General features: G+C 66.2%; 57 protein-coding genes and 5 tRNA genes (2 of these 62 only partly in view). 34 read left to right on the plus strand and 28 right to left on the minus strand.

Annotation, left to right across the window (positions count from 1 at the left end; all coding sequences use genetic code 11):
* Positions 1–617: the 5' end (the start) of a transglycosylase SLT domain-containing protein gene (locus EJI00_RS13340; protein ID WP_409514019.1), read on the minus strand. Its footprint begins 1,387 nt before the window's first position; the window shows 617 of its 2,004 coding nt (coding positions 1–617); it begins with the start codon at positions 615–617; the stop codon falls past the left edge of the window.
* A gap of 36 nt (positions 618–653) precedes the next feature.
* Here EJI00_RS13340 and EJI00_RS13345 point away from each other — a divergent pair, with 36 nt between their 5' ends.
* On the plus strand, positions 654–1,271 hold the full coding sequence (locus tag EJI00_RS13345; RefSeq protein ID WP_126747994.1) for a 5-formyltetrahydrofolate cyclo-ligase: 618 nt from the start codon (positions 654–656) through the stop codon (positions 1,269–1,271).
* A gap of 6 nt (positions 1,272–1,277) precedes the next feature.
* On the opposite strand, the gene EJI00_RS13350 is transcribed toward EJI00_RS13345, so the two are convergent.
* Positions 1,278–2,261, minus strand: coding sequence for a LysR substrate-binding domain-containing protein (locus tag EJI00_RS13350; RefSeq protein WP_126747995.1), 984 nt, complete (start codon positions 2,259–2,261; stop codon positions 1,278–1,280).
* A gap of 166 nt (positions 2,262–2,427) precedes the next feature.
* Here EJI00_RS13350 and EJI00_RS13355 point away from each other — a divergent pair, with 166 nt between their 5' ends.
* Entirely contained in the window at positions 2,428–2,748 is a 321-nt protein-coding gene (locus EJI00_RS13355; RefSeq protein WP_126747996.1) for a DUF2917 domain-containing protein, read from the plus strand.
* A gap of 50 nt (positions 2,749–2,798) precedes the next feature.
* Here the strand turns inward: EJI00_RS13355 and EJI00_RS13360 are convergent, their stop codons facing one another.
* A complete protein-coding gene (locus EJI00_RS13360) occupies positions 2,799–3,203 on the minus strand; it encodes a BLUF domain-containing protein (protein WP_126747997.1) in 405 nt (134 codons plus the stop codon).
* A 120-nt stretch (positions 3,204–3,323) separates the two neighbouring features.
* On the opposite strand from EJI00_RS13360, the gene EJI00_RS13365 reads away from it, so the two are divergent.
* On the plus strand, positions 3,324–4,064 hold the full coding sequence (locus tag EJI00_RS13365) for a Crp/Fnr family transcriptional regulator (protein ID WP_260590718.1): 741 nt from the start codon (positions 3,324–3,326) through the stop codon (positions 4,062–4,064).
* 27 nt (positions 4,065–4,091) lie between these two features.
* Here the strand turns inward: EJI00_RS13365 and EJI00_RS13370 are convergent, their stop codons facing one another.
* Positions 4,092–4,979, minus strand: a complete 888-nt coding sequence (locus EJI00_RS13370; RefSeq protein WP_260590710.1) for a DUF6279 family lipoprotein — start codon at positions 4,977–4,979, stop codon at positions 4,092–4,094.
* On the opposite strand from EJI00_RS13370, the gene glmU reads away from it, so the two are divergent.
* Positions 4,978–6,408, plus strand: a complete 1,431-nt coding sequence (gene glmU, locus EJI00_RS13375) for a bifunctional UDP-N-acetylglucosamine diphosphorylase/glucosamine-1-phosphate N-acetyltransferase GlmU (protein WP_126747999.1) — start codon at positions 4,978–4,980, stop codon at positions 6,406–6,408. The genes EJI00_RS13370 and glmU overlap by 2 nt on opposite strands.
* Before the next feature lie 13 nt (positions 6,409–6,421).
* On the opposite strand, the gene EJI00_RS13380 is transcribed toward glmU, so the two are convergent.
* Positions 6,422–6,904 (minus strand): Lrp/AsnC family transcriptional regulator, encoded by a 483-nt coding sequence (locus EJI00_RS13380; RefSeq protein WP_126748000.1) that lies wholly within the window; start codon positions 6,902–6,904, stop codon positions 6,422–6,424.
* 138 nt (positions 6,905–7,042) lie between these two features.
* Between EJI00_RS13380 and glmS the strand changes: the two genes are divergently transcribed.
* From glmS to EJI00_RS13410, 6 genes are all read left to right on the plus strand, one after another.
* Positions 7,043–8,923, plus strand: coding sequence for a glutamine--fructose-6-phosphate transaminase (isomerizing) (glmS, locus tag EJI00_RS13385; protein WP_126748001.1), 1,881 nt, complete (start codon positions 7,043–7,045; stop codon positions 8,921–8,923).
* A 185-nt stretch (positions 8,924–9,108) separates the two neighbouring features.
* Entirely contained in the window at positions 9,109–9,408 is a 300-nt protein-coding gene (locus EJI00_RS13390) for a hypothetical protein (protein ID WP_126748002.1), read from the plus strand.
* A gap of 114 nt (positions 9,409–9,522) precedes the next feature.
* Positions 9,523–9,828 carry a hypothetical protein gene (locus EJI00_RS13395; RefSeq protein ID WP_126748003.1) on the plus strand — a complete coding sequence of 102 codons (306 nt, stop codon included), beginning with the start codon at positions 9,523–9,525 and terminating at the stop codon, positions 9,826–9,828.
* Positions 9,829–10,096: 268 nt separating this feature from the next.
* Positions 10,097–11,005 (plus strand): LysR family transcriptional regulator, encoded by a 909-nt coding sequence (locus tag EJI00_RS13400; RefSeq protein WP_126748004.1) that lies wholly within the window; start codon positions 10,097–10,099, stop codon positions 11,003–11,005.
* Positions 11,006–11,128: 123 nt separating this feature from the next.
* On the plus strand, positions 11,129–11,989 hold the full coding sequence (locus EJI00_RS13405) for an NmrA family NAD(P)-binding protein (protein ID WP_126748005.1): 861 nt from the start codon (positions 11,129–11,131) through the stop codon (positions 11,987–11,989).
* A 129-nt stretch (positions 11,990–12,118) separates the two neighbouring features.
* Positions 12,119–12,667, plus strand: coding sequence for an AAA family ATPase (locus EJI00_RS13410; protein ID WP_126748006.1), 549 nt, complete (start codon positions 12,119–12,121; stop codon positions 12,665–12,667).
* A 156-nt stretch (positions 12,668–12,823) separates the two neighbouring features.
* Here the strand turns inward: EJI00_RS13410 and EJI00_RS13415 are convergent, their stop codons facing one another.
* The 4 genes from EJI00_RS13415 to EJI00_RS13430 all read right to left on the minus strand — a co-directional run bounded on the left by EJI00_RS13415 (position 12,824) and on the right by EJI00_RS13430 (position 16,886).
* Positions 12,824–13,081, minus strand: a complete 258-nt coding sequence (locus tag EJI00_RS13415; RefSeq protein ID WP_126748007.1) for a hypothetical protein — start codon at positions 13,079–13,081, stop codon at positions 12,824–12,826.
* A gap of 190 nt (positions 13,082–13,271) precedes the next feature.
* Positions 13,272–14,537: an MFS transporter gene (locus tag EJI00_RS13420; protein ID WP_126748008.1), complete on the minus strand. Its 1,266-nt coding sequence runs from the start codon at positions 14,535–14,537 to the stop codon at positions 13,272–13,274.
* Positions 14,534–15,316: a Fe-Mn family superoxide dismutase gene (locus tag EJI00_RS13425; RefSeq protein ID WP_260590711.1), complete on the minus strand. Its 783-nt coding sequence runs from the start codon at positions 15,314–15,316 to the stop codon at positions 14,534–14,536. Before EJI00_RS13425 ends, EJI00_RS13420 begins: the two co-directional genes overlap by 4 nt.
* 124 nt (positions 15,317–15,440) lie before the next feature.
* Positions 15,441–16,886, minus strand: coding sequence for a PLP-dependent aminotransferase family protein (locus tag EJI00_RS13430; RefSeq protein ID WP_126748009.1), 1,446 nt, complete (start codon positions 16,884–16,886; stop codon positions 15,441–15,443).
* Positions 16,887–17,021: 135 nt separating this feature from the next.
* Between EJI00_RS13430 and EJI00_RS13435 the strand changes: the two genes are divergently transcribed.
* On the plus strand, positions 17,022–18,170 hold the full coding sequence (locus tag EJI00_RS13435) for a pyridoxal phosphate-dependent aminotransferase (RefSeq protein ID WP_126748010.1): 1,149 nt from the start codon (positions 17,022–17,024) through the stop codon (positions 18,168–18,170).
* On the opposite strand, the gene EJI00_RS13440 is transcribed toward EJI00_RS13435, so the two are convergent.
* Complete coding sequence (locus EJI00_RS13440) at positions 18,167–19,993, minus strand: histidine kinase (protein ID WP_260590712.1); 1,827 nt, start codon at positions 19,991–19,993, stop codon at positions 18,167–18,169. The genes EJI00_RS13435 and EJI00_RS13440 overlap by 4 nt on opposite strands.
* Positions 19,994–20,217: 224 nt before the next feature.
* On the opposite strand from EJI00_RS13440, the gene oxlT reads away from it, so the two are divergent.
* Entirely contained in the window at positions 20,218–21,564 is a 1,347-nt protein-coding gene (oxlT, locus tag EJI00_RS13445; RefSeq protein WP_126748011.1) for an oxalate/formate MFS antiporter, read from the plus strand.
* Between the two features lie 100 nt (positions 21,565–21,664).
* Here oxlT and EJI00_RS13450 read toward each other — a convergent pair whose 3' ends face one another.
* From EJI00_RS13450 to EJI00_RS13495, 10 genes are all read right to left on the minus strand, one after another.
* On the minus strand, positions 21,665–22,420 hold the full coding sequence (locus EJI00_RS13450) for a response regulator transcription factor (RefSeq protein WP_126748012.1): 756 nt from the start codon (positions 22,418–22,420) through the stop codon (positions 21,665–21,667).
* Positions 22,421–22,427: 7 nt separating this feature from the next.
* Positions 22,428–22,718 (minus strand): DUF1330 domain-containing protein, encoded by a 291-nt coding sequence (locus tag EJI00_RS13455; protein WP_126748013.1) that lies wholly within the window; start codon positions 22,716–22,718, stop codon positions 22,428–22,430.
* Between the two features lie 68 nt (positions 22,719–22,786).
* Positions 22,787–23,086, minus strand: a complete 300-nt coding sequence (locus EJI00_RS13460) for a tannase/feruloyl esterase family alpha/beta hydrolase (protein ID WP_260590713.1) — start codon at positions 23,084–23,086, stop codon at positions 22,787–22,789.
* A gap of 78 nt (positions 23,087–23,164) precedes the next feature.
* Complete coding sequence (locus EJI00_RS13465) at positions 23,165–23,728, minus strand: HNH endonuclease (RefSeq protein WP_126748014.1); 564 nt, start codon at positions 23,726–23,728, stop codon at positions 23,165–23,167.
* 61 nt (positions 23,729–23,789) lie between these two features.
* Positions 23,790–23,866: transfer RNA gene (locus EJI00_RS13470), tRNA-Asn, on the minus strand.
* Between the two features lie 49 nt (positions 23,867–23,915).
* The gene (locus tag EJI00_RS13475; RefSeq protein ID WP_126748015.1) at positions 23,916–24,116 is read right to left on the minus strand and encodes a short-chain dehydrogenase; all 201 of its coding nucleotides are present in this window, start codon (positions 24,114–24,116) and stop codon (positions 23,916–23,918) included.
* A 102-nt stretch (positions 24,117–24,218) separates the two neighbouring features.
* Positions 24,219–24,296, minus strand: a tRNA-Arg gene (locus EJI00_RS13480).
* A gap of 123 nt (positions 24,297–24,419) precedes the next feature.
* A tRNA-Pro gene (locus EJI00_RS13485) sits at positions 24,420–24,495 on the minus strand.
* A gap of 22 nt (positions 24,496–24,517) precedes the next feature.
* A tRNA-Leu gene (locus EJI00_RS13490) sits at positions 24,518–24,602 on the minus strand.
* A 147-nt stretch (positions 24,603–24,749) separates the two neighbouring features.
* A tRNA-Gly gene (locus tag EJI00_RS13495) sits at positions 24,750–24,826 on the minus strand.
* A gap of 580 nt (positions 24,827–25,406) precedes the next feature.
* On the opposite strand from EJI00_RS13495, the gene EJI00_RS13500 reads away from it, so the two are divergent.
* The gene (locus tag EJI00_RS13500; protein WP_126748016.1) at positions 25,407–25,793 is read left to right on the plus strand and encodes a hypothetical protein; all 387 of its coding nucleotides are present in this window, start codon (positions 25,407–25,409) and stop codon (positions 25,791–25,793) included.
* Between the two features lie 21 nt (positions 25,794–25,814).
* Here the strand turns inward: EJI00_RS13500 and paoC are convergent, their stop codons facing one another.
* The 4 genes from paoC to EJI00_RS13520 form a co-directional block, all read right to left on the minus strand.
* Positions 25,815–28,028, minus strand: coding sequence for an aldehyde oxidoreductase molybdenum-binding subunit PaoC (gene paoC, locus EJI00_RS13505; RefSeq protein ID WP_126748017.1), 2,214 nt, complete (start codon positions 28,026–28,028; stop codon positions 25,815–25,817).
* 5 nt (positions 28,029–28,033) lie between these two features.
* On the minus strand, positions 28,034–28,984 hold the full coding sequence (locus tag EJI00_RS13510) for an FAD binding domain-containing protein (protein ID WP_126748018.1): 951 nt from the start codon (positions 28,982–28,984) through the stop codon (positions 28,034–28,036).
* Entirely contained in the window at positions 28,981–29,631 is a 651-nt protein-coding gene (gene paoA / locus EJI00_RS13515) for an aldehyde dehydrogenase iron-sulfur subunit PaoA (RefSeq protein WP_126748019.1), read from the minus strand. Before paoA ends, EJI00_RS13510 begins: the two co-directional genes overlap by 4 nt.
* Before the next feature lie 252 nt (positions 29,632–29,883).
* Positions 29,884–30,600 (minus strand): AraC family transcriptional regulator, encoded by a 717-nt coding sequence (locus tag EJI00_RS13520; RefSeq protein ID WP_409514020.1) that lies wholly within the window; start codon positions 30,598–30,600, stop codon positions 29,884–29,886.
* Positions 30,601–30,800: 200 nt separating this feature from the next.
* Here EJI00_RS13520 and EJI00_RS13525 point away from each other — a divergent pair, with 200 nt between their 5' ends.
* A complete protein-coding gene (locus tag EJI00_RS13525) occupies positions 30,801–31,301 on the plus strand; it encodes an alpha/beta fold hydrolase (RefSeq protein WP_126748020.1) in 501 nt (166 codons plus the stop codon).
* A gap of 6 nt (positions 31,302–31,307) precedes the next feature.
* On the opposite strand, the gene EJI00_RS13530 is transcribed toward EJI00_RS13525, so the two are convergent.
* Together EJI00_RS13530 and EJI00_RS13535 are read right to left on the minus strand one after the other, a co-directional pair.
* A complete protein-coding gene (locus EJI00_RS13530) occupies positions 31,308–32,213 on the minus strand; it encodes a beta-1,6-N-acetylglucosaminyltransferase (RefSeq protein WP_126748021.1) in 906 nt (301 codons plus the stop codon).
* A gap of 73 nt (positions 32,214–32,286) precedes the next feature.
* Positions 32,287–33,186, minus strand: coding sequence for a LysR substrate-binding domain-containing protein (locus tag EJI00_RS13535; RefSeq protein WP_126748022.1), 900 nt, complete (start codon positions 33,184–33,186; stop codon positions 32,287–32,289).
* 126 nt (positions 33,187–33,312) lie between these two features.
* Here EJI00_RS13535 and EJI00_RS13540 point away from each other — a divergent pair, with 126 nt between their 5' ends.
* From EJI00_RS13540 to EJI00_RS13560, 5 genes are all read left to right on the plus strand, one after another.
* Positions 33,313–34,473: a CaiB/BaiF CoA transferase family protein gene (locus tag EJI00_RS13540; RefSeq protein WP_126748023.1), complete on the plus strand. Its 1,161-nt coding sequence runs from the start codon at positions 33,313–33,315 to the stop codon at positions 34,471–34,473.
* Between the two features lie 52 nt (positions 34,474–34,525).
* Positions 34,526–35,452, plus strand: coding sequence for a dioxygenase (locus EJI00_RS13545; RefSeq protein WP_126748024.1), 927 nt, complete (start codon positions 34,526–34,528; stop codon positions 35,450–35,452).
* A gap of 12 nt (positions 35,453–35,464) precedes the next feature.
* Positions 35,465–36,271, plus strand: coding sequence for a citryl-CoA lyase (locus tag EJI00_RS13550; protein ID WP_126748025.1), 807 nt, complete (start codon positions 35,465–35,467; stop codon positions 36,269–36,271).
* Complete coding sequence (locus tag EJI00_RS13555) at positions 36,268–37,233, plus strand: Bug family tripartite tricarboxylate transporter substrate binding protein (protein ID WP_126748026.1); 966 nt, start codon at positions 36,268–36,270, stop codon at positions 37,231–37,233. The genes EJI00_RS13550 and EJI00_RS13555 overlap by 4 nt, the downstream gene beginning before the upstream one ends.
* A gap of 101 nt (positions 37,234–37,334) precedes the next feature.
* The gene (locus tag EJI00_RS13560) at positions 37,335–38,315 is read left to right on the plus strand and encodes a Bug family tripartite tricarboxylate transporter substrate binding protein (RefSeq protein WP_126748027.1); all 981 of its coding nucleotides are present in this window, start codon (positions 37,335–37,337) and stop codon (positions 38,313–38,315) included.
* Between the two features lie 22 nt (positions 38,316–38,337).
* Here EJI00_RS13560 and EJI00_RS13565 read toward each other — a convergent pair whose 3' ends face one another.
* Positions 38,338–39,750, minus strand: a complete 1,413-nt coding sequence (locus EJI00_RS13565) for a PLP-dependent aminotransferase family protein (RefSeq protein WP_126748028.1) — start codon at positions 39,748–39,750, stop codon at positions 38,338–38,340.
* 161 nt (positions 39,751–39,911) lie between these two features.
* Here EJI00_RS13565 and gabT point away from each other — a divergent pair, with 161 nt between their 5' ends.
* The 7 genes from gabT (at position 39,912) to EJI00_RS13600 (ending at position 48,197) form a co-directional block, all read left to right on the plus strand.
* Positions 39,912–41,204, plus strand: coding sequence for a 4-aminobutyrate--2-oxoglutarate transaminase (gabT, locus tag EJI00_RS13570; protein ID WP_126748029.1), 1,293 nt, complete (start codon positions 39,912–39,914; stop codon positions 41,202–41,204).
* 27 nt (positions 41,205–41,231) lie between these two features.
* Positions 41,232–42,326, plus strand: a complete 1,095-nt coding sequence (locus EJI00_RS13575; RefSeq protein WP_126748030.1) for an ABC transporter ATP-binding protein — start codon at positions 41,232–41,234, stop codon at positions 42,324–42,326.
* 70 nt (positions 42,327–42,396) lie between these two features.
* Positions 42,397–43,425 (plus strand): ABC transporter substrate-binding protein, encoded by a 1,029-nt coding sequence (locus tag EJI00_RS13580; RefSeq protein ID WP_126748031.1) that lies wholly within the window; start codon positions 42,397–42,399, stop codon positions 43,423–43,425.
* A gap of 21 nt (positions 43,426–43,446) precedes the next feature.
* Positions 43,447–44,703 (plus strand): ABC transporter permease, encoded by a 1,257-nt coding sequence (locus tag EJI00_RS13585; protein WP_126748032.1) that lies wholly within the window; start codon positions 43,447–43,449, stop codon positions 44,701–44,703.
* A gap of 25 nt (positions 44,704–44,728) precedes the next feature.
* Positions 44,729–45,547, plus strand: a complete 819-nt coding sequence (locus tag EJI00_RS13590) for an ABC transporter permease (RefSeq protein WP_126748058.1) — start codon at positions 44,729–44,731, stop codon at positions 45,545–45,547.
* A gap of 11 nt (positions 45,548–45,558) precedes the next feature.
* Positions 45,559–46,536: an agmatinase gene (gene speB, locus EJI00_RS13595; protein WP_126748033.1), complete on the plus strand. Its 978-nt coding sequence runs from the start codon at positions 45,559–45,561 to the stop codon at positions 46,534–46,536.
* Between the two features lie 182 nt (positions 46,537–46,718).
* Positions 46,719–48,197, plus strand: a complete 1,479-nt coding sequence (locus EJI00_RS13600) for an NAD-dependent succinate-semialdehyde dehydrogenase (protein ID WP_126748034.1) — start codon at positions 46,719–46,721, stop codon at positions 48,195–48,197.
* Between the two features lie 65 nt (positions 48,198–48,262).
* Here EJI00_RS13600 and EJI00_RS13605 read toward each other — a convergent pair whose 3' ends face one another.
* Complete coding sequence (locus EJI00_RS13605) at positions 48,263–49,033, minus strand: M48 family metalloprotease (RefSeq protein ID WP_126748035.1); 771 nt, start codon at positions 49,031–49,033, stop codon at positions 48,263–48,265.
* 157 nt (positions 49,034–49,190) lie between these two features.
* Between EJI00_RS13605 and EJI00_RS13610 the strand changes: the two genes are divergently transcribed.
* The 8 genes from EJI00_RS13610 to EJI00_RS13645 all read left to right on the plus strand — a co-directional run.
* Positions 49,191–49,610 (plus strand): hypothetical protein, encoded by a 420-nt coding sequence (locus tag EJI00_RS13610; RefSeq protein ID WP_260590714.1) that lies wholly within the window; start codon positions 49,191–49,193, stop codon positions 49,608–49,610.
* Positions 49,611–49,752: 142 nt separating this feature from the next.
* Positions 49,753–50,097 (plus strand): hypothetical protein, encoded by a 345-nt coding sequence (locus tag EJI00_RS13615; protein WP_126748037.1) that lies wholly within the window; start codon positions 49,753–49,755, stop codon positions 50,095–50,097.
* A complete protein-coding gene (locus tag EJI00_RS13620) occupies positions 50,094–51,518 on the plus strand; it encodes a TolC family protein (protein ID WP_126748038.1) in 1,425 nt (474 codons plus the stop codon). Before EJI00_RS13615 ends, EJI00_RS13620 begins: the two co-directional genes overlap by 4 nt.
* Positions 51,519–51,548: 30 nt before the next feature.
* Positions 51,549–52,964: a multicopper oxidase domain-containing protein gene (locus EJI00_RS13625; protein ID WP_126748039.1), complete on the plus strand. Its 1,416-nt coding sequence runs from the start codon at positions 51,549–51,551 to the stop codon at positions 52,962–52,964.
* A gap of 18 nt (positions 52,965–52,982) precedes the next feature.
* The gene (locus EJI00_RS13630; RefSeq protein WP_126748040.1) at positions 52,983–53,483 is read left to right on the plus strand and encodes a plastocyanin/azurin family copper-binding protein; all 501 of its coding nucleotides are present in this window, start codon (positions 52,983–52,985) and stop codon (positions 53,481–53,483) included.
* Between the two features lie 20 nt (positions 53,484–53,503).
* Positions 53,504–53,797 carry a copper-binding protein gene (locus tag EJI00_RS13635; RefSeq protein ID WP_126748041.1) on the plus strand — a complete coding sequence of 98 codons (294 nt, stop codon included), beginning with the start codon at positions 53,504–53,506 and terminating at the stop codon, positions 53,795–53,797.
* A 65-nt stretch (positions 53,798–53,862) separates the two neighbouring features.
* Positions 53,863–54,102: a hypothetical protein gene (locus EJI00_RS13640; RefSeq protein ID WP_260590715.1), complete on the plus strand. Its 240-nt coding sequence runs from the start codon at positions 53,863–53,865 to the stop codon at positions 54,100–54,102.
* Positions 54,103–54,112: 10 nt separating this feature from the next.
* Positions 54,113–54,750, plus strand: partial view of a lytic murein transglycosylase gene (locus EJI00_RS13645; RefSeq protein ID WP_126748042.1) — the beginning only. The gene runs 688 nt beyond the window's last position; the window shows 638 of its 1,326 coding nt (coding positions 1–638); it begins with the start codon at positions 54,113–54,115; its stop codon lies beyond the right edge, outside the window.

The raw sequence follows: 54,750 nt of genomic DNA on the forward strand, positions 1-54,750 counted from the left end.
GCCTGCGGGCGGTTGGCCTCCATGGCCAGCCGGGCCTTCTTCCAGACGTCGTTGGTCGAGATCAATCGGGCAGCGGCCATGCGGTCGGCGGCGGTAAGGCAGCCGTCGTCGGCCTCCTTCTGAGCGAACCAGTTGCGGCGCACCTCGTCGGCCTGGGCCTGGGTGGCGGTGCCGGAGCGCAGCGTCTCGACCAGCACCGCATAGCAGCGCACCTGCGCGTCGTCGCCCATGCGGAAGCCGGCAATGGCAGCGGAAAAACCGTCCCAGTCGCGGCGCTGGCCCAGCAGCAGCAGCCAGTCGTTGCGCAGGCGGTCTTCCTGGTAGGTGCCCGGGTAGCGGGCGAAGAAGTCTTGCACCTCGTTCGGCGAGGCTTCCTGCAGGCGTGCCTTGAGCTCCCAGTAGGCGGCCCAGGGTTCGAGCGCATGGCCGCGCGCCTGGGGCAGCAGGGCGGCAAGGCGGCCCTTGTCCCCGCGCTGGAAAGCCTGTTTCATTTGAATCAGCACGTCGTCATTGCTGTTGTTTTGCGCGACCGCGTGCTGCTGTGAAAGCAGTGCAGCAGCTGCTACAACAGCGGAAAAAACGAGTGCGGACGCTGCGCGGCGCGGGCGGTGGCGCATGGATGCCAAAATGCTTGGGAACTGCATCGGGGGATTATGGACAAGTCAAAGGATGCCGACACCTCGGCGACCGTGAGTTTTCTCAAGGATCAGCTGCGAAAAGCGCTGATCGAGCAGCGCCTGGCCATGCCCGACCGCCTGGCCAGGGCCGACCTTCTGCAGCGGGTCATGCGGATCTGGCTGGTCGGGCGGCCCGACACGGTGATTGGCGCCTACTGGTCCATCAAGGGCGAATTCGATCCGCTGCCCGCATTGCACCGCTGGAAGGAAGACGGCGAGCTCATCGACGAGCCGCAGCGCCGCCGCATCGGGCTTCCGGTGATGAACAAGGTGCACAAGACGCTGACCTTTCATGCCTGGTACCCGGGCTGCCAGATGGAGGAAGACGCCTACGGCATTCCCAAGCCCAAGGACACCGAGCTCATCGTGCCCACGCTGCTGTTCGTGCCCTGCGTGGGTTACAGCGCGGGCGGCTACCGCCTGGGCTACGGCGGCGGCTTTTACGACCGCACGCTGGCCGCGCTGGAGCCGCGCCCGTTCACGGTGGGGCTGGGCTTTACCAACGGCTTTCTCGACGAATACGAGCCCGAGGCGCACGACCTGCCGCTCGATGCCATCCTCAACGACAACGGCGTTGTCTGGCCAACCAGCTGAGCCGGCTCAGTCGATGTTGTCCACGGTGTCCGGGTCGGGCACCTCGCCGATGGTCTCGCGCGTGGTGATGGCCTGGGCCTGGAGCCAGTCCCAGAAAGCCCTGATTTCCGGCCGCAGCGCATTGCGCGGCCCGGCAATGAGCCAGTAGCCCATCGGCGAATCCATGCGGTGCTGCGGCAGCACCTCCACCAGGTCGCCGTTGGCCAGGCTTTCGGCAATGAGCGAGCTGCGCGCCAGCGTCACGCCCTGGCCGGTGAGCGCGGCCTGCACCATCTGGTAGGCATAGTTGAAATAGAGCCAGCGCTTGGGTTGCGCCCTTTCCAGGCCGTTCACCTCGAACCAGCGCCGCCAGGTCAGCCATTCGAGGTGCGTGCGGTGCGCGTCGCCGGCCTCGATCAGCGTGAAGCCCGCAATGTCGGCGGGCGTCTTGATGGGCGGGCTGCTCTTCAGCAGCCAGGGGCTCGCCACCGGCGTCAAGGTTTCGCCAAAGAGGCGCACCGCCGTGGCCGGCATGGCCTCGCGAGGACCGTAGCGCAGGGCAATGTCCACGTCGGCCACTTCGAGGTCCACTGCCACGTCGCTGGCGTCGATGCGGATGTCGATTTCGGGGTTGTCGCGCTGAAAGGCCTCTAGCCGCGGAATGAGCCACATCGATGCAAAAGACGCAAATGTGGTGAGCGAGACGCTCTTGCGGCCCGCGCTCTGGCGAATCTGGCGCACGGCCGTATCGATGCGCGGCAGCGATTGCTGCACCGCCAGCAGCAGTTGCGCGCCCGCGCTCGTGAGCTCCACCGCCCGCGTATGGCGCAGGAACAGCGGCACGCCCACTTCTTCCTCGAGCGACTGGATCTGGCGGCTGACCGCCGACTGGGTGAGCGCCATTTCTTCGGCGGCGGCGCGAAAGTTCAGGTGCCGCGCCACGGCTTCGAAGGCGCGCAGGTGTCCGGCCGAAATCGGGCGGGAGCGCAAGTGGGTTTGTGAATGCTGCATGAAAGAGGGCGTGGACGGCATCGATCGATTGATGCGAATTCGGAATCAGTAGGCTACTTCGTTTTCATTGGACTGCCAACAGGCCCCGAACGATCATTCATTCCCGAACTGCGCCATTGCCTCCTTCTGTGTCATCGCACTTCGGCAACGCCCAAGGAGTTTCATCATGTCTACCGCCGTCTGCACCAACGAATCGCTCGCTTCCCTGTCGTCTGCCCGTACCGCTTCCGCCGTTCCCCCGGCTGTGCGCCGCGGTGCCTGGCAAATTGCCCCCGGCGAGGCAATGAGCCTCAAGGCGCGGTCGGCCAGCGTGCTGCGCGTGAAGCAGGGCCGGGTGTGGATCACGCCGGACGCCACCTCGGCCACGGCCAGCGAAGACCTGGTGCTGGCCCCCGGCGAGTCGCTCAACGTGGCCGCCGGCCAGCGTATCGTCATGGAAGCGTGGGATGGCTACGGTGCCACCTACTCGTGGGATCCTGCGGCCTGAACGGTCGACTCCCCACGGCGGAAAGGCGGCTTCGGCCGCCTTTTTCGTTTTCAGCCGTTGATGTCGAAGCTGGAGCGCAGCGCCAGGAAGTGCTTCAGGGCTGCTTCGCCTTCCAGCGCATGCACGCCGGCCATGAGGTGGGGCCCTTCGCTTTCGGCCAGGCCCATGCCGAAGCCCGAGTAGCGGCGGGCGGCCAGGGCGCCCTCGTAGACCACCCGCACGTCGGTGTGCCGTGAATCCTGGTCGATGCGCTGCATCAGCGTCTTCACGGCTTCGGGCGGGCCTTCAAGGTGCTGGCAGAAGCGCATGCCGTCAAAGACCAGGAGACCGGTGATCTGGTGTTGCGCATTGCGTGCACGAGCCTGGGTCACTATGGCGCCGACCGTGGCGGGTGGCAGGTCTTGCGTGAGCACGCTGCAATAAAAAATCTCGAAAAGCGACGTTTCTTCTGTCATGCGAGCGGGTGCGAAAAACGTGCGAAGTGTATGAAGCCCCGGCATACGCCGAAATGTAAAAAGACACAGGTAAAAGGCCTATAGTGGCGCGTGAAATTCGAGGACCATTCACCCCCTGCCTTGCCGCCGCAGGGGGCCAACCCCTGTGACGACTGTGCCTTGCGCAAGCTCGAGGCCTTCTTGCCGGCATCAGCGGATGAGCTCAAGACCATCGAGTCCTTTCGGGTCGGCGCCCGACGCGTTCCAGCCGGCGGCGCCATCGTCGAAGAGCACCGGCCAAGCGCCCAGCTGTTCACCCTTTATTCGGGTTGGGCGTTTCGCTACAAGACACTGAGCGATGGGCGGCGCCAGATCCTGAGTTTTCTTCTGCCCGGCGATTTCATCGGCCTGCAGGACGAGTTTGCCGAAGGCCAGACGCATGGTGTGGAAGCCGTGACCGACACCACGCTTTGCGCCTTTTCGCGCGACCGGCTCTGGGAACTGTTCCATGCCCAGCCCAAGCTGGGCTACGACATCACCTGGCTGGCCGCGCGCGAGGAAAAGATCGTGGACGACAACCTGGTGACCGCCGGCCGCCGCAATGCGAGCGAACGGGTCGCCATGCTCCTGATGCACCTGTACCGCCGCGCCGAGCGTGTGGGCATGGTGCGCGATGGCTGGGTGGAGTTTCCGTTCAACCAGCAACACCTGGCCGATGCGCTCGGGCTCTCGCTGGTGCACACCAACAAGACGCTGCGCAAGCTGCAGGGGCTGGGGCTCTACAAGCTCGATGCGGGCTGGCTGCGCATTCTCGAGCCGCATGCGCTCGAAACGCTGGGCGACTATTTCGAACGCCCGATGCGGCCCACGCCCCTGATCTGACCGCGCGGCGCGTTGCGCCCGGGCAGTTCAGCGCGCGGCCACCAGTTGCCGAAGATCGTCCTGGTAGGCCTGCAGCCGCCGAACGGCATGCTCGCGCTGGCTTGCGCTGGTGGCGTTGTGAAGGGCCGCCAGGTTGCGGCAGCCTTCCTGCAGCAGTGCCTGCTGGTGATCGCGCCAGGGCCCCGGTCGCGGATCGGCAATGCGCATCACGTAGGCATGAATGGCCGCGCGCGCTTCGCCGGGCGGCGGCTTGGTGGCGTTGAAGCCGCGCAGCAGCGCCAGCGCCTCCTGCTGCCGCTGGCGGCGCTCGGCACCGGCCAGCCGCGGATCGAACACCGACTGCGCCACTTGCTGCCGCACCAGTTCGCGCTGCTCGGGCGTCAGCCGGCCGTAGAAATCTTCGAGGCGATCGAGAAACTTCTCGTAGCGCTTCTCCTGCACTTCCGCGGGGCTGCGGTCGAGCCATTCCTTGCGGTATTCGGCGTTGTTCTTTGCGTACTTGCGCTCGAGCTGCTGCAATTGCGCCTCGGTCAGGCTCAGTGCCAGTTCGGTGCCGGCGGGTTCCGCGCGCTCTGTTACCGCCAGCAGGCGTTCGCGGATCTGGTCCGCCATGCGGCAGGCCTGGGCCGCGGTCACGTCGCGCGGGGCCAGGGCCTGCGCTTCCTGCAGCACGCCGAGCACCCGGGGCAACTCGTTCTGACGGTGCCAGCTCAGCAGTTGCGCGAGCTCATCGCGCACCTTGGGCGTTTGCGAACCGTCGAAATCAAGGTACGCGTCGAGCCACCAGTAACTCAGCTCGGGCAGGTTGTTGTAGGCCAGCTTGATCGTGCTGCACGCGCCGAGCGCGGCGGCCACCAGCAGCACGCCGATAATTCGCGCCAAATTGGCGCAACGCATTCGGGTAGAAAGAAGCATGAATCAGATTCCGCAAGACAACCAGGGACCGGTCGACGTGGTCATCATGGCGGCCGGCAAAGGCACGCGCATGAAGAGCAGGCTGCCCAAAGTGTTGCATCGTTTGGCCGGGCGTGCACTGCTCGCGCATGTGACCGGCACCGCGGCGCGCATCGGCGCCCGCCACGTGGTGGTGGTGACCGGCCACGGCGCGGCCGAGGTCGAGGCGGCGATGTCTTCCGGCAACGGCGTCGGCGCCGCCCTGCAGTTTGCCCGGCAGGAGCCGCAGCTTGGCACCGGCCACGCGGTGCAGCAGGCGGTTCCGCTCCTGCCTGAAGACGGCACGGTGCTGGTGCTCTCGGGCGACGTGCCGCTGATCGGCGAGGAAACGCTGCGCGCGCTCATAGCCGCGAGCGCCGGCCAGCGGCTCGCGCTGATGACCATCGAGTTCGACGATCCGACGGGTTACGGGCGCATCGTCCGCACGGAAGGTCGGGAGGGTGAAGTCACGGCCATCGTCGAGCACAAGGACGCCACCGAGGCGCAACGCGAAATCTGCGAAATCTACAGCGGCATGATGGCCGTGCCCGCGGCCCTGCTCAAGGGCTGGCTGGCCCGGCTGGACAACCGCAACGCCCAGGGCGAGTACTACCTCACCGACATCGTCAAGCTGGCCGCCGCCGACGGCGTGCCGGTGGTGGCGCATGTCACGGCCGACGCGCTCCAGGTGGCCGGCATCAACAGCCCCGCGCAACTGGCGGCACTCGAGCGCGCCTGGCAACTGCGGCAGGCCGAGGCGTTGATGGCGCAGGGCGTGCGGCTTGCCGACCCGGCGCGGTTCGACCTGCGCGGCACGCTGGCCTGCGAGGCCGACGTCGAGATCGACGTCAACTGCGTGTTCGAAGGCGCGGTGTTCCTGGGCGAGGGTGTGCGCATCGGCGCCAATTGCGTGATTGCAAATGCGCGCATCGAGGCGGGCGCGGTGATCCACCCCTTCACCCACATCGAAGGCGAGAAGGCCGGCGTAACCGTCGGCGAAAGATCCCTCATCGGCCCGTTCGCACGGCTGCGGCCCGGTGCGCAACTGGGTGCCGAAGTGCACATCGGCAACTTCGTCGAGGTCAAGAACTCGACCCTGGCCGAGGGTGCCAAGGCCAACCACCTGGCCTATCTTGGCGACGCCACGGTGGGCCAGCGCGTCAACTACGGCGCGGGCAGCATCACCGCCAACTACGACGGCGCCAACAAGCACCGCACCGTCATCGAGGACGACGTGCACGTGGGCAGCAACTGCGTGCTGGTGGCCCCGGTCACCATTGGCGCGGGCGGCACCATCGGGGGCGGGTCGACCGTGAACAAATCGACCGAGCCGGGCGCGCTCACCGTGGCGCGAAGCAAGCCGGTGAGCTTCCCCAACTGGAAGCGCCCGCAGAAGAAACCCAAGGCCTGAAGAGGCGGGCCGATTAGCCCAGCGGCAGCCGGGGCTCGAACTTCGCGCGCTTCAGGCTGAAGAAGGCCTTGACGTTGCGCACGTTGGCGTCGGCGTTGAAAAGCCGCTGCGCGAGCGCGCCGTAGCCGGGCATGTCGCGGGCGGCCACCACCAGCACGAAGTCCGGGCCCGGCGAAACGCGCCAGCATTGCTGCACGGCGTCGTCGGCGATCACGCGCGCCTCGAAGGCGTCGAGTGCTGCCGCGTCTTGCCTGTCGAGCGAAATTTCAACCACCGCCTGCAGGCCGTGGCCCAGCACCGTGGCCAGGCGGTCCGGCGAAAGCAATGCGACTTGCCGCTCGATGAGCCCTTCCTGCCGCAGGCGCTGCACACGGCGCAGGCACGTCGGCGGCGAAATGCCGACATCCTCGGCCAGCCGCTGGTTGGTCTGCGAGGCGTCGCGCTGCAGCGCGTCGAGCAGGCGCAGATCTATTGCATCGAGCGAGATTGATTCCATATACGCAGAAATTATGGAATAAAAATCCATATCCTTCGAATGATGAAATAAATCATCATAAATGGCGGAATTTTGAGCGCATATTTTTCTGCCTCGTCTCTACCATCAAACCTCCTCTTCATTCAAAGGCAGCTCACCATGTGCGGCATCGTCGGCGCAGCGTCCCATCGCAACATCGTTCCGGTCCTGGTCCAGGGGCTTCAAAGGCTCGAATACCGAGGTTACGACTCCTGTGGCGTGGCGGTTCATGCGGGCGGCCTTACGCGTGCGCGCACCACATCGCGCGTGGCGGACCTCGTCACGCAAGTGCGCGAAGACCATGTCGAAGGCCTGACCGGCATTGCCCACACGCGCTGGGCCACGCACGGCGCCCCGGCCGTGCACAACGCGCACCCGCACTTCAGCCATGGCCCCGGCGCCGACGCGCAAGGCGCGCGCCCCGGCCGCATCGCACTGGTTCACAACGGCATCATCGAAAACCACGAAGCACTGCGTGCGACGCTCGAGGCCAAGGGCTACGTCTTCGAGAGCCAGACCGACACCGAGGTGATCGCCCACCTGGTCGACAGCCTGTACGACGGCGACCTGTTCGAAGCGGTGAAGGCCGCGGTGCTGCAACTGCACGGCGCCTATGCCATTGCAGTGATCTGCCGCGACGAACCGCAGCGCGTGGTCGGCGCGCGCGCGGGCTCGCCGCTCATTCTTGGCGTAGGCAAGGAAGGCGGCGAAAACTTTCTTGCAAGCGATGCCATGGCCCTGGCCGGCGTCACCGACCAGATCGTCTATCTCGAAGAAGGCGACGTGGTCGATGTGCAGCCCGGCAAATACTGGATCGTCGACCGCAGCCACAAGCCCGTGCAGCGGCAGGTGCGCACCGTGCAGGCGCACAGCGGCGCGGCCGAGCTCGGCCCCTACCGCCACTACATGCAAAAGGAAATCTTCGAGCAGCCGCGCGCCATTGGCGACACGCTCGAAGGCGTGGCCGGCATCGTGCCGGAGCTGTTCGACGGCATCGGGCAGGACGGTGCCACCGGCGCCAGCGCGCACCGCGTGTTCAAGGACATCGACAAGATCCTCATTCTTGCGTGCGGCACCAGCTACTACAGCGGCTGCACCGCCAAGTACTGGCTCGAGGGCATCGCCAAGATCTCGACGCAGGTCGAGATCGCGAGCGAGTACCGCTACCGCGACTCGGTGCCCGACCCCAAGACGCTCGTCGTCACCATCAGCCAGTCGGGCGAAACTGCCGACACGCTGGCGGCGCTCAAGCATGCGCGATCGCTCGGGATGGAGCAGACCCTCACCATCTGCAACGTGGCCACCAGTGCCATGGTGCGCGAATGCAAGCTTGCCTACATCACGCGTGCCGGCGTCGAAATTGGCGTGGCCTCGACCAAGGCCTTCACCACGCAGCTGGCCGGCCTGTTCCTGCTGACCCTTGCCATTGCGCAGAGCAAGGGGCGCCTCACCGAAGCCGACGAGGCGCGCTACCTGAAGGAAATGCGCCACCTGCCCGTGGCACTGCAATCGGTGCTCGCGCTCGAGCCGCAGATCATCGGCTGGGCCGAAGACTTCGCACGCAAGGACAACGCGCTCTTCTTGGGTCGCGGGCTGCACTACCCGATTGCACTCGAAGGCGCGCTCAAGCTCAAGGAAGTGACCTACATCCACGCCGAGGCCTATGCCGCCGGCGAACTCAAGCACGGTCCGCTCGCGCTCGTGACGAGCGAGATGCCGGTCGTCGCGGTCGCGCCGAACGACGCGCTGCTCGAAAAGCTCAAGAGCAACCTGCAGGAAGTGCGCGCGCGCGGCGGCGTGCTCTATGTGCTGGCCGACGGAGACACCAAGATCAAGGGCAGCGAAGGCCTGCACGTGATCCGCATGCCCGAGCACTACGGCGCGCTGTCGCCGCTGCTGCATGTGGTGCCGCTGCAGCTGCTGGCGTACCACACGGCGTGTGCGCGAGGGACCGATGTGGACAAGCCGCGCAATCTTGCGAAGAGCGTGACAGTGGAGTGAGGCGGGGCTGCGGCGCTTGGTCGTTGTTCCTTGCCATTAATGTCGGAGATAGAGCAACAGAGTCTGAGACGGTGCATTAAAGTCTGAGAGAACAATCGGAGGCGGCTATCGGCCAGAACCGGTCATTCATCGCTCCGGCAGAATTCGGCCGGTAGCAGTCATTTGCAGGACCACACCAACGCATCATGAAATGGCCATTTGATCAGCCCCGCAACTGCGCAACGGTCTACTCGAAAAGTGTTTTGGATCGTAGTAAGCCGATCCTGGTCGTTTCACATGACGAGGATGACCACGCATGGCAGTTCCTGGACGGAATCAGCGAGGAGTTGGAAGACCTTGCGATAGCCGGCCTAGGCCACGTCCTGGAAATCGACCCTGCAATAGTGCAGCTCGCAGACCTTGCTCCCGGATTCCGGGCCACTCGCGCGGGCTCTGAAGAGCAATGGATTATCGAACGGGTGCCGCCTGACGAGGACGAGGAGTGAAGTCTCCTCTCCCTCGGACAGCTAACGCCCTCGCTAGGACGGCGGCCACCGCCCAACCTGACGCTCACAATTCCGCCCCACTTCGCCCATCAGCATTCATCCATCAATCCACATATGTCCGGTGCGAAGGTAGTAGTTCAGTTCATTGCTGCAGACGTTGGTGGTCGGACAATGCCCGCATGCCTGACGCAGAAGTACCGACCTCACTTTCGCGTCGGGAGCGGGGAGTACTTGGGCGTCGTCTTTTCCGGCGATGAATCGAGCGAGCCGATTCAGCCTGGGATTTGTATGAATGCGGACGTACGGTTCGTCTACGCGCCCAATGTCGACTACGGGGACCTGGTCGTCGGAGCACAATTTCAGATCCTTGAAGGTGCACGGATTGTCGGAATCGGCGTGATCAGTGAACTGGTCACATGAAAGTCCCGTCGCGGCCATGAGGGTTCGTTCGCGATCCGTCCGAAAGCGGACGCTTCCGCTGCGCACGGCAAGCCGCATCATCTCTCGCCACCGCGCTTGCTCATTGAACCGTAGGGCTGCGCTGGATGCTCCTAGCTGTCAGCCGAATCGCTAGCCACTGCAACCGCCCCGACAACGATAGCAACAACACAGAGAGTTCGATCCCGAGCGTCGCGATTGAAGATGGCGATAGCATGTATGTCGTTTCTTAAATGACAAATTGGCATGTATGGCAGGCTTTGACGATCGGGTGACAAACGGGATCAGCGTGCTGTCCGCGATCGTCGACAGCGGCACGTTTGCGGCGGCTGGCGACATACTGAACATGTCGCAATCTGGCGTCAGCCGGTCGATTGCGCGGCTTGAGGCGCGGCTGGGTATTCGGCTGCTCGAACGCACCACGCGATCTGTCAGCCTCACCGACGAGGGCAGGCGCTTCTACGAGCAGGTGATGCCCCTTTTGGCCGGCCTGGAAGAGGCTGCGGCCTCCGCCGCCCAAGGCGCGGCCGCCGTTCGCGGGCGCCTGAGGGTCAATCTTGATCCGTATTTCTCTCGGCTGATCCTGGGGCCAAGGCTGGGCGCATTCCTCGAGAGCTACCCGCAGTTGCGCCTCGAACTGATCACAACGGATCGCCTGGGCGACCTTGTGGCCGATGGTTTCGATCTGGCCGTGCGCTTCGGAAATCCTCGCCCGTCGACACTGGTTGCACGCAAGCTGCTGGACACCCGGATGGTGACCATCGCAGCGCCCGCCTACCTCAAGCGCTACGGCCATCCCAAAGACCCACGCGAACTCGAGAAGGGCCATCACGTCTGCATTCAGTTCCGTGATCCGGAGTCCGGGCGCCCCTATCCATGGGAGTTTCACAAACGTCGCAAGAAGCTGGTGCTCGAAACCAGCGGCTCGTTGACGGTCAATGATGCCGGAACGCTGTACAGCGTATGCCTCGCCGGTCACGGGATGGCCCAAGTCATGGACTTGGGCGTCGGGCCGATGATTGCCGATGGACGATTGGTCGAGGTGTTTCCAGACTGGCCCGATGAGCGGTTTCCGTTGTATGCGCTGCACCCGTCACGCCATCATGTGCCCGCGAAGACGCGCGCGTTTCTGGACTTCATCGTCGCGCTGCTGCATTAGCCTCCAGCTTCAATGATGATCTTGTGTCATTAATGAAATGACACCCATGTCATTGAAGTAACAAGCTCGTTCTCCGAGACTTCTTGCACCGCGGCTCAGTGCCGCCTTCCCAAGGAGTCTCGAATGTTCGCCATTACAGGAATTACAGGTCAGGTCGGGGGTACCGTCGCAAGGGCACTCATCGACAATGGACAGCGGGTACGAGCAGTCGTGCGCAATGCTGAAAAGGGCGCGGCATGGGCGCGCAAAGGATGTGAGGTCGCAGTCGCGGACCTGTACGATGCCGCCGCACTGAAGAAGGCCTTCGCCGGCGTGCAAGGAGTTTTCTTCCTGCTGCCGCCGGTGTTCGATCCGTCGCCCGACTTTAACGAAGCGCGTCGTGTGATCGCCGCCGTCCGTGAGGCGCTCGAAGTCGCGCGGCCCTCCAAGGTTGTCTCCCTGTCGACGATAGGCGCTCAAGCGCTGCAGCCAAACCTGCTGCAGCAGCACCAGTTGCAGGAGAAAAGCCTGGGAACCTTGCCGCTGCCTATCACCTTCTTGCGCGCCGCCTGGTTCATGGAGAACGCGACATGGGATGTCGCACCGGCCCGCACGACCGGCGTGATCCCGAGCTTTCTCTACCCGTTGGACAAGCCGGTGCCGATGGTCGCCACCGAGGACATCGGGCGCGTGGCGGCCGAGTTGCTCCAGGAAACCTGGCAAGGCAGGCGCGTCGTCGAATTGGAAAGCGCGCGCTTGTCACCCAATGACATCGCCGCGGCCTTTGGGCGCGTGCTCGAACGCGAGGTGCGGATGGAAGCGGTGCCGCGCGCCACCTGGGAGGCGCTGTTCAAGTCGCAGGGGATGAAGAACCCGGTGCCACGCGCCCAGATGCTGGATGGCTTCAACGAAGGGTGGATCGACTTCGAGGGTGACGCATCCAGCACGCGCAAAGGCACCGTGTCCCTGGATACGGTTCTGCAAACCCTGATCGCGCGCGCCTGACAGGAGTCATGACCGCTTTCGAGAAGATCGGACGACGGCTCAGGGCCCGAAGCCCCAAGGCCGCGACCGGCTACAGTCGGCCAGAACCCGACTTTCGAGTGGCCGGCTTTCTAACCATTTTTCAGCAGCATGAAACTTGTTTTTGTCCATGGCCCCGTCGCTTCTGGAAAGCTAACCATTGCGAAGGAACTCGGGCGCATAACCGGCTACGCCGTCTTCCACAACCACTTGGTGGTTGATGCCGTGGCAGCGGTGTTCCCTTTCGGAACCGAGCAGTTTGTGAGGCTGCGCGAAAAAATGTGGCTCGACATAATGCGCGAGGCGGCAATGGCTAAGCGGTCTCTCATCTTCACGTTTGCGCCAGAGCCGACGGTCGTCGAAGGCTTCGACGGGCGGGTGGTGGAGCGCGTGAGGGCCGCCGGTGGCAGTACCCATTTTGTGCAACTGACCGTTCCTGCAGCCGTACAAGAGAAACGTCTTACGGCGCCGAGCCGGGCTGCTTTTGGAAAGCTTCAGTCGGTGGACCTTCTGCGTGAATTGCGCACCCAGTTTGAAGCGTCCGAGCGGGCGATGCCGAAAGGGGAAGTAGTCATTGATACCTCCGCTCTCGGCCCTGCAGAGGCCGCACGCAAGATTGCCGAAACATTGGGTCTGCCACTCCTGCCAACTCCTCACTAACCGCGGCCATTTGAGACAATGAGGCGTCGGCTCCGCGGGAGGTCACACCGAGCGTCCGCTCCCGGGCGGGCTGAAGGTCAGCAGTGGGCCCCAAGCAGACGTACAACGGCGCTCACCTGTTGCGCGCGTGCCAATCGCCAACGCAACGCTCCCACATCACTCGCGCTCCCCCGCCTCCGCGCCAGGCTCCGTCTTGACCAATCCGCGGATGTTGAGCGCTGCAAGGCAGGCTTGCAAGGCGATGAGCGCCGTAGCCGAGGTGTGAACGCCCCAGACGGTCCAGAGCACGTTGCTCAGAAGGAATACCCAGAAACCAAGGTTGCGGCGGCGTTTGTCGAGCGAGGCGACCAGCCACGCTGCAGCGACTGAAGCCACGAATGCCGGCCATTGCACCAGATCAAGCGCTTCGCTCATGGCAAACAGGGTGGCGTCGGCTGCTTTTCCGATTCGTCAGGCGATATAGAACTCCGATGTAGGCGGCGCCCGCGGCAGCTGTGCAGCCTCGCTGACGGATGGGCCGCACGCTCCACACACGCGCCGAGGGTTCTTGAAGATTTCGCCGCAAGCCAAGGCTGTCAATTTCCACGAAGGCCAGGTGTGATGGCTACTCTCCGTCCAACCGGTCCCGCCGCATGGCACGCCACAGCGCGAGGTCGTAGCCGATCTTCAGCAGCCCGCAGGCGATGAGCGGTAGCGAGATCCATCCCGCTGCAAACAGCGCGCCGCTGATCGTCGGGCTGATGGCCGCGGCAAGGCTGCGCGGCACGGCCGTGAAGCTCGCCGCGGCGCTGCGCTCCGCCGGTGTGACCACCGCCATCACATACGCCGTTCGCGTGGGCACGTCCATCGACGACAGCGCACTGCGAACCATCAAGAGGCCGAGCGCGATCGGCAAGCTGGGCGCCAGCGCCGCAAGTACCAGGCAGACGTTGGCCGGCAAGTGCGTGAAGACCATGGTGTTGAGCAGGCCGATGCGTCGGGCGACCACCGGGGCGGCAAGCTGCGATGCCGCGCCGAGCAAACCGGTCCAGAAGAAGAACACGCCCGCCTGGGTCAGCGAGAGGCCGAACCGCTCCAGCAGCCACAGCGACATCAGCGCGTTGATGGCGAGTCCACCGGCAAACGAATCGACGCTGAAGAGCGCCGCCAGCCGCATCACCACGCGCCGCGACGGCCCGAGCGGCGCCGGCGGCACAGGCGCGCCGTTCGGGCTGCTGCCGGTGCCGACGTGCGCGGGCAGCTTCCGGTAAAGCCAGAACACGGCCAACCCGATCACCGCGTAGACCACGAACATTCCGCGCAGTGCTTCAGGCCGCGTGAACCCGCTGTGCCGAACCAGCCAGTCGGGCACTGCCGCGGCCAATGCACCCAATGCCGCACACAACGCACCCAGCAGGCTGTAGCGCGCGAACAGGGCCGTGCGGGCGTGCCCCTGCGCCGCCGCAGCCAGCCGTGAATGCTCGAGCGGAAGGAACACGCTGACGTCGCCGGAACTGGGATTGAGCGTACCGACCAGTGCGACGATCAGCAATGGCCAGAACGACGTCAGGCCCGCAAAGCCCAGGCCCGTGGCCGCCATCAGCAAGGCGGCGCCGCGAAGCAGCCGGCCGCCCGCGAAGCGATATCCCCAGGCGCCCACTGCGAGGGTGGCAAGCGCCGAGCCCAGCATCGTCGCGGTGGCGACGATACCGACCTCCAGCGTACCCAGGCCGATCGACAGCAGATAGGCCGGCAACAGCACGGCCATGTAGCCGTCGCCGAAGGCGCGCAGTCCGCGGGCGGCGAGCAAAGGCACGGCGCCCGGGTCGACTCCGGCTGGCAGCAGTTTTGCGAGACCGGTGCGCGGCTCTGGCGAAGGTGCGGCGCTCATCGGCTTGGCCCGGGAGGCTTGGCCTCGACGGCCCGGCCGGCGGCCTGCCAGCCGTCGAAACCGCCGCGCAAATACCGCGCATCGATGCCCATGGCGCGCAGCCGCATCGCGGTGCTGCGCCCGACCTCATGCCCGTAGACGCAATAGACCACGACGTCGCGGTCCGCCGGCAGCTCGGAGGCCCAGCGGTCCACGGCCGACGGATCGCGCCACGTGGCCCCTGGAATCATTGCGGCCGCCTGCTCGAACACGCCGGCCCGGCGAACGTCGAGCAGCGTCGATCCGGCGACCTCATCTTGCGTCGCGCCGAAGGGCTCACTGGCGGCGTGCACGGCCTGCTGGTAGCGCTCGTACACGCGAGCCCAGTGGATGTTCCTCATGAAGGTGTCGACATGCACGCCCGCAGCGGCGCCGCGGTCCAGATGGTGCGCGTGCTCGTACATGTCCAGTGTCAGGATGGGTGTGGCGCCCGCAAGCGCGTGTGCATGGTCGGCGGCCCACTGGTTGACCAGCGTGCCCTCGCGCGGCTGAAAGCTCAGCAGCACCCAGCCCGAGTCCCCGACAAGCGCCTTGCCCATGGCCGCGAACTCTTCGCGCCAGCGTTCGGCACTGCCGAAGTTGGCCGAGAGGGCAAGCGCCATGGCCGGCTCCATCGGTTCGCCGTTGCCGCCGAGCGAGGCGAGGTACAGCTCGTGCAGCAGCATCGGGTCGAAGGGGGAAAGCTGGAGGGGAACGGGCGCAGAAAGCGCGTGAGATGCGTCAGGCGAAGTGGTGTCCACGGAGTGCTCCGTTGTGAGTCACCAGCGCTTGGACGGGACACCGTCTGACTTTGCAGAACGGGAGGCTGTTTTTCCCGATGCCGGCATCGTACACCGGCTTTGAATCCGTTGTCCAAGCCGGGAGTCACGAACTCGGAGTGCGCAGCGCAAACGCCTTGCGCGCCATGGCGCCGAGCGTGCGCAGGCCCTTTTCGATCCGCATGTCCCAGCCGTGGCCGCCGCTCAGCCGCAGGCAGTGCGCGTATTTGCCGCTGGCCGAGAACACGACGCCGGGCGCGAAGCAAATGCCTTTTTCGAGCGCCTCTGCAAACAGAAGGCGCGTGTCGGCCGGCTCGGGCAGTTCGACCCACAGCACAAAGTTTCCTGCGGGCCGCGACACCTTAGTGCCCGGCGGAAACGCCTGCTCGATCACCCGCGTCATGCGGCCCAGCGTGTCGGCAAACTCGCGCCGGATGCGGCGCAGGTGCCGGTCGTAGTCGCCGTTGGAGAGAAAGGTGGCCAGCGCCACCTGGGTCAGCACCGGCGTGGCAAGGCTCGTGGCGAACTTGGTTTCGAGCACCCGCGCCATGTGCCGGCCGGTCGCGATCCAGCCGATGCGGTAGCCGGGCGCAAGCGTCTTTGAAAAAGAGCCGCAGTAGATGACGTTGTCGTGCGTGTCGAGTGCGCTGAAGGGCAGGGGCCGTTCCTCGCCGAAGTGAACGTCGCCGTACACGTCGTCTTCGATCAGCGGCACGCCATGCTTCGCGAGCAGGCGCAGCACGGTGCGCTTGTTCTCTTCGGGCATGGTGCAGCCCAGCGGATTGCTGAAGCTCGACGCCAGCACGCAGGCGCGCACCTTGCCCGAGGCCACGATGTCGCCCAGCGCATCGACGTCCACGCCGGTGACGGCATCGGTCGGCAACTCGACCACCTTGAGCCTTTTCGCGCGCAAGACCTGAAGCAGCCCGAAGTAGGTGGGCGATTCGATCGCGACCGTGTCGCCGGGCTCCGTGACCGCGTCGAGCGCGAGCGCCAGCGCCTCGGTGCAGCCGCAGGTAATGGCAATGTCGTCCGGCGACAGCGCCTGGCCGTAGCGCAGCGCGCGCCGGGCAATCTCCAGGCGCAGCAACATCTCGCCGCGCGGCGGCGAGTAGGTATTGCTCTGACCGCCCTTCACGCGTGCCGTGCGCGCAAGCACGAGGTCCAGCTTGGACGATGACAGCAGCCGCTGGTTGGGAATCGCGCAGCCGAGCGGCACCAGGGTGTCGTCCGACGCATGCTCCAGCATGTCGAGCATGAGGCCCGAAAGCTCCACGTTGGCGGGCCGGATCGAATGCCGCGTGGTTGTTGGAACCGGCAACGCGGGCGGCGCCTTGGCAACGTAGTAGCCCGACTGCGGCCGCACCTCGAGGATGCCGCGGTCTTCGAGCAGGCGGTAGGCCTGCACGGCCGTGCTGAGGCTGGTGCGTTGCTGCGTGCTGATCTCGCGCAGCGACGGCGCCCGCATGCCGGGCCGCAGCGCGCCGCGGCCGGCGAGCCCGGCCACGAAATCAGCGACTTCTTCATAGCGGAACCGGGGAGATTGCGACACGCTTGAATCCTGCTTTCATGAACGGCACGGCATGCAACTGTACTGCACCTAATTTCAATAAATTGTGGCTGTTATCGCGAGTCACGAAACGGCAATATCAATGCACAGCCACAACAATCGATCAAGCAGCAGTACATGGCACGGTTTCCGGACAACGAAATCATCTCCCTGGTCAGCAAGGCGCCCCGGTTCGATCTCGCGGAAAGCGTGGGGCCGAGCGTGCGGCTCGCGGAACTGATCGACATGGCCTTTGGCGATGACGCCGATTTTTCGCTGGACTACGGAACGGCGGCGGGCAGCCCGGAGCTGCGACAGGAGATCGCGAACGAAAACGGCGTGCACGCCGACGACGTCGTGGTCACGGTCGGCGGCATGCACGCGCTCTTTCTCATTGCCTTCACTCTGTGCCAGGCGGGCGACGAAGCCGTCGCGGCCGAGCCGGTGTTTCCGCTCGCGCGCAATGCGCTGACCGCGGTGGGCGCCGTGACGCGCCCGCTACCGCTCAGCTTCGACATGGGCTACCGAATCGACCTGGATGCACTTCGAAAGCTGCTGTCCCCCAAGACGAAACTGGTGAGCCTGGCCTCGCCGCAGAACCCCTCGGGCGTTTCGATTCCCGAGCAGACCCTGCAAGACATCGTGGCGATGCTGGCCGAGCACGCGCCCGATGCCTGGCTGCTGATCGACGAAACCTACCGGGAAGCCGCCTACGGCGAAGATGCCGCCGCGCCGAGCGCCGCATGCCTCGGGCCGAAGGTTATCTCGGTTTCTTCGCTGTCCAAGTCCCATGGGTCGGCGGGCTTGCGCATCGGCTGGGCCATCACACGCGACACGGCACTGCGCCAGGCGCTGGTGACGGCAAAGTTCAGCACGGTGATCTCCTGTTCGCCGGTCGACGAGGCGCTTGCACTGGCCGTGTTCAGGCAGCGCGAGCGGATCATCGGCGAGAGGCGCAGGCTCCTCGCGCAAAACCTGCAGCTGGTCGAGAACTGGGTGTTGCGCCATCCCGGCCACATCGACTGGGTGCGCCCGGATGCGGGGGCGTTGTGCTGCATGCGGCTCAAGCCCGAAGTCTTCGACGCCGCGGCGGTCGAGCGTTTCTACGCGACGCTGGCCAGGTACAGCACGCGTGTCGCACCCGGCGCGTGGTTCGGAGACGACCCGCTGGTGTTCCGGCTGGGCTTCGGCTTGCCCACGCTCACGGCGCTGGCCATTGCGCTGGAGTGCGTGTCGGTGGCCCTGACCGAGGCCACGCGGGCGCCAGAGGGCGCGGCCGCCTTCTAGCCCGTGCTTTGCCCGCGCTGCGTCCAGCGCAGCGACACCCAGGTGCCTTCGCCGCGGCGGCTCTCGATGCGTAGCCGCGCACCGATTGCATCGGCCTGCTCGCGCAGCCCCACGATGCCGTAGTGCCCAGCAGCACCCGCGCTCGGCTCGAAGCCGATGCCGTCGTCGCCGATCTCCAGCTCGACTTCATTGCTCGCAACGCTGTGCAGGCGAATCAGCAACCGCCGCGCGCCCGCATGGCGTTCGACGTTGCGCAGCACTTCCTCGCACATGTGGAACACGGTTTCCGCCGGCTCCGCCGCCAGGTCGGCCAGCGCGGGGTCCATCTGGCAGTCGAGCTCGATGCCGGTGCGCTCGCTCTGGCTCTTGGCCAGCTCGGCCAGCGCCGCGCCCAAACCGATGTCGCGCACCGGGTTGCTGCGCAGTTGGTCGATGGCACGGCGTGCCTCGTCCAGCCCGTCGCGCGCCGCGCGCTCGGCCCGAACCAGTTCGTCCGGCAGCGCATCGGGGCGGCTCGATGCCAGGTGCTTGAGCACGCGGATCTCTGTGAGCATGGCCATCATCGAATGCGCCAGCGTGTCGTGCAGCCCGCGCGCCAGGCGCAGGCGCTCGCGCACCACCGCGGCATCGCGTGACTCCTGCGCGAGCCGGCTGATCTCGTCGGTGCGCTGCCGCACGCGCTCGTCCAGTTCGGCATTGAGCCGGCGCAACTCGTCGCGCTCACGCTGCAGCGTATTCAGCAAACGGTCGAGCGCGCTGCCCAGCCGCGCGGCTTCGTCGGCACCCTGCGGCACCTCGATGCGCGTGGCGCTTCCGGCCAGCACCGCGTCCGCTGAATGCGCGATCACGCTCACGCGCCGCGTGAGGCGGTGCGCCACGATGATGCCGGCGACAGCGGCCGCCAGGCCCAGCAGGCTCAACACGATCGAGATGCGCCATTCGATGGCCGTGGCAAAGGCCGCGACCGATTCGACCGGCTGGATCACCACCGCCTGCCAGCCGAGCCGGCGCAGCGTGCCGTCGCGCGCATTGGGCGGAGAGGCGATCAGGTAGGGCCGGTTGTCCAGCAGCCGGCGGGTGCGGATGCGCGTGGGCAGGTCGGATCCGTCGTTGCCCAGCCCGGCGACGACGGGGTCGAATGGCGTGATGGGATCGCCCACCTCTTGCCAGCGCTTGCCCAGCAGCACGGCCGGCCCGTGGCGCACGACGCCGTCGCGGTCGATCAGCAGCCATTCGCCGGGCGAGGCGCGGATTTCGGCCACCATCTGCTCCACCCAGCTCCAGCTCAGGTTGGCGGCTACCACGCCGATGATCGCCCCGTCGGCATTGCGCACCGGTGCGGTGAGCTTCAGGAAGCGCTCACGCGGCGAGCGGCCTTCCTCGATCCATGCGGCGTTCAGGCCTTGCGAAATCCACGCGTGCTGATTGACGTTCTGGCCCACCACCTGCTCGTCGGTCGCCGCGACGATGAAGCCGTCGGCATCGGTCACCGCCAGCCAGATCAGGTCGGGCACGCCGCGGCGCACCGCCTCGAGCGAGCGCTTGAGGCGCGCGCCTTCGCTGTGCTGCACGTCTTCCGACAGCATGGCCGCCACCACGCTGACCGCCTGCAGGCGCAGCAGCAGCGCGGTGTCGAGCTCGGCATTGACGTGCTCGGCCGCGGCTTCCAGCCGCTGGCCGTGCTGCTCGAGCAGCGTTGCACGCACGAAGCTGCGCAGCCACAGGTTGGCCACCAGCGCCAGGCACAGGGTGAGCGCAATCAGCAGCCAGCCGATCGCGGCGGCCATGGAGCGCCGTGGGTCGATGCGACGTGCGAGGTTCATTGGCTGCGGATTCTCGCAAACGCGAGCCGTGACTTTCGGCATGGGTAGTTCCCCTGAGTCCTCGGGGTTTGTCTCGACTCGCTGCGTGACTTCCGGCAGGCGCGCCGGCGGCGGTTTGCGGCAACAGTTGCACCCATCGCGATCCGTGCCCCCAGCGCGACTGATTCCCAACCCTGCAACGTGCCGCGACGCGATCGGCGCGACAACGAATGGAGACGAAGCGAATGAACCCCACTTCCCCGACATACATCTCATCCGGCGCGCCGCCGCGATTGATCGACAACCGCTGGCTGCAGCTGGTGGTCGGCATCGTCTGCATGATTGCCACGGCCAACATCCAGTACGCGTGGACTCTGTTCGTGCCGGAAATCCAGGGCAAGTTCGGCTGGGAGCGTGCGTCGATCCAGGTCGCCTTCACCATCTTCGTGCTGGTGCAGACCTGGCTTGCGCCCATCGAGGGCTACTTCATCGACAAGTTCGGACCGCGCCTGATCGTGGCCTTTGGCGCGCTGTTCATCGGCGCGGCCTGGGTCATCAACTCGCAGGCCACCACGCTGATGGGCTTCTACATCGGCGCGGCCGTCGGCGGCATTGGCGTGGGCTCCATCTATGCCACCTGCATCAACAACGCGCTCAAGTGGTTCCCCGATCGTCGCGGCCTGGCGGTGGGCCTGACGGCCGGCGGCTACGGCGCCGGCTCGGCCGCCACCATCCTGCCGATTGCGGCAATGATCGAATCGTCCGGTTTCCAGGAAGCTTTCCTGTTCTTCGGTTTGCTGCAGGGCTCGCTGGCCTTTGCCGCGGCCTGGTTCCTGCGCCAGCCCAAGGGCAACGAGGTGCGCGGCTCGGCCAAGGTCGCGCAGAGCCGGCGCGACTACACGCTGGGCGAGGCGCTTCGCACGCCGCTGTTCTGGCTGATGATTTTGATGTTCTCGTGCGTGGTCACCGGCGGCATGATGGCCGTGGCGCAACTGGGCGTGATCGCACAGGACCTGGGTGTGAAGAACTTCAAGGTCGACCTGTACTTCGTCACCATGGCCGCACTGCCGCTCGCGCTGATGCTCGACCGCGTCATGAACGGCATCTCGCGTCCGCTGTTCGGCTGGATCTCCGACCACATCGGCCGCGAGAAGACCATGGTGATCGCCTTCACGCTGGAAGGCATCGGCATCATCGCGCTGGGCTACTTCGGCCACAACCCGTGGGCCTTCCTGATCCTGTCGGGCGTGGTCTTCCTGGCCTGGGGCGAGGTGTATTCGCTGTTCTCCGCACTCGCGGGCGATGCCTTCGGCACCAAGCACATCGGCAAGATCTACGGCGTGCTGTACTGCGCCAAGGGCATCGGCGCGCTGTTCGTGCCGCTCGGCAACCTGATGATGGAAGCGACCGGCACCTGGTCGACCGTGCTCTACACGGTGGCGGCTCTCGACCTGTTCGCCGCCTTCCTGGCCATCGTCGCGCTGCGGCCGATGCTGGCAAGGCACACGGCCAGCAATGCGTCGTATGCGTCTTCGCCGGCGCCTGACCTTGCGATGCCGGGCGGCCTGTCGCCCGCGGGCCGCACGGCCTGATGACCTGAGACCAACTGCCATCCCACGCGCACCCGCGGAGCCGGCTTTGCCGGGCTTTGGGGTGCGTTTCGCATTCAGGGCGCCGAAGCGCTTCGGAGGGTTATTTCTTCAACACCAGCACAGCCAGTTCGGTGCGTGTGTTCGCGTGAAGCTTTTGCATGATCCGGCTGACGTGGTTCTTCGCCGTTCCCTCGGCCAGGTTGAGCGCCGTGGCAATCTGGCGATTGCCGTAGCCCTTGGCAATCAGTTCGAGCACGGCGGCCTCGCGGTCGGTCAGCGGCTTGGTCGCCGCATCGGGCCCCGACAACTCGCCGGGAACGGTGGCCTGCGGCTCGGCGCGCAGGTCCGGCGCAGGCGCGGGCGGTGGCTCCTGCGCAACGCGGTCGGCCAGGAGCCGGAACTGGTCCATCACCTTGCGCGCGATCTGCGGCGTGAGCCGTGACTCGCCGCGGTGCACCGCCCGCACGGTGTCCAGCACCTCTTCCTCCGAGGCGTCCTTGAGAAGGTAGGCCTGCGCGCCGGCACGCACCGCGTCGAAGACGAGGTCGTCGCGGTCGAAGGTGGTCAGCACCATCACGCGTGTGTGCGGCAGCGCGGCCGAGATCTCGCGCGTGGCGAGCACGCCGCCCTTGCGCGGCATATGCAGGTCCATCAGCACCACGTCGGGCAGCAGGCGGCGGGCCAGCTCCACGGCTTCGATGCCGTCGGCGGCCTGGCCGACCACTTCGATGTCCAGCGCGGCATCGAGCAGCATGGCCATGCCGCGGCGGATGAGTGCCTGGTCGTCGGCAATCAGCACGCGAATCCGCGGCGCGGCATGCGGTGCAGGCGCCGACGGCTCGGCAATGGTGCTCATGGCAGGCTCAGACGCCTTCGATGATCCGCAGGTCCCGCTCGGCGCCGTCGCCCAGCGCGGCGAGCGCGGCCTGGTAGTCGGGGCTGTCATGCACGGCGCGGGCCTGTTCGACGCTGTCGAATTCGATCAGCACGGTGCGCTCGGCCAAGCCGTATTCATAAACCTGCGCGGGCATGCCCCGCGCCAGGAAACGCCCGCCGCCCGCAGCGATTGCGGGGCCGGCGAGTTTTGCATAGGCCGCGAGTTTGTCGGCATCCTTGACGGCACGGTACGCGCTGACCCAATAGGCTTTTGCCATGGTGATTTCTCTCAGTTGCAGAGCGAGCAATATAGCGTGCTCGCCGCTTCAGCGCTCGGGTTCGCAACTCAGGATGTGCAGGCGTAGTTGGCCGCCAACCGGGATGCTGCAGCATCGTTGGCCGGCCCGGTGTACCGCGGGTATTGCGGGTATTGGCACAACGGCCGGCTGAGCACAACGGCTCCATCGGCGTCGCGCTTTTCCGCGACCAGCGTGGCCGGTGCCGCGCTCTTGGTCACCCATTGGTCGAGGGCCGTCAACAGGTCTGCCGAATCGGCGCCCGGTCCTCCGGCGCAGTGGTTCACCCCCGGCGCGATGTAGAAGCGCGTGGATGCATCGGCGGCCGGGGCGCCCACCGCGTTTCGCATGTTCGCGTGGGTGCTTCGGCGCGCCAAAGGAAAAAGGGGCACCCCTTGCGGAGCGCCCCTTTTGTTCGTTCAGTTCGTTCAGTTGAGCCTCGAGCCCTTCGGCAGTCGGCTTGCGAGCCACTCGTGCACGTCGGCTCGCACGTTACGGCCTTCCAGGAGAAAGTCTTCCCAGCGGCTTGGCACGTACGGCAGGTAGACCAGCTTCATGCCGGCTTCCTCGGGCAGGCGGTCTGCCTTTTCCGAGTTGCAGGGGCGGCAGGCCGCGACCAGGTTCATCCAGTCCCAGCCGCCGCCGCGGCTGACGGGAAGGATGTGCTCGCACGTGAGGTCTTGTTCGCGAAAGTGTTGCGCGCAGTAGGCGCAGGTGAAGCGGTCGCGCACGAAGAGCTTGCGCCGGCTGTAGGCCGGGGTGTGATCGAACAGGTTCACCTTCGCGCAGCCCTTGAGCGCGATGATCGGCGAAATCTCGAGCCGGGATTCCGCGCCGCGCGCCACGTTGAAGCCCCCGCGCATCGTCGCCAGCGGACCTGCGCCGTCCTCCCACACAACAGAGTCCGTTGCATAGTGAGCAGCGGCGTGCTCAAGCGAGATCCAGGCCTGCGGCGTTCCCTGGATGTCGAGCTGAAGAACTTGGGGTTTCATGATGACGGCCTCCTTTCATGGCCGAGCGCTTTGTTGAGGGGAATCTCCTGTCTGTTGGTTGTGGCTCCTCGACCTGGGTTCGAACCAGGGACCTTCGCATTAACAGTGCGACGCTGCTACCAGCTGAGCTACCGAGGAAAAAAGAATGTGTTCGATCCAGTGGGCGGCGGCCGCATTGCCGCGGGTGTTACCACTCGCCGATTTCGCGCACGCGCTGGTCGAAGTCGAGCTTCTCGAAGCGCTCGCGCGCTCGCTCGGCGTCCCGCTGGCGCTGCCCGGTCATCGCGCCGAAGCTGCGGGTGACCGCCTGCACAAGCGCGTTGCGAGGCCTGGGCTCGGACACCGTGATGCGGTTCGCCGGCCGGCGATGGCTGGTGGTGAGTCGCATGGATGTCCTCCTGTTGGTCGCGCTCGGCGGTGGTGAATGATCTCTCTCTGCATATCGGCGGGTGCGGTGAAATGTTGAGCGGCTGCTCGCACTCCAGGTGTATGGCCCCACGCACACGATTCGAACGTGCAACCCCCGGCTTCGTAGGCCGGTGCTCTGATCCAGTTGAGCTAACGCGGGAGGGGGAGAAAGGCCTCTCGGCCAATGCTCCAATGGTGTCCGGTTACGAGTTCCGGCGCCTCCCAATCTTTGAGGCCGGTTTCCACGAGAGGACGATGTGAATCGCCCGGTCTCGCTCTTGTGTGGTCGGGGCGGCAGAAATCGAATCTGCGACCTGATGCTCCCAAAGCAACCGCGCTGCCAACTGCGCTACGCCCCGCATTTTTCGAATGAATCTGGTGTGGTGCCCCAAGAGAGCCTCGAACTCTCATGACTTTCGTCCCCGGCTTCTGAGGCCGGTGCGTCTTCCAATTCCGCCATCGGGGCATTCCATTTCGGTTGTGTCTTCACGCGATTCGAGCGCTTGCGCGCCCACGTCGGCATCGCTGCACATGGCTGGGTCCAGACCGTGCACATCCCTCCAGGCCGCCGGCGCGGTTGGCCTCTGGAGGTGCTGCAAAGGCACACCCGAAATGGAGCAGCAGGAGGGCTTCGATCCCTCGGCCTCAACGTTGGCGACGTTGCGCTCTACCTGGCTGAGCTACGGCTGCATGTTCTTGCGGATCGTCGGCCCACCAGTGAGGGGCGCGATCCGCGGCAAATTTTTAAAGAGCGTTCACTGGCGCCGCTCGGCGGGTGAATTCACGGCAGCGCGATCACTGCAGTGGCGGCAGGCAACAGGTGCCGTTCGCGGTGATGATGAAAAAAACAAAAAGGCCCGGATCCATTTCGGAATCCGGGCCTCTGATGAGAGAGCTTGGGAGGTATGCGCCTACGCGCTACCTCCACCCGGGTGCGGCTGATCCTCGTACTGCTGTCCGAGCCACAAGGTGGCCGGCGCTGCGGGAAGGGAGTTCAGCTGTGAATGCATGTTGGACGCCGCCAGATTGCGACCGCCGCGAAACGAGACGCGCACGAACGCCCGACCCGATGCCGGTCGGTTGTTCAGTGAGGTCATGTTTGCTTTCACGATGGTTTCCAGTGCTTGGCGAAGAAGTTCTCGATGATTCGAAGTTGGTTGTTGCGGATGAAACGGGGACGAGGCAATTTCGTCGATGGGATGTACTGTAAACTCGGTTTACTAATTCGCGCAACACTTTTTTCGAGTGTTGTGTTTTTTTCTCACCAAGCATGTCTCTTCCAGCTACCCGCCGCAACAACGTCCTGCTTCTGTTCGGTGAGTTCGTTGCGGAGCATGCGGCCAACGGGGCGGAGCCGCTCGGCCTGGCGGCCAGGTTTGCACAGAAGCTGCAGATCTCGGCCAGCATGTGGAGCCAGATCAAGAAGGGCCGAGTGATCTCGGACAAGCTGGCACGGCAGATCGAGTCCCATTGCGGAAAGGCTCCACTCTGGCTCGATGCGCCGCAAGCCGCCGAGCCTTTGCCCGACGCGGGGGAAGAGCGGTTCGTGGAACTTGCGCGCCAGGCCTACAGGGCGCAGAACGCGCGTGGCAAGCGCGCGCTGCGCACCATCTTGCTGGAGCACGCGAACCCACCAGAGGGCAAAAGCCCCCGGTAGATTGCAATTGCCGCACCCGGCTCAGGCCACCGGCGGCAAGCGGTCCAGCAGCTTGTCGAGCGTGATCGGGTAGTTGCGCACCCGAGCGCCCGTCGCGTTGTAGACGGCGTTGGCCACCGCGGCCGCAACGCCGCACATGCCGAGCTCGCCCACGCCCTTGGCCTTCATCGGCGACGAGATCGGATCCGTCTCATCGAGAAAGATCACTTCCTGGTGCGGAATGTCGGCGTGCACCGGCACCTCGTAGCCCGCCAGGTCGTGGTTGACGAAAAAGCCATGCCTCTTGTCGAGCGCCAGTTCTTCCATCAAAGCACCGCCAACGCCCATCGTCATGGCGCCGATCACCTGGCTGCGCGCCGACTTGGGATTGAGAATGCGGCCCGCCGCGCACACCGCGAGCATGCGCCTGACGCGTATCTCGCCCGTGGCTGCATCGACGCCCACCTCCACGAAATGCGCGCCGAAGGTGGACTGCTGGTACTTCTTGTCGAGGTCGCCGTACTCGATGCCGTCTTCGGCCACCAGGCCATTCGCGCCTGCCGCCTCTGCCATGGGCACCACGCGCTCGCCGGACCGCACCATGCCGTCCGAAAATTCCACGCCCGTGCCAGCAGCAAAGCCCAGCTTGCTTGCCACCGCTTCGCGCAGCTTCATGCAGGCCGCATAGACGCCCGACGTCGAATTGTTGGCGCCCCACTGCCCGCCGGAGCCGGCCGAAACCGGGTAGGCCGAATCACCCAGGCGCACCTGAACCTTGTCGAGCGTTACGCCCATCGTTTCTGCAGCCGTCTGCGCAATGATGGTGTAAGAGCCCGTGCCGATATCGGTCATGTCGGTTTCCACCGTGACCATGCCGCGGTTGTCCAAACGCACACGCGCGGCCGACTTGGTCAGCAGGTTGTTGCGGAACGCCGCGGCAACGCCCATGCCGACGAGCCAGCGCCCGTCGCGCTGCCGGCCCGGCGACGCATTGCGCTTGCTCCACCCGAAGCGCTCGGCACCCGTGCGCAGGCACTCGATCAGCTTGCGCTGCGAATAGGGGCGCTCCGGCTTTTCCGGGTCGACCTGCGTGTCGTTGAGCACGCGAAACTCGACCGGGTCGATGCCGAGCTTCTCGGCCATTTCGTCCATGGCAATCTCCAGCGCCATCAAGCCCGGCGCTTCGCCGGGCGCACGCATGGCGTTGCCCTCGGGCAGGTCGAGCACGGCAAGCCGCGTCGTCGTCAGGCGGTTGGCACCGGCGTACAGCAGCCGGGTCTGGTTGACCGCCGTCTCGGCCTGGCCGCCCGGCAGGTCGCCGGACCAGCCTTCGTGCGCAATGGCCGTGATCTTGCCGTCCCTTGCGGCGCCGATGCGGATGCGCTGGATGGTCGCTGGCCGGTGCGTGGTGTTGTTCATCATCAGCGGCCGCTGAAGTGCCACCTTCACGGGCCGCTTGGCCGCCCTCGCACCCAGTGCGGCAAGCACCGCATCCGCGCGCACGAACAGCTTGCCGCCGAAGCCGCCGCCGATGAAGGGCGACACCAGGCGCACATTCGCTTTCGGAATGCCGAGCGTCTTGGCGACGTCGCCGACGCCCCAGGCGATCATCTGGTTCGATGTCCAGATGGTGAGCTTGTCGCCCTTCCACTGCGCAATGGAAGCGTGCGGTTCCATCATGGCGTGCGACTCGTCGGGCGTGGTGTAGGTGGCATCGAGCTGCACCGGGGCCGATGCGAATGCGCCCGGAAAATCTCCGGTCTTCGTTTCAGGCTCGCCAGAAAACGGGTTGGGCTTGGGCAGTTGCGCCCCACTCATTTCTGCCGACAGGTCGAAGCGGCCCGCTGTTCGCGTGTACTCGACGCGCACCAGCTGGGCCGCGGCACGCGCCTGCTCGAAGGTGTTGGCCACGACCACTGCGACCGCCTGGTGGTAGTGATCGATCTCGGGCCCGCCCAGGAGCTTGGCCGTATTGAAGTCGCCCTTGCCGAGCTTGCCTGCATTACGCGCCGTGACGATCGCCAGCACGCCCGGCGCCGCGCGGGCGGCGTTCAGGTCCATCGAGGCGATGCGGCCTTTGGCGATGCCAGCGCCCACCACGTAGCCGTAGGCGGCATTGGGCACTTCGGAGTTGCGTTCGTAGGCATAGCGCGCGGAGCCCGTGGTTTTGACGGGGCCGTCGATCCGGTCGGTGGGCTTGCCGATGATCTTGAGCTGGTCGATCGGGTTGGTGGTGGCGGGTGTGTCGAATTTCATGATGGTCAGCTCCTCGCTTGCACCAGCGCCGCGGCCAATGCGCGCTCGGCCAATGGCAACTTGAATGCGTTCTCGTGCGTCGGCTGCGCGCCGGCCAGCAGCTGCGCGGTCACGGCCTTGGCGCCTTGCGGCATTGCGGCTTCCGCAGACTCCAGGCGCCACGGCTTGTGCGCCACGCCGCCCAGGGCCACGCGGCCGGAGCCATCGCGCTGCACGATGGCCGCAACGGACACGAGGGCAAAGGCATAGGAGGCCCGGTCGCGCACCTTGCGATACACGTGGGTGCCGCCAATCGGCTTGGGCAGCGTGACGCTGGTGATCAGTTCGTCCTGCTCCAGCGCGGTTTCGATGTGCGGTGTGTCGCCCGGCAGGCGGTGAAAGTCGGCAATCGGAATCACGCGCGTGCGGCCATCGGGCCGCACCGTTTCCACGGTCGCGTCGAGCACGCGCATGGCCACCGCCATGTCGCTGGGGTGCGTCGCAATGCAGGCCTTGCTGGTGCCGACGACCGCATGCTGGCGGGTAACGCCGCCGATGGCGCTGCAACCGCTCCCTGGCTGGCGCTTGTTGCACGGCTGGTCGGTGTCGTAGAAGTACGGGCAGCGCGTGCGCTGCAGCAGGTTGCCCGCCGTGGTCGCCTTGTTGCGCAACTGGCCGGAGGCGCCGGCCAGCAGCGCGCGCGACAGCACGCCGTAGTCGCGGCGCACGCGCTCGTCGGCCGCCAGGTCGGTGTTGCGCACCAGCGCGCCGACGCGCAAGCCGCCATCGGCCGTGGGTTCGATCTTGTCCAGTGCAAGGCCGTTCACGTCGACCAGGTGCGGCGGTGCTTCGATCTGCAGCTTCATCAGGTCCAGCAGGTTGGTGCCGCCCGCGATGAACTTTGCACCCGGGTTGCGGGCGATGGCGGAGGCGGCCTGCGTCGGAGACTGCGCCTTCTCGTAGGTGAACGGCTTCATGCTCTGCTCCCCGCCACTTCGGTGATGGCCTCGACGATGTTGGAGTACGCGCCGCAGCGGCAGATGTTGCCGCTCATGCGCTCGCGGAGTTCTTCGGCCGAGAGCATCGGGCGCGCAGTGAGGTCGGCGCTCACGTGGCTCGGCACGCCGCGCTTCACTTCGTCGATCACGCCGACCGCCGAGCAGATCTGGCCCGGCGTGCAGTAGCCGCACTGGTAGCCGTCGTGCTTGACGAATGCCGCCTGCAGCGGATGCATGTTCTGCGGCGTGCCCAACCCTTCGATGGTGGTGACCTGTCCGCCGTCGTGCATGACGGCGAGAGTCAGGCAGGAGTTGATGCGCCTTCCGTCGGCAATGACCGTGCAGGCGCCGCACTGGCCGTGGTCGCAGCCCTTCTTGGTGCCGGTCAGGTGCAGGTGTTCGCGCAATGCATCGAGCAGGGTCGTGCGCGTATCGAGATCGAGCGAGTGAGATTTGCCGTTGACGGTGATCGACAGTTTCGCGCGGGGCACCGCACCTGCCGCGGAAGCAGCAGGCGCAGCGGCAGCAGGGGCGGAAGACGAGACCGCCGCGGCAGTGGCGGCGGTTGCGGCGCCGACAATGAGCGCGTCGCGTCGGGAGATCAGGTGGGTCGTGGGACTGTCCATATCAGCTCCTGTTGTTCGAGGTTCGTGGGTTCGAGGGCGATCACCGCTGATATCGCGAGCCATCAGCGATGGCAATAGGAGGCGGGCTCTTTGTTGCCGGATGAGATCCCCGACAGCAAAAAGTCCTCAGCCCCAAAGGCAAGGCCGAATCACCATTTTTAGAAGACGCGCGCGGGATTGATAGAGCAATCCGCTTCATTTCTTGCCTAATCCGCTGTGCTCGGCATGTGCCGCGTCGCAAGCGTCAATCGTTCAGGGCAGGGCGGCGTCGAACGAAGTCTTTTGCATGCGTTTGCACGTTAGCGCCGCGCGCGCCGTCCCGCAGCACTTCGATGTCTCGCTTGGGCGGTGCTCCGAACAGCCGGCTGTATTCGCGGCTGAACTGCGAGGGGCTTTCTGCCGCAGCTTGGGCGCCTGGTCGCTCATCAGCAGCCGGTAGTGAATCTCGCGATGGATCAGGGGCGCAAGAACAGGAATGGCCGCGGGTTCGTCGAGCAGCTCCAGCAGCCGGCTGAACGGTGCCAGCAGCGCGGGCGTTGCCGCGCCGATTCCCACGCCCACGCCGGGCGAGCGGTCGCGGTGCGGCGGCAGGCCGCCCTGCGCAACCAGCTCGGCCAGCACCCGCACGTCCAGCTTCAGCACCAGCCCAAGGCAGGGCCGCTCAGGGCTTGCCGCCAGCACTTCGGAATTGGCGGGCACATCGAGCGAGGTGACGAGAAAACGCGACGTGTCGTAGGGATAGGCGTCGCCGCCTACCCACATCTGCTTTGCGCCCTGCGCGACAAGAACGATGCTCGGCTCGACCATGCACACGACAGGCGACGCCGGGGCGTCGCGCCTAAAGAAGGCCAGGCCGGCAATGGGCGTTTCGAAATCGCCCGATCCCGATGTTCGCGCGCCGATGATGCGAACCATGGCCTCGTGCGGCGGAACGGGCTGGGCGGCCGTGTCGTGGGGTTTGGGTGCCATGTTGCTGGAGCCTCCGCGAAGCACTCTAATGCGCGGGCCGATCTTCATCCGCAAAATAGCGGCAACGTCAGAGGATCAGGCAAGAAATCGAGCGGAATGCACAAACGATCGGTTGGGCGGCTCTCCAGAACGTGCACTTGCCCAGCGTGCCGCGGTGAGCGTACCCTTTGATTCAAGCTGATGAAAGGAGAGGCACGAAAATGAAAGCCGAACCGGCACGTCGCGAAAGCTTCGACATTGCAGGCGGCAAACTTTCCGCCGTGGTGGGCGGAAACGCGCCCACGAAAGAAAACGAGCAAGCCGCCACGGCGCATCTCACCTTCGAAGGCGTGCGCGCCGAGTATGTCGGCGGTGTACCGGACGACATCGCCTCGCGCATCTGCGCCGACAACTGGATCGAAGACTGGCGCACGATGAGCCGGCCCGGCCATCTGGAACTGCAACGCGCCCTGGTGAAGGACTACGGAAACTACGTCGCCCGCTTCGACGACATCGCACGTTATCTGCGCGACCATCAGCCGCACGCGATCATGCTGTGGGGAAGGCATGACAGCTACTTCGATTGCGCCGAAATCCTCTCCTGGCTGCAGGACCTGCCGCGCATGGAAGCGCATGTTCTGGACGGCCCCCACATGTTGCTCGAAACCCACGCCGAGTGCTGCGCGGAACGGATCGCCGATTTTGTGCAGCGTTACGCCTGAGCCGCGCTACGCAGTCTTCCTGTCCTGCTCCGAGGCCAAGTCGTCGTCGATATCGTCCAGCATGTCGCACAGGTCGCCCGAGACGCCGCTCCCCACCTTGCGCACGAACCACCTGCCCGACGCGACGATCTCCTCGTAGTCCGCCGCGTGGAACCAGCGCGACAGCGAGGGGTCGATCAGGTGCAGGTTGGCCGCGTCCCACACGCCCGACCCGGAGACGCGTTTCACGCTGTGCCGCAGCGGAGAATGTGCAAGCAGGGTATGAAAGTAGATTTCGTCCGGCGCCTTGGAGAACCGCAGAAACCGCTTCACGGGCTCTTCGAGCGGATGCGAAACGAGGTACCCCACCGCTTCGGGGGTGAGCGCCCACCATTGCGAGCCGAAGTGCCATTGCGGAAGAAGCGAAAGCGAACGGCTGCCGAGCTTGCCGGCCAATTGCAAAAGGCCGCGCGCCAGGCGCACCAGCGTGAACTTGCGTCCATCGACCGGCAGGTCTTCGTAGAACCAGAAATGGCGAACGCGCTCGTGCAGCTTGCGCGTGCTTGCCAGGGGAATCATCTTGATGAAGTTCATGCCCGCATGCGAGCGCGAATAAGCACCAAACTCTTCCAGCGGACGCACCGGGTAGCAGTTGCCTGAGAGCAGCACGAAATGGCTCACCTGCGATGCGTCGCATCTTGCGAGCGCGGCGCGCATGAGCCTCAAGGTGGCATCGACCTGCGAGATGGCGCCCCAGCGCACGTCGACGCGGTCGTGCAAGTAGCTCACGCGCGAGTCTTCGATGCGGAACGCCGAGAGATCGGACTTTGCATCGACATGAACAAAGCAGCGTCCGACGGACACGAGCCGCCGCAGCAGGCGTTTGACCTGCTGGGGATCCGTATGGACAAGCAATAGGAATACCGGGCTCATGTCGCGGTGCGCTCAGTGTTTGGGGTTCTTTCAATCATGCAAGAAGAATGCCCCGGACACTAGCGCACTCCCGTTACTGGGTACCCTGCAGGCTGCTTCGCAGCGCCAGCTTGCGCACAATGGTCGAGAACGCGCGCGTGGCCGCCGCGTCGCGCGCCACGGGCGACCACAGCATGCCGGGCGTGCGCACCGGCGTGGGGCTTTCGAGCCGCACGACCACGAGCCCCGACTGCGCGGTAACGACGTTGGCGGCCATGATGGAAGCCAGCTGCGTCTTGGCGACCAGGTCCATCATCGGCGCCAGCGTGTTGATCTCCGCCACCACGTGCGGCTGCGCACCGCAGGAGCGAAAGCACTCGTCCAGCATCTGGCGGGTGGCAAAGCTGCCCGGCAGCAGCACCATGGGCAGGCGGTGCAGTTCGACCATGCGCACCCGTTTGCGGCGCGCCAGCGGGTGCTTTTTCGCCACCACCAGCACCATCTCCTCGTTGTAGAGCGGCTCGAACTGCAGCGGGCCGGGCGCGTTCGGCCGGTAGGCAATGCCCAGGTCCAGCGTGCCCTGCTGCAGCCGCGCGGCAATCTGATCGGCCGAGAGTTCTTCCACCACCACCTTCACCTGCGGGTGCTTGCCGTGAAAGCTCGCAATGCAGTCGGGAATGAAGCCCAGGTTGAAGGTGTGCGTGGAACCCACGCGCAGCTCGCCCGTCACATCGGAGCTGCTCTGGCGCAGCGCACCCAGCCCGAGGTCGATTTCGTGCAGGGCCTTGGTGCAGTAGTGCAGAAACTCGTCGCCGGCCTCGGTCAGGCTCACGCGCTTGCCGATGCGGTCGAACAGGGGCTGCCCGATCTCTTCTTCGAGCTGCTTGATCTGGTGCGACAGGGTCGACTGCGTCACGTGCAGGCGCTCGGCCGCCCGGGTGAAGTTGAGCGAGCCGGAAAGGGCGATGAAGTAGCGCAGGTGCCGGAGTTCCATGGCGATTTTGAATGCCGATGATCGATGGCATCGATGCTAACGATGAAAAACAATCATTTTCTGGAACGGCCGGCGCCGCCTACAGTTTCTTCCAGTCCTTACAAACAACTAGCAGGAGACACCTAGGTGCAAAAAGTCCTCAGCGGCATCAAGGTGCTGGAACAAGGCACGTTCATCACAGGGCCGGCCGCGGGCATGTTTCTCGCGGACCTGGGCGCCGAGGTGGTGAAGATCGAACAGCCCGGCGCGGGCGACCCGTTCCGCGCCTTTCGCGGCGGGCTCTACAGCCCCCACTTCCAGACCTACAACCGCAACAAGCGCAGCATTACGCTCAACCCGAAGCTGCCTCAGGATGCGGCCGTGTTCGACGAGCTCGTCAAGGATGCGGACGTCTACATCCAGAATTTCCGTCCCGGCGCGGCCGACAGGCTCGGCGCCGGCGAAGCCCGTTTGCGCGCGCTCAACCCGCGGCTGGTTTATTGCGCCATCAGCGGCTTCGGGCAGACGGGCCCGGCCGCCGGCCGGCCCGCCTACGACACGGTGGCGCAGGCCGCGAGCGCTTTTCTCAAGCTGCTGGTGAACCCGGCCAACCCACGCGTGGTGGGCCCCGCACTGGCGGATGCCATGACCGGCTTCTATGCCGCCTATGGCGTGCTTGGTGCGTTGGTCGAACGTGGCCGCACCGGCCGTGGGCGCGCGGTGGAAGTGTCGATGCTGGAGGCCATGTGCCACTTCAACCTCGATGCGTTCACGCACTACTTTTCAGAGAGCGAGGTCATGGGCCCGTTCAGCCGGCCCAGCGTTTCGCAGTCTTATGTGCTGGAGTGCGCGGACGGCCTGTGGATCGCGCTGCACATGTCGTCGCCTGAAAAATTCTGGCAGGGCCTGGCCAATGCCATCGAGCGGCCGCAGCTTTTTGCGGATCCGCGCTTTGCCTCGCGCGAGGCGCGCATCGCCCACCAGGAAGACCTGATCACGCTGCTCGGCCAGCTGTTCCGCCAGCAGCCGCGCGCCACATGGTGCGCCCGGCTCGAGGCGGAAGACGTGCCGCACGCCCCCATGTACGACACACGCGAGGCTATGGAAGACCCGCAGGCGCGGCATCTGCAACTGCAGGTGAGCGCGCCGCATCCGGAGGGCGGCGAATGGCGCACCATTCGCTCGCCCGTGAGCTTCGACGGCGAGCGCGCGCTGGAAGTGACGGCGCCGCCCACGCTGGGCGCCGATAACGCATCCATCGTCGATCCGATCCGCAAGCGCCTGGGGCAGCCGCCGGGCGCAAGCTGAATCTCTCTCGACACAGCCCTTGAATCAAAACAGAGCCAGGAGACAAGAGAACATGACCCCATCGAACGAAAGCGAGCTGACGCAGGCCGTGCTGCAGCGGCTGGAAGGCGCCGGCGATGCGCGCTTTGCAGAGATCATGCAGTCGCTCATCACCCACCTGCATGCCTTCATCCGCGAGGTGGACCTGAAGCCCGACGAGTGGATGAAAGGCATCGAGTTTTTGACTGCGGTGGGCCAGACCTGCACCGACAAGCGCCAGGAGTTCATCCTGCTGTCGGACACGCTGGGCGCCTCGATGATGGTGGTCATGCTCGACCAGCTGCGTGCCGCCGCCGGCAAGCGCAGCCGCGGGGGCAGCGGTGCGACCGAAGCCACAGAAGCCACAGAGCTGGGCGAGGCCACGCACGCCACGGTGCAGGGCCCCTTCTATTGGGAAGGCGCACCCGATCTTCCGCTGGGTGCCGACGTGGCGCAGGGCGCGCGAGGCGAGCCGACCTTCTACAGCGGCCGCGTGACCGACACCCACGGGCAGCCGCTGCAGGGTGCGCTGCTCGACATCTGGTCCGGCGACGGAGAAGGCGTGTACGACATGCAGATCGAAGGCGCCGCCATGGCCGCGCGCGGGCGCATTCGTACCGACCATGAAGGCCGCTACTGGTTCTGGTCGATCCGCCCGACCTTCTATCCGATTCCGGTCGATGGACCGGTGGGCCGCATGCTGGATGCGATGGGCCGCCACCCGAACCGACCCGGGCACATCCACATGATGGTTTCGGCGCCGGGCCATGTGCCCGTGACCACGCACCTGTTCGTGGCGGGCAGCCCGTACATCGAATCCGATGCGGTGTTCGGCGTGCGGCCGAGCCTGATCGTCGATTTCGAATCGCACCCCGCGGGCCGCGCGCCCGACGGCAAGACGCTGGAAACGCCGTACTGGTCCGCGCACTACGACTTCCGCCTCGAACCTCAACACGCCTGAAAGACGCTACCCATGAAGATTGGAAAGTCCACCGTCCCAAGCACCGCCATCTGCACCTCGGACGAACACACCATCGTCGTGCGCGGCCAGGACCTGTGCCAGGAGCTGATCGGGCACCTCTCGTTCGCCGACTATTTCTTTCTGCTGCTCACCGGGCGCCGCCCCGATGCGGCGTGCAGCGCCGTGCTCAATGCCACGCTCGTGGCCATTGCGGAGCACGGCCTGGTGCCGAGCGTGCAGGCCAGCCGCATGACCTTTGCGGCGGCGCCCGATGCGCTGCAGGGCGCGGTGGCGGCGGGCATCCTCGGCTGCGGCTCGGTGATCCTCGGCGCTTCCGAAACGGCGGGCCGCCTGTTCATGGACGTGGCCGCGCGCGTGGATGCGGGGGCCACGCTGCCCGATGCAGCCACGGCGGCCATCACCGAGCTGAAGGCCGCACGCGCGGCCATTCCGGGCTATGGCCATCCGCTCCACAAGGAGCGCGATCCGCGCGTCGACCGCCTGATCGAAGTGGCCACGCAGGCGGGTGCCGACCTGCGCTATGTGCGCATTGCGCAAGCGCTTGAAGAAGTGATCCCGGGCATTGTCGGCAAGGATCTGCGCATGAATGTTTCCGCGGCGATTCCGGCGGTGCTGCTGGGGGTGGGCTTTCCGGTGGCGTCGCTGCGCGGCGTGCCGATCCTCGCGCGGACGGCGGGGCTCATCGCCCACCTGGCGGAAGAGGCTGAAACGCCCAGCGGCTTTGCGCTGTCTTACCAGGCCACGCGCGAGCTCCAGTACAACGGCACCGTGCCTGCGGGCTTCGGGAAAGCGGCATGAAGCGCCGCGCGATCCTGGCCGCGGCAACGTTTGCCGCCACGCTGCTTTCGCAGGCGGGCGCATGGGCGCAGGCCGGCGACACCCGGCCCATCAAACTGGTCGTGCCCTTCGCCGCCGGCACCTCGACCGACATCGTGGGGCGCGTGCTGGCCGAAGCACTGGGGCGCCAACTCTCGCAGGTGGTCATCGTCGACAACAGGCCCGGCGCGGGCGGCGCCATCGGCAGCGAGCTGGCGGCCCGCTCGGGCGCGGACGGGCACACCGTGCTGCTGGGCACCGTGGGCACGCACGCCATCAACGCCTCGCTCTACAAGCGGCTCTCCTACCAGCCGCAGCGCGACTTCGTGCCGCTGGGCTTCGTCGGCGCCACGCCCACGCTGCTGGTGGTGCCGGCCGCGGCGCCGTGGAAGACGGTGGCGGACATGCGCCAGGCCAGCGGCAAGTCGGTCAGCTTTGCGTCGGCCGGCAACGGCACCTCGGGCCATCTTGCGGGCGAACTGCTCAACCTGCGGCTGGGCAAGGACTTCGTGCACGTGCCTTACCGCGACGGTGCGCAGGCGCTCACCGAGGTGATGGCCGGCAACGTGCAGTTCATGTTCTATCACCCGGCCGCGGTGCTGCCGCAGGTGCGCGCCGGCAAGCTGCGGGCGCTCGGCGCATCGAGCGCCCGGCGGAGCACGGCTGCGCCCGATGTGCCCACGCTGGCCGAGCAGGGCATCGCCGACTTCGACCTGGTGGCCTGGTTCATGTTGTATGCGCCGGCCGACATGCCCGCCGCGCAGCGCGATCGGCTGCGCGAGGCAACGCAAGCGGTGCTTGCCCAACCCGCGGTTCGCGACAAGCTGGCCGCCCAAGGCATCGAGCCCATGGCCATGACCGCCGCGGAGATGGCGGCCTTCGGCACGGCCGAGATCGCGAAGTGGGGCGAGGCCGTGCGCCGTTCGGGTGCGCAGGTCGATTGAAGAAAAAGACAACAACAAGAGCGGACGCCCGGCCGCACCGGGCGCGACAAGAAGCGGAATGACCAAAACACGGGCACGCAGTGGCCCAAGGAGACAAAGAAATGCGTTCGACAACCTTCAAGAAAGTGCTCGGCCTGGTGCTGGGCATTGCCGGCAGCGTGGCCTCGGGCCTTGCAGGCGCCCAGGCACCGGAATGGCCGAGCAAGCCGATCAAGATCGTGGTGGGCTTTGCTCCCGGCACGCCGCCCGACATCTTTGCGCGCATGTACGGCGACTACGCGAGCCGCAAGCTCGGCGTGCCCGTGCTCATCGACAACAAGCCCGGCACGGCCGGCAATCTTGCGTCGGACACGGTTGCCAAGGCGCCGGCGGACGGCTACACCTTCCTCTACAACCTCTCGACGGCGTTCACGATCAACCCGTACATCTACAGCAAGCTCCCGTTCGACCCCGACAAGGACCTGGTGCCCGTTGCGACGACGATGCGCCAGGGCCTGGTACTGATCGCCAACGCCAAGTTTCCGGCCAAGACCATCAAGGAGCTGGTGGCCGCGGCCAAGGAGAAGCCGGGCACCTACTCGCATGCCTCCTACGGCGCGGGGAGCCCATCGCAGCTGATCGTCGAGTCGCTGAAAGACGAGGTAGGCATCAACATGCTGCACGTGCCTTACCGGGCCAGCCCCATCGCCGACCTGGTCGGCGGACAGGTCGATACGCTGATGGAGCCCATTGCCACAGGGTATCCGCTCATCAGCAGCGGCCGTGTGCAGGCACTGGCCTATTCGGGCCCCACGCGGCACCCGGCCTTGCCCGACGTGCCCACGCTGTCAGAAGTGATGCCGGGCTTTTCGATGATGTCGTGGCACGGCATCTGGGCGCCCGCTGCGACGCCCGCCGCGGTGCTCAACCGCTTCAACGCCGTGTTTGTGGAGGCCAGCAAGGACCCGGACCTCGCCAAGCGCATCAAGGACCTCAACAGCGAACCGCTGGGCGTCACGCGCGGCGAGATGAGCGCCATGGTGCGCCGCGATGCGGAGATCTACAGCAAGGTGGTGAAGGCCCGCAACATCCGGGTGGACTGAAGCAGGCAGCCGCCGGCGCGCCTCAATCCGCGTTGCGCTCTTCGATGCCGCGCGCCAGGAAGCGCCAGATGCGCTCGTCCTCGCTGAACGCCACGTTGAAGCGCAGCCAACCGGTGGGGCGCGGGTTCACCAGAAACAGCTGCCCCGGGCCGAGCATGATTCCTTCCGCCGCCGCCAACCGGGACAGCTCGGCGGTGTCGGTCAGGTCGGGATGGCGCGCCCACAGGTACAGGCCGGCCGCGGGCTCGTGAAAAAGCTCGAAGCCCTGGGCTTCCAGCCGCCTGGCCACGTTCGAATGCGCCTCGGCCAACCGCTCGCGCAGCGACTTCAGGTGCTTGCGCCAGCGCCCGTCGGTCACGGCGCCGAAGACCAGCCGCTCGGTAATGTCCGACGAGGTGAGCCCCGAGACCATCTTCAGCTGGGCCAGGTCTTCCATCAGCTCGGGCTGCGCCACCACGTAGCCGACCCGCAGGTTCGGCGAAATGGTCTTGGAGAAGCTGCCGACGTAGACCACCTGGCGCAACTGGCTCAGGCTGGCAAGTGATGGCCGCGAGGAGGCGTCCATGTCGGCGTAGATGTCGTTCTCGACCAGCGTGAACTGGTGCTCCTGCGCGAGCTGCAGCAGCCGCACCAGCTGCGGCATCGACGCCAGCGAGCAGGTGGGGCTTTGCAGCCGCGGCTGCGTGAAGAAGGCCTTGGGCCGGTGCACCGCCAGCAGCGCCTCCAGCGCAGGCAGGTCGTAGCCGGTCGGCGTGCGCGGCACGCCGATGATGTTCACGCCCAGGAAGCGCAGCATGAACATCAGGTTGGGATAGCCGGGGTCGTCCACCAGCACCTCGTCGCCCGGCTTCAGCAGCTGGCGCGCCACCAGGTCGAGCGCCTGGCTCGAGCCCTGGGTGAGCAGCACCTGGCCCGCCTCCACCGCAATCTGCCGCTCGCAGAGCGAATCGGCCACCGCCATGCGAAGCGCCATGTGCCCGAACGGCAGGCCGTAGCCGCCGATGTCGGTGCCGCCGGCCGCCAGGCTGCGCAGGCTGCGGCGCATGCCGTCCTCGAACAGCCAGTCGTGCGGCAGCCATCCGCAGCCCGGCTTGAGCGGCAGGTTGCGGTTCTCGAAAATCTGCCGCAGGTACCAGCGCGCGTCGAAGCGCGGGTCGGGCTGGGCCGCGGCAGGCCCGCTGCCGGCCGGGTTGTCGTCGCTTCGCCGCTTGACGAAGAAGCCCGCATTGGCGCGCGACACCAGAAGCCCCTGCGCCACCAGCCGGTCGTAGGCCTCGACCACCGTGAAAACGCTGACGCCGTGGGCCGCGGCAAAGGCGCGGATCGAAGGCAGCTTGCTGTCCGCCTTGAGTTTCTGGGCACCGATCAGCCCGCGGAGCCCTTCCACGATCTGGCTCACCAGCGGAGTCGGCTGTTCGGGATGAAGAATGAGCATCAAAGGGGGCGCGGCAGGCCGAATCTGCACCATATTGAGGAAAGTATGTACAGGATACAAGACCAGCACAGTCCGCCAATCCACGGCGCGGGGTGTACATGGTCAGGCCTGGACCTGAAACCTAAAGTGCCAGCATCTTCTTTCAGGCACAGGTCGTATCCATGCAGCGCGAACCCCATCTCAGCAACGCCGCCCTCATGGCCCGCCGCGGCGCGGCCGTGGCCCGCGGCGTCGGCCAGGCCCATGAAATCTTCGTCAGCCGGGCGGCCAACGCCGAGGTCTGGGACGTGGAAGGGCGCCGCTACATCGACTTTGCCGGCGGCATTGCGGTGCTCAACACCGGCCACTGCCACCCGGAGATCAGCGCGGCCGTCAAGGCGCAGGTCGACCTGTATTCGCACACCTGCTTCCAGGTGCTGGCCTACGAACCTTATGTGGAGCTGGCCGAGCGGCTGAACGCGCTGGCGCCGGGCAACTTTGCGAAGAAGTCGATCTTCCTGAGCACCGGTGCCGAAGCCGTCGAGAACGCGGTGAAGATCGCCCGCGCCTACACCAGGCGGCCGGGCGTCATCGCCTTTACCGGCGGCTACCACGGCCGCACGATGATGACGCTGGGCCTCACCGGCAAGGTGGCGCCCTACAAGGTCGGTTTCGGCCCGTTCCCGGGCGAGGTGTTCCATGCGCTGTATCCGAACGCGCTGCACGGCGTGAGCGTGGACGATGCCTTGCATTCGGTCGAGCTGCTGTTCAAGAACGACATCGAGCCCGAGCGCGTGGCGGCCTTCATCCTGGAGCCGGTGCAGGGGGAGGGCGGCTTCTACGTCGCGCCCGACGACTTTGTCGAAGGCCTGCGCGCCCTGGCGGACCGCCACGGCATCCTGATCATTGCCGACGAAGTGCAAACCGGCGCCGGCCGCACCGGCACCTGGTTTGCCAGCGAGCAGTGGCCCGTGGCGCCCGACCTCATCACCACTGCCAAGTCGATGGCGGGCGGCTTCCCGATCTCCGGCGTGGTGGGCCGCGCCGAGGTGATGGACGCGCCCGCGCCCGGCGGCCTGGGCGGCACCTATGCCGGCAGCCCCATCGGCTGCGCCGCGGCGCTGGCGGTGCTCAAGGTGTTCGACGACGAGCAGCTGCTGGCGCGCAGCAGGGCGCTGGGCGAACGGCTCACGGCGGGCCTGCGCCGCATGGCGGCCGAGGTGCCGGCCATTGGCGACGTGCGGGGCCTTGGCGCCATGGTGGCGATCGAGCTGTTCGAAGAGGGCGATACGGCGCGCCCGGACGCGGCATTGACCCGCCGGGTGGTGGCCGAAGCGGCGCGGCGCGGGTTAATCCTGCTGTCATGCGGCACCTACGGCAATGTAATTCGCGTGCTGGTGCCGTTGACGGCATCCGACTTGCTTGTGGACGAAGGCCTGTCGCTTCTCGCGGACAGCTTCGCCGCACTGCGCTGACCGGTCCCTTTTCTCTTGAACACCTCCATGACAGCAGAACCCCTGGTGCGTTTCCAGCGCGTTCAGAAAACCTACGACGGCGAACACCTGGTGGTGCGCCAGCTCGACCTGGACATTCATCGCGGCGAGTTCCTGAGCCTGCTCGGTCCGTCGGGCTCAGGCAAGACCACCACGCTGATGATGCTGGCGGGCTTCGAGTCGCCGACCTCCGGGGAGATCTTGCTGAACGGCAAGCCGATCACCGGCACGCCGCCGCACAAGCGGCACTTCGGCATGGTGTTCCAGAACTACGCGCTCTTTCCGCACCTGAGCGTAGGGCAGAACGTGGCCTATCCGCTCACCGTGCGCAAGGTGCCTAAGGACGAGCAGCAGCGCCGCGTGCAGCGCGCGCTCGACATGGTGCAGCTGCGCGGCATGACCGACCGGCTCCCGGGCCAGCTTTCGGGTGGCCAGCAGCAGCGCGTGGCGCTGGCGCGCGCGCTGGTGTTCGAACCCCAGCTGGTGCTGATGGACGAGCCGCTGGGCGCCCTCGACAAGCAACTGCGCGAGCACATGCAGATCGAACTGAAGGACCTGCATCGCCAACTGGGCGTGACCTTCGTCTACGTGACGCACGACCAGAGCGAGGCGCTCACCATGAGCGACCGCGTCGCGGTGTTCAACGAAGGCGTGATCCAGCAGCTGGACACGGTCGACCGGCTGTACGAGAAGCCGTCCAACCGTTTCGTGGCCGGTTTCGTCGGCGACAACACCGTGCTCAAGGGGCAATTGACCCGCGCCGGCGAACACGCCGAAATGACGCTGCCCGATGGCCGCGTGCTGAGCGGCATCAACGTCAACGGCGGCGCCGCCGGCGCGGCCGTGGAGGCGTGCATCCGGCCCGAGCGCGTGGTGCTGCACCGCGGGCCCGATGCCCGGGGCGCCAACATGCTGGCGGCCGAGGTGGCGCGCGTCATCTACTTCGGCGACCACCTGCGGCTGCTCTGCGGCCTGGGCGGCGGCCAGGCCGAAGCCACCGTGAAGCTGCCGCTCACGGGCCTGAATGGCGCGGCCGCGCCGCAGGCCGGCGAATCGGTGGTGCTCGAATTTCCGGTGGCGCATGCGCGCCTGTATGCGCAGTGACATGCGCTTCTGAACCCCGTCCCGTTTCCCGTTCCCGTACATCACCCAGTCACCCAGGACTACAGCCATCATGAAAAAGACACTCCTCGCCTGCACCGTTGTTGCCAGCTTCGCGCTGCCCGCGTTCGCCCAGCAGCAGCTCACCGTGGTCAACTTCGGCGGCGCCAACGCCAACGCGCAGAAGAAGGCCTACTACGAGCCCTACGAGAAGACCGGCACCAAGATCATCCCGGTCGAATACAACGGCGAGCAGGCCAAGATCAAGGCCATGGTCGAGACCAGGAAGGTCACCTGGGACGTGGTCGAGGTCGAGTCGCCCGACGCCGCGCGCGGCTGCGACGAAGGCCTGTTCGAGAAGCTCGACTATTCGAAGATCGGCAACAAGGCCGACTTCCTGCCGGCGGCCGTCACCGATTGCGGCGTGGGCCTGTTCGTGTGGTCGACCGTGATGGCCTACAACGGCGAAAAGCTCAAGACCGCGCCCACCAGCTGGGCCGACTTCTGGGACGTGAAGAAGATCCCGGGCAAGCGCGGCATGCGCAAGGGCGCGCGCTACAACCTCGAGTTCGCGCTCATTGCCGACGGCGTGAAGCCGGCCGACGTCTACAAGGTGCTGGCCACCAAGGACGGCGCCGACCGCGCCTTCAAGAAGCTCACCGAACTCAAGCCCAACATCCAGTGGTGGGAAGCCGGTGCGCAGCCGCCGCAGTTCCTGGTGGCCGGCGACGTGGTGCTGACCACCGTCTACAACGGCCGCATCGACGCGGCCAACCGCGAAGGCCGCGACCTCAAGATCTACTGGCCGGGCGGCATCTACGACCTGGACTACCTGGTGATTCCGAAGGGCGCGTCGAACAAGGAAGCCTCGCTCAAGTACATCCAGTTCGCGATGCAGCCGGCCAACCAGTCGGTCTACGCGCAGAACATCGCCTACGGGCCCACCAACACCAAGGCGCTGGCTGCGCTCAGTCCCAAGGTGCTGGCCGACCTGCCGACTTCGGCGGCCAACGCCAAGGATGCGCTGCAGTTCAACGTCGGCTTCTGGGCCGACCAAGGCGAGGCGCTGGAGAAGCGCTTCGCATCCTGGGCCACGCAGTAAACGAGCGGGCGCGAAAAGGCCATGCACGCGGCAACGTCTGTTTCCCTCGGTTTGGCGGAGGCACCGCCCGGCGAGCTCCGTCGTGCGCTGGCGCGCGCCGAAGCTCGCCGCAAGTGGCGCGCCTTTGCGCTCACGGTGCCGCTGTTGGTGTTCTTGCTGCTCACGCTGCTGGTGCCCATCGTGGCGCTCTTGCAGCGCGCGGTCGAGAACCCCGAGGTGGCCAACGCGCTGCCGCGGACCGTGCGCGCGCTCGACGGCTGGAATCGCAAGGAGGCGCCCGCGCCCGCGGCCTACGCCGCCATCGCGGCCGACCTCGGCCAGCTGCCCGACAGCTCCGACGCGGGCGCCCTGGCGCGCCGCCTCAACACCGAGATCGCCGGCGCCCGTTCGCTGGTGATGGGCACCTTCCGCGCACTGCCGATTGCCGGCACGCCCGAAGAGGTCAAGGCGCGCATGCTGGCGCTCGATCCGCGCTGGGGCGAACCGCCGTTCTGGCAGGCCATCGCCAAGAACGGCTCGCGCTGGACGCCCGACTACCTGCTCGCCTCGGTCGACCTGCGGCGCGACGTGGCCGGCGACGTGGAGCGCATGCCCGCCGACCAGCGTGCGTTCGCCGGCATCCTGCTGCGCACCTTCCAGATCAGCGCCGTCGTCACCTTCTTCTGCCTGCTGCTGGCCTATCCGCTGGCCTGGTGGCTGTCGACGCTGCCGGCGCGCAAGGCCAACGTGCTGATGATCCTGGTGCTGGTGCCGTTCTGGACCTCCATCCTGGTGCGCGTGGCCGCGTGGATCGTGCTGCTGCAATCCGAGGGGCTGGTCAACCGCGGCTTGATGGGCATCGGCCTCATCGACCACCCGCTGGCGCTGCTGTTCAACCGCACCGGCGTGATCATCGCCATGGTGCACATCCTGCTGCCGTTCATGATTTTGCCGCTCTACAGCGTGATGAAGAGCGTGCCGCCCACCTACCTGCGCGCGGCCGTCTCGCTGGGCAGCTCTCCGCTGGCGGCGTTCTTTCGGGTGTATGTGCCGCAGACCTACCCCGGCATCGGCGCGGGCGCGCTGCTGGTCTTCATCCTGGCCATCGGTTATTACGTGACGCCGGCGCTGCTCGGCGGTGCGGACGATCAGATGCTGAGCTACTACATCGCGCGCTACACCAATGTGGAAATCAACTGGGGCATGGCCTGCGCGCTGGGCGCCGTGCTGCTCGTCGCCACGCTGGTGCTGTATGCCGTGTACCGCCGCATCGGCAAGGCCGAGCTGAGTCTTGGCTGAGCGCCATGAAGGACTGACAAGCATGCTGATGAAGCTCCCCCAATTCCCGGCCTACGCCACCTTCGCCGACAAGCTCGGCTGGTGGCTGGTGCGCGCCGGCTGCGTCGCGGTGCTGGCTTTTCTGCTGGCGCCCATCCTGGTCGTGATTCCGCTGTCGTTCTCCGACAGCTCGTTTCTGGCCTACCCGATCCGGGGCTGGTCGCTGCAGTGGTACCGCCACCTGTTCGAATCGCCCGAATGGGCACGCGCGGCGCGCAACAGCTTCATCGTCGCGCCGGCCGCCACGGCGCTGGCCACCGTGCTCGGCACCTTGGCGGCGGTGGGTTTGTCGCGCACCAACTTCGCGTTCAAGGGCCTGCTCATGAGCGTGCTGATCTCACCGATGGTGGTACCCATCGTGGTGGTGGGCGTGGCCGCGTACCTGTACTTCGCGCCGCTCGGCCTGGCCGACACCTACTTCGGGCTGATCGTGGTGCATGCGGCGCTTGGCGCGCCATTCGTGCTGACCACCGTGCTTGCCACGCTGGCGGGCTTCAACCACAACCTGGTGCGCGCATCGCTGAGCCTGGGCGAAACGCCATTCAGGACTTTCATGCGCATCACGCTGCCGGTGATTGCGCCGGGCGTGATTTCGGGTGCGCTGTTCGCCTTTGCCACGTCGTTCGACGAGGTGGTGGTCACGCTGTTTCTTGCGGGGCCGGACCAGGTGACTTTGCCGCGCCAGATGTTCACCGGCATTCGCGAGAACATCTCGCCCACCATCGCCGCTGTGGCGACGCTGCTCATCCTCTTCACCACCACGCTGCTGCTCGCGCTCGAATGGCTGCGCGGCCGGCGGCGCTGAACTCACACACGATGCCCACAAACACAACCACCCCCACGACCACCACTCCGAACCAGCCGCTGGGCGGCAACGCGATGCCGCGCTTCGCCGGCCCCGGCACCATGATGCGGCTGCCGGCCGCAACGACCGCGCAGGGGCTCGATGCTGCATTCATCGGCGTGCCGCTGGACATCGGCACCTCCAACCGGCCGGGCGCACGCTTCGGGCCGCGACAGATCCGCGCTGAATCGGCGCTGCTGCGGCCCTACAACATGGCCACCGGCGCGGCGCCGTTCGACCGGCTGAACGTGGCCGACCTGGGCGACGTGCCCATCAACACCTATTCGCTCGACAAGTCGGTCGACATCATCTCGACGTTCTACGACACGGTGCTGGCGGCCGGCTGCGCACCGCTCACGCTCGGCGGCGATCACACGATTGCATTGCCCATCCTGCGCGCTGTGGCACGCAAGCACGGTCCGGTTGCGCTGGTGCATGTGGATGCACATGCGGACGTGAACGACGACATGTTCGGCGAGCGCATCGCACACGGCACGCCGTTCCGCCGCGCGGTGGAAGAGGGCCTGCTGGCGTGCGACAAGGTCTGGCAAATTGGCCTGCGCGGCACCGGCTATGCGGCCGACGATTTCGACTGGCCGCGCAAGCAGGGCTTTACCGTGGTGCAGGCGCACGAGGTCTGGTACCAGTCGCTGGCACCGCTCATGGCGCAGGTGCGCGAGCGCATCGGGCTTACGCATCCGGTCTACATCAGCTTCGACATCGACGGCATCGATCCTTCGTTTGCCGGCGGTACGGGCACGCCGGAGATTGGTGGCCTTACGGTGCCGCAGGCGCTGGAGATCGTGCGCGGTTGCCGGGGGTTGAACGTGGTCGGGGCCGATCTGGTGGAGGTGAGTCCGCCGTATGACGTGAGCGGGAATACCGCGCTGCTGGGGGCCAATCTTCTGTATGAGATGTTGTGTGTGCTGCCGGGTGTGCCTTATCGGTGAGTTGTCTTGGTTTTTGGGGCTGCTGTTGTTCAGGGCGTGTGCAAAGGCCACCGGGTACTCCCCTCCGCGAATGTCCCCCGGGGCTGCGCCCCTCCTCCTTTATTTCGCTGCGGGGAGCACCCGATGCCCTGTGCACTGGGCACGCTCTTGGCTAAACAGAATCGCAAACAAAACTCGAGACCATCGACATGAAAACATCTCCCCTCGCATTGCTGAACGACCCGACCCTCCTGAAGACAGATGCGCTGATCGCCGGCGAATGGATTCGAGGCAAGAGCCGCTTTGACGTGAACGACCCGGCCACCGGTCAGAAACTGGTCGATGTTGCCAACCTCACGCGCGCGGACGCTGCCCTGGCCATTGCCGCCGCGAACAGGGCGCTTGCTGGCTGGCGCGGCAAGACCGGCAAGGAGCGCAGCATCGTGCTGCGCAAGTGGTTCGACCTGCTGGTTGCCAACACCGAAGACCTGGGGCGCCTGATGACCGCGGAGCAGGGCAAGCCCTTTGCCGAGGCCAAGGGAGAGGTGGCCTATGGCGCGAGTTTCATTGAATGGTTTGCGGAGGAAGCCAAGCGCGTCAACGGCGAGGTGCTGCCGCAGTTCGACAACAACCGTCGCTTGCTGGTCATGAAGCAGGCCATCGGTGTGTGCGCTGCCATCACGCCGTGGAATTTTCCGCTGGCCATGATCACGCGCAAGGTGGCTCCGGCATTGGCCGCGGGTTGCACGGTCGTCATCAAGCCCGCCGAACTCACGCCGCTCACCGCGCTGGCCGCGGCCGAGCTGGCCGTGCGCGCGGGCATTCCGGCCGGCGTGCTCAACGTGCTCACGGCCGACAGCCAGAACAGCATTGCCGTCGGCAAGGAACTGTGCGAGAGCGACATCGTGCGGCACCTGAGCTTCACCGGCTCGACCGAGGTCGGCCGCATCCTCATGAGCCAGTGCGCGCCCACGGTGAAGAAGCTCTCGCTCGAGCTCGGCGGCAATGCGCCCTTCCTGGTGTTCGACGATGCCGATGTCGACTCGGCGGTCGAGGGTGCCATGGCCAGCAAGTACCGCAATGCCGGCCAGACCTGCGTGTGCGCGAACCGGCTGTATGTGCAAGATGGCATCTACGACAGCTTCGTCGAGAAGTTCGCGGCCAAGGTCAAGGCGCTGAAGGTGGGCAACGGCTTTGACGAGGGCGTGGTGCAGGGGCCGCTCATCGAGGATGCGGCCCTCGAGAAAGTGCAGCGCCATGTCGACGATGCCGTTGCCAAGGGCGGCAAGCTGCTCGCAGGCGGCCACAGGATTCAGGGCCAGTTCTTCGAGCCGACGGTCATTGCCGAGGCCACGCCGGACATGCTGTGCGCGAAGGAAGAAACCTTTGGCCCCTTTGCGCCGGTGTTCCGCTTCAAGACCGAGCAGGACGCGATCGACGCGGCGAACAACACCGAGTTCGGTTTGGCGAGCTACTTCTATACGCGCGACGTGGGCCGCATCTTCCGCGTGGCGGAGGCGCTGGAGTACGGCATGGTCGGCATCAATGCCGGCGTGATCGCCACGGAGCACGTGCCCTTCGGCGGCATGAAGCAGTCAGGCCTCGGGCGCGAGGGTTCGCACCATGGCATGGACGACTACGTCGAGATCAAGTATCTCTGCCTGGGCGATATCCAGAAATAGAAGAGGCCGGAAGCCAGGCGACCGGCTACGCGCGCGGGCGGCGCGTGCCGGTCGGAGGGGCGGGCTTACTTGGCCTTGGTGTCGAGACGCTTCTGCATTGCCGCAGCGCGTTCGCTCGACGGCGGGTGCGAGCTCAGGATCGAGCTGCCCGAACCGCCGCTGCTGAGCGCGGCGAGCTTCTGGAAGCTGCTCACCAGGCCCTTGCGCTCCAGCTTGCGTTCCGTCAGCAGGTCGAAAGAGTAGTTGTCGGCCGCGCTCTCTTGCGTTTGGGAGAACTGGGCGTTGATGAACTTCTCGCCGAGGTCGCCCGCTTGCGATTGCGACAGCTGGCCCACGACACCGCCCGCCGCGCTGGCAAGGCCGCGAACAGCCGAGGCTGCGTACGCGGTCTGCATGCGCGACTTGGAGTGGCCCAGTGCCACGTGGCCGATTTCATGGCCGATGACGCCGCGCAGCTCGTCGTCATTCATCAGGTCCATCAGCCCGCTGTACACGCGGATGCAGCCGTTGGCCATGGCCCAGGCGTTCACGTCTTTCGCCAGGTAGACCTTGTAGTTGGTCGTCTTGCCGTTCACGCTGGTGGGCATGGCCCGCACCACCTGGTTCAGCCGCGTGGTGTAGCGGCTGTTGGCGGGGGCGATCTGGTTCTTCTGGTCCATGGCGGCGCAAGACTGGTCGGACATCGTTGCAATGTCCGCGTCGGTCAGCGACATGGCCTTGTAGGCCGAGCCGCCGACTTGCGCGAGCGCGCCGGTGTCCGCGTCCTTGACGGCGCCGCAACCCGCGAGAGCGGCAGCCATGAGGACCGAGGCGGCGATAGGTTTGAGATGGTGCATGAAGCTCCCTTTCTTTTTGAATAATTTAACAATCAAATGCATTGCGCCGATTGCGCCGCGGCAGGCGGCCTCGCGGCCACCGCTGCGCAAGAGCGGCGCCATCATAGGCGAGCGCGCGGGCCCTTGCTGCTTTGCTGCAACCCGTAGAATGCGCCGCATGTACCGAGTCCGCCTGCTTGTTCTTTGGGCCATGATGTTCGCCGTGCCGTTTCAGGGCTACGCGGCGGCAGCCATGGTCTTTTGCGGACCGGGACATGGTACCCATGCCGGTGCAATGGCCGCGGCACCCACGGAGCCGGCCGGGGCGCATGCGCACGGCGACGGGCATGCGGACCACCACCACGAAGCCGAGCACGAAGCCGAGCGCTCCGCGGGTGACAGCGCCGGCAAGACCGCCAGCGCCGAGCCCGACGCAATGCACAAGTGCGGCACCTGTGGTGCATGCCACGGCACCGCCCTGATCAGCACGCCGCAATTCGCGGTACTCCACGGCCTGCCCCGCGCGGACCTGGTGGAGCCTCCCCTCGCGATGGCCACGCTCGAGCCTCGCGTTCTCGACAAACCTCCTCGCGCCTAACGCGTTCGTGTGCGTGCTCGCGCGCCCGTGGCCTGGTCACGGGCCGCCGCTGCCCTGCCGCGAACGCTCATGCATCGCTGCGCCGCGCCCGTTTTCGGGCCGCCTTGGCGCACTCCGTTCATGAACACGTTGCGAGGACTCCATGTTCCATCCATTGCCGGCCCGTTGGCTGGCTGTATTTCCCGCCATGGCGGTGGTGGCTGCCATGGCGCAGCCCGCGCCCGGCGAAGCGCCGGCGGCTGCGCCTCCAGCCCTGACCTACAAGTCCGCGCTCGAGGACTACCGGCCTTTCACTGACGAAAAGCCCATTCCGTGGAAGGAGGCCAACGAGACCGTGCGCCAGCGCGGCGGTTGGCAGGCCTATGCCAAGGAGGCGGCGGGCAGCGGCACCGCAGGGACCGAGCCGCCAAAGGGGCAGGCGAACGCGCCTGCAGCGCACCAGGGCCACACAATGCCCATGCCGCCCAAGAAGGAGCAGCAGCCATGAAGCCCGCCCTTCGCCTGGGCGCCGCTGCATTCGCGGCCACGCTGCTGGCAGGCTGCGCCTCGGTCCGTATCGACGATGCGCTGCAGGACACGAACACCAGCGCCCGGCAGTTCACCGGCGGCAAGCTCGAGCTCAGCCGCACGCAACAACAGCAGGACCGCCGCTCGGCGCTCACGCAGGAGCTGCTCTCCAAGCCGCTGTCGCAGACCGACGCGGTGCAGCTCGCGCTGGCCAACAGCCCCTCGGTGCAGGCCCTGGTGGCGCAGAGCTGGGGCGACATTGCCGCGGCCAACCAGTCGAGCCGCTTGCCCAATCCGGTCTTCACCTTCGAGCGCATGCGCCTGAACAGCGAGCTCGAGCTTGGGCGGCTGCTGTCGTTCGGGCTGGTGGACCTCATCCTGCTGCCGCAGCGCCTGTCCATCTCGCGGAGCCAGGCCAGCCAGGCCAAGTTGCAGCTCACCGGCGCCGTGGTCGACCAAGTCACGCAGGTCAGGCAGGCCTGGGTCCGCGCCGTGGCGGCGCAGCAGATGCGGCACTATGCCGAGCAGGTGAACCGCTCGGCCCAGGCCAGCGCGGAGCTTGCGCGCCGCATGCAGCAGATCGGCAACTTCAGCAAGCTGCAGCGCGCGCGCCAGCAGGTCTTCTATGCCGATGCGACCACGCAACTGGCTTCGGCGCAGCACGCCGCCACGGCCGCGCGCGAGGAGCTGGTTCGTGCCCTGGGGCTCGACGATGCGCAGGCCGCCGGGCTGGCCTTGCCCGAGCGGCTGCCTGACTTGCCCAAGGCGCCGCGCGAGCCGAAGGAAGTGGCCGCCACCGCGACCGAGCAGCGGCTCGACGTGCAGCTCGCACGCGCCCAGCTCGATATGGCGGGCAAGTCGCAGGGCATCAGCCTGCTGTCGACCTTCGTCGACGTGGAGGTGGGTGGCCGGCGCGACACGGTATTCGACAACGCGGAAGCCACGAAGAGCACCCGGCGCGGCTTTGAGTTCGACATCCGGCTGCCGTTGTTCGACTGGGGCTCGGCGCAGCGCGATGCGTTGAACGCGCAGTCGCTGGCCGCGGCCAACCGCTACGACGCCGCGATGCGCGGCGCCTCGTCGCAGTTGCGCGAAGGCTACTCGGCCTACCGCACGGCGTACGACATCGCGCGGCACTACCGCGACGAGATCGTGCCGCTGCGCCAAGCCATGGCCGATGAAAACGTGCTTCGCTACAACGGCATGCTGATCGGTGTCTTCGAGCTGCTGGCCGAGGCGCGCGACCAGATCGCGAGCGTGACCAACGCCATCAACGCCCAACAGCAGTTCTGGCTGGCCGATGCCGCCCTGGCGGCCTCGGTCATCGGAAAGCCCGTGGCCATGGGCGCCCCCGCAGCCGGTTCAGGCGGCGAGGCCGCCACTGCAAGTGCCGCCCACTGAGCGCGCACGCCCATCAACCCATTGAACGACATGACCAACAGACGCAACTTTCTGGGTGGTGCGGGTGCCATCACCGGCGCCCTGGCCGCGGCGAGCGTGAGCAAGGTGGCAATGGCCGCCTTGCCGGAGCCCGTGACCCGCACCACGCCCGACACCATGCCGCCGCTCGCACCTTCGAGCGGGCGGCCCTACAACCCCGTGGTCACGCTCAACGGCTGGACCCTTCCATGGCGCATGAACAACGGCGTGAAGGAGTTCCATCTCGTGGCCGAGCCCGTGGTGCGCGAGATGGCGCCCGGCTTCAAGGCCAACCTGTGGGGCTACAACGGCCAGTCGCCCGGCCCGACCATCGAGGTGGTCGAGGGCGACCGCGTGCGCATCTTCGTGACCAACAAGCTGCCCGAGCACACCAGCGTGCATTGGCACGGCCAGCGCCTGCCCAACGGCATGGACGGGGTCTCGGGCCTGACGCAGCCGCCGATCCGTCCGGGCAAGACTTTTGTCTACGAGTTTGTCGCGCGCCGCCCCGGCACCTTCATGTACCACCCGCATGCGGACGAAATGACGCAGATGGCCATGGGCATGATGGGCTTCTGGGTGACGCACCCGAAAGCCGAGCACCCGCTGATCGAGAAGGTCGACCGCGACTTCGTGTTCTTGCTCAACGCCTACGACGTGGAGCCCGGCAGCGCCACGCCCAAGATCATGACGATGCTGGACTTCAACCTGTGGTCCTGGAACAGCCGCATCTTCCCGGGCATCGATTCGCTCAACGTGAGGCTCAACGACAAGGTGCGCATCCGCATCGGCAACCTGACGATGACCAACCACCCGATGCACCTGCACGGGCACGAGTTCCTCGTCACCGGCACCGATGGCGGCCCCACCCCCAGGAGCACGCGCCAGTACGAGGTGACCACCGACGTGGCGGTCGGCCAGATGCGGCAGATCGAGTTCCTGGCCGACGAGGAGGGCGACTGGGCCTTTCACTGCCACAAGAGCCATCACACCATGAACGCGATGGGCCACGACGTGCCCACGATGATCGGCCTGGACCACAAGGACGTGGTCAAGCAGATCACCAATCTTGTGCCCGACTACATGGTGATGGGCGAGCGCGGCATGGCCGACATGGCCGAGATGGAGATGCCGCTGCCCGACAACACGGCGCCGATGATGACGGGCCAGGGGCCGTTCGGCTCAGTGGAGATGGGCGGAATGTTCAGCGTGGTCAAGGTGCGCAAGAACCAGAAGCCGGGCGACTACAGCAACCCCGGCTGGTTCAAGCATCCCAAGGGCACGGTGGCCTACGAGCTGGACGGCCCGCCGCCCGAGCCTGCGCGCCAGCGCGGCGCAGGCGCGGCCGCCATGCCCGCGCGGAACATGCCCGCCAACAACATCGAAGTACAGGTCCGCAAGCCGGGCAAGGCCAGTTCCGGCCATTGAATTTTTTGAAGGAAAACCATGAAACACACGCTTCGCCATATCGCGTTCACCGCTTTCTTCGCCTTTGCCGCGCTGGCGGCCGCAGGCGCCTCGGCCGCCGGCAACCACGCCGGTGGCCATGGGCACGACGCCGATGTCGCCATCGGCAAACCCGGCATTGCCGCCAAGGCCACGCGCACCGTCAACGTCGACATGACCGACTCAATGCGCTTCACCCCGGCCGACATCACTGTGAAGCAGGGCGAGACCGTGCGCTTTGTCGTCAAGAACTCTGGACAGCTGAAGCACGAGCTCGTGCTCGGAACCGAGCAGGAACTCAAGGCGCACTACGAAGCCATGAAGAAGAACCCCGAAATGGAGCATGCCGACCCGAACATGGTGACCCTGGCCGCGGGCAAGACCGGCGAGATCGTCTGGCAGTTCACCAAGGCCGGCAAGGTCGATTTCGGCTGCCTGCAGCCGGGCCACTACGACGCGGGAATGAAGGGCGCCGTGAAGGTGGCCAAGGCCGCCAGGTAAACAAGAAAAGGAAAACCCAGATGCCGAACATCCGTATCGCACTCGCGGCCTTCGTTGCCGCACTTTCGTTCGCCGGCGCCGTGGCCGCGGCGGAACTCGCCGACGGCGAGGTCCGCAAGGTGGACAAGGACAACAAGAAAATCACCATCAAGCACGGCCCGCTGACGGACCTGGACATGCCCGGCATGACCATGGTTTTCGGCGTCAAGGAAGACGCCTTGCTCGACAAGGTGAAGACCGGCGAGAAGGTGCGCTTCCAGGCCGAGAAGATCGACGGCAAGTTCGTCGTGACGGCGATCGAGCCCGCGCCTTGAGCACTTGCGCTCGCGGCACCGACGCTTGCACCGGATCTTTTCCTACGCGATTGGCGCGGCGGTGAGTGGCCGAAGAAGAAGCCGGCGGCACTTCGCCGCGTGCCGCCTTTGCGAAAGGCGATTCGGTGCGCGTTCCGCGCTATGGCGTCGGGTCCGTGGCAAGTGCCGATGCAGTCTGCGTCACCATCGAATTTGCCGATGGCAGCCAGCGCTGCTTCCAGCCCCAGTTCGTGCGCCCGGTGCTCGCGCGGCGGGCGAGCCGGGCGGCGCAGCGTCTGGTAACAGGCCGTGCGAGCCAGCGGTGAGAATCGATGAATGCATCAAGCAAGCAATCTTTCCATTCCGCGTTTCAACAGGTTCGCACTCTTGGCCGCATCGGCGGCCGTTGCCGCATTGCTGGCCAGCTGCGCATCCGCTCCACCGCCCGTTAGCGCGAAGCCGCCCGCATCGGCAACCGGTGCCCGGCCCGCGACCGCACCTGCGGCATCAGGAGCGGCGGGTGCGGAAGACCAGGCAGCCGAACAGCGGTTCGCAAAGTGGGTGGCTGATTTCCGAGCCACCGCGCGCACGGAAGACATCAGCGATGCAACGCTGAAGAGCGCGTTCGATCAGGTCCAGTATTTGCCGCGCGTGATCGAACTCGACCGCGCCCAGCCCGAGTTCACGCGCACCGTCTGGGGGTATCTGGACAACGCCGTCACGCCGCAACGCGTGGCAACGGGGCAAGACAAGCTCCTGCAGGTTCGCACCGAAGCAGAAGCAGCCGCTGCGCGCTATGGCGTGCCGCCCGCGGTGGTCGTCGCCATCTGGGGCATGGAAAGCAACTACGGCGGCAACTACGGCAATACCCCGGTCATCGACGCGTTGGCAACGCTCGGCTTTGAAGGGCGCCGCGAAGATTGGGCCAAGCGCGAGTTGCTGGCGGCATTGAAGATTCTCGACAGCGGCGACAT

Origin of the sequence: Variovorax sp. DXTD-1 (genome assembly GCF_003984625.1) — a bacterium.
In the GTDB taxonomy this organism is placed as follows: domain Bacteria; phylum Pseudomonadota; class Gammaproteobacteria; order Burkholderiales; family Burkholderiaceae_C; genus Variovorax.

Bases quoted from the DNA above. Each gene is read 5' to 3' on its own strand.
- EJI00_RS13520 (WP_409514020.1), bottom strand. From the start codon at position 30,600: ATGGCACCCAAACCCCACGACACGGCCGCCCAGCCCGTTCCGCCGCAC.
- EJI00_RS13360 (WP_126747997.1), bottom strand. From the start codon at position 3,203: ATGACAGAAGAAACGTCGCTTTTCGAGATTTTTTATTGCAGCGTGCTC.
- EJI00_RS13565 (WP_126748028.1), bottom strand. From the start codon at position 39,750: ATGCTCATTCTTCATCCCGAACAGCCGACTCCGCTGGTGAGCCAGATC.
- EJI00_RS13345 (WP_126747994.1), top strand. From the start codon at position 654: ATGGACAAGTCAAAGGATGCCGACACCTCGGCGACCGTGAGTTTTCTC.
- EJI00_RS13350 (WP_126747995.1), bottom strand. From the start codon at position 2,261: ATGCAGCATTCACAAACCCACTTGCGCTCCCGCCCGATTTCGGCCGGA.
- glmU (WP_126747999.1), top strand. From the start codon at position 4,978: ATGAATCAGATTCCGCAAGACAACCAGGGACCGGTCGACGTGGTCATC.
- EJI00_RS13620 (WP_126748038.1), top strand. From the start codon at position 50,094: ATGAAGCCCGCCCTTCGCCTGGGCGCCGCTGCATTCGCGGCCACGCTG.
- glmS (WP_126748001.1), top strand. From the start codon at position 7,043: ATGTGCGGCATCGTCGGCGCAGCGTCCCATCGCAACATCGTTCCGGTC.
- EJI00_RS13390 (WP_126748002.1), top strand. From the start codon at position 9,109: ATGAAATGGCCATTTGATCAGCCCCGCAACTGCGCAACGGTCTACTCG.
- paoC (WP_126748017.1), bottom strand. From the start codon at position 28,028: ATGAAATTCGACACACCCGCCACCACCAACCCGATCGACCAGCTCAAG.
- EJI00_RS13635 (WP_126748041.1), top strand. From the start codon at position 53,504: ATGCCGAACATCCGTATCGCACTCGCGGCCTTCGTTGCCGCACTTTCG.
- paoA (WP_126748019.1), bottom strand. From the start codon at position 29,631: ATGGACAGTCCCACGACCCACCTGATCTCCCGACGCGACGCGCTCATT.
- EJI00_RS13435 (WP_126748010.1), top strand. From the start codon at position 17,022: ATGGCACGGTTTCCGGACAACGAAATCATCTCCCTGGTCAGCAAGGCG.
- EJI00_RS13380 (WP_126748000.1), bottom strand. From the start codon at position 6,904: ATGGAATCAATCTCGCTCGATGCAATAGATCTGCGCCTGCTCGACGCG.
- EJI00_RS13500 (WP_126748016.1), top strand. From the start codon at position 25,407: ATGTCTCTTCCAGCTACCCGCCGCAACAACGTCCTGCTTCTGTTCGGT.
- EJI00_RS13545 (WP_126748024.1), top strand. From the start codon at position 34,526: ATGACCCCATCGAACGAAAGCGAGCTGACGCAGGCCGTGCTGCAGCGG.
- speB (WP_126748033.1), top strand. From the start codon at position 45,559: ATGCCCACAAACACAACCACCCCCACGACCACCACTCCGAACCAGCCG.
- EJI00_RS13630 (WP_126748040.1), top strand. From the start codon at position 52,983: ATGAAACACACGCTTCGCCATATCGCGTTCACCGCTTTCTTCGCCTTT.
- EJI00_RS13575 (WP_126748030.1), top strand. From the start codon at position 41,232: ATGACAGCAGAACCCCTGGTGCGTTTCCAGCGCGTTCAGAAAACCTAC.
- EJI00_RS13465 (WP_126748014.1), bottom strand. From the start codon at position 23,728: ATGAAACCCCAAGTTCTTCAGCTCGACATCCAGGGAACGCCGCAGGCC.
- EJI00_RS13405 (WP_126748005.1), top strand. From the start codon at position 11,129: ATGTTCGCCATTACAGGAATTACAGGTCAGGTCGGGGGTACCGTCGCA.
- EJI00_RS13625 (WP_126748039.1), top strand. From the start codon at position 51,549: ATGACCAACAGACGCAACTTTCTGGGTGGTGCGGGTGCCATCACCGGC.
- EJI00_RS13440 (WP_260590712.1), bottom strand. From the start codon at position 19,993: ATGAACCTCGCACGTCGCATCGACCCACGGCGCTCCATGGCCGCCGCG.
- EJI00_RS13560 (WP_126748027.1), top strand. From the start codon at position 37,335: ATGCGTTCGACAACCTTCAAGAAAGTGCTCGGCCTGGTGCTGGGCATT.
- oxlT (WP_126748011.1), top strand. From the start codon at position 20,218: ATGAACCCCACTTCCCCGACATACATCTCATCCGGCGCGCCGCCGCGA.
- EJI00_RS13395 (WP_126748003.1), top strand. From the start codon at position 9,523: ATGTCCGGTGCGAAGGTAGTAGTTCAGTTCATTGCTGCAGACGTTGGT.
- EJI00_RS13420 (WP_126748008.1), bottom strand. From the start codon at position 14,537: ATGAGCGCCGCACCTTCGCCAGAGCCGCGCACCGGTCTCGCAAAACTG.
- EJI00_RS13450 (WP_126748012.1), bottom strand. From the start codon at position 22,420: ATGAGCACCATTGCCGAGCCGTCGGCGCCTGCACCGCATGCCGCGCCG.
- EJI00_RS13550 (WP_126748025.1), top strand. From the start codon at position 35,465: ATGAAGATTGGAAAGTCCACCGTCCCAAGCACCGCCATCTGCACCTCG.
- EJI00_RS13415 (WP_126748007.1), bottom strand. From the start codon at position 13,081: ATGAGCGAAGCGCTTGATCTGGTGCAATGGCCGGCATTCGTGGCTTCA.
- EJI00_RS13530 (WP_126748021.1), bottom strand. From the start codon at position 32,213: ATGAGCCCGGTATTCCTATTGCTTGTCCATACGGATCCCCAGCAGGTC.
- EJI00_RS13510 (WP_126748018.1), bottom strand. From the start codon at position 28,984: ATGAAGCCGTTCACCTACGAGAAGGCGCAGTCTCCGACGCAGGCCGCC.
- EJI00_RS13535 (WP_126748022.1), bottom strand. From the start codon at position 33,186: ATGGAACTCCGGCACCTGCGCTACTTCATCGCCCTTTCCGGCTCGCTC.
- EJI00_RS13455 (WP_126748013.1), bottom strand. From the start codon at position 22,718: ATGGCAAAAGCCTATTGGGTCAGCGCGTACCGTGCCGTCAAGGATGCC.
- EJI00_RS13370 (WP_260590710.1), bottom strand. From the start codon at position 4,979: ATGCTTCTTTCTACCCGAATGCGTTGCGCCAATTTGGCGCGAATTATC.
- EJI00_RS13610 (WP_260590714.1), top strand. From the start codon at position 49,191: ATGTACCGAGTCCGCCTGCTTGTTCTTTGGGCCATGATGTTCGCCGTG.
- EJI00_RS13475 (WP_126748015.1), bottom strand. From the start codon at position 24,116: ATGCGACTCACCACCAGCCATCGCCGGCCGGCGAACCGCATCACGGTG.
- gabT (WP_126748029.1), top strand. From the start codon at position 39,912: ATGCAGCGCGAACCCCATCTCAGCAACGCCGCCCTCATGGCCCGCCGC.
- EJI00_RS13585 (WP_126748032.1), top strand. From the start codon at position 43,447: ATGCACGCGGCAACGTCTGTTTCCCTCGGTTTGGCGGAGGCACCGCCC.
- EJI00_RS13580 (WP_126748031.1), top strand. From the start codon at position 42,397: ATGAAAAAGACACTCCTCGCCTGCACCGTTGTTGCCAGCTTCGCGCTG.
- EJI00_RS13460 (WP_260590713.1), bottom strand. From the start codon at position 23,086: ATGCGAAACGCGGTGGGCGCCCCGGCCGCCGATGCATCCACGCGCTTC.
- EJI00_RS13410 (WP_126748006.1), top strand. From the start codon at position 12,119: ATGAAACTTGTTTTTGTCCATGGCCCCGTCGCTTCTGGAAAGCTAACC.
- EJI00_RS13555 (WP_126748026.1), top strand. From the start codon at position 36,268: ATGAAGCGCCGCGCGATCCTGGCCGCGGCAACGTTTGCCGCCACGCTG.
- EJI00_RS13355 (WP_126747996.1), top strand. From the start codon at position 2,428: ATGTCTACCGCCGTCTGCACCAACGAATCGCTCGCTTCCCTGTCGTCT.
- EJI00_RS13400 (WP_126748004.1), top strand. From the start codon at position 10,097: ATGGCAGGCTTTGACGATCGGGTGACAAACGGGATCAGCGTGCTGTCC.
- EJI00_RS13615 (WP_126748037.1), top strand. From the start codon at position 49,753: ATGTTCCATCCATTGCCGGCCCGTTGGCTGGCTGTATTTCCCGCCATG.
- EJI00_RS13525 (WP_126748020.1), top strand. From the start codon at position 30,801: ATGAAAGCCGAACCGGCACGTCGCGAAAGCTTCGACATTGCAGGCGGC.
- EJI00_RS13605 (WP_126748035.1), bottom strand. From the start codon at position 49,033: ATGCACCATCTCAAACCTATCGCCGCCTCGGTCCTCATGGCTGCCGCT.